55 protein-coding genes (2 of these 55 cut by a window edge) are annotated in these 57,671 nt (G+C 40.9%); 24 read left to right on the plus strand and 31 right to left on the minus strand.

Annotated elements, in window-relative coordinates:
• Positions 1 to 1,074 carry the 5' portion of an anaerobic C4-dicarboxylate transporter DcuC gene (dcuC, locus tag F0249_RS07640; RefSeq protein WP_017054672.1) on the minus strand. 294 nt of this gene lie to the left of the window's left edge, so only the first 1,074 of its 1,368 coding nucleotides appear in the window; the start codon lies at positions 1,072 to 1,074; its stop codon lies off the left edge, out of view.
• Positions 1,075 to 1,724: 650 nt separating this feature from the next.
• Here dcuC and F0249_RS07645 point away from each other — a divergent pair.
• Positions 1,725 to 2,870 carry a glycerate kinase gene (locus tag F0249_RS07645; protein ID WP_171756289.1) on the plus strand — a complete coding sequence of 382 codons (1,146 nt, stop codon included), beginning with the start codon at positions 1,725 to 1,727 and terminating at the stop codon, positions 2,868 to 2,870.
• A 153-nt stretch (positions 2,871 to 3,023) separates the two neighbouring features.
• Here the strand turns inward: F0249_RS07645 and F0249_RS07650 are convergent, their stop codons facing one another.
• Positions 3,024 to 4,151 carry a fatty acid desaturase gene (locus F0249_RS07650; protein ID WP_017054674.1) on the minus strand — a complete coding sequence of 376 codons (1,128 nt, stop codon included), beginning with the start codon at positions 4,149 to 4,151 and terminating at the stop codon, positions 3,024 to 3,026.
• A gap of 303 nt (positions 4,152 to 4,454) precedes the next feature.
• On the opposite strand from F0249_RS07650, the gene F0249_RS07655 reads away from it, so the two are divergent.
• Positions 4,455 to 5,000, plus strand: coding sequence for a GNAT family N-acetyltransferase (locus F0249_RS07655; RefSeq protein ID WP_171756290.1), 546 nt, complete (start codon positions 4,455 to 4,457; stop codon positions 4,998 to 5,000).
• Between the two features lie 202 nt (positions 5,001 to 5,202).
• Complete coding sequence (locus F0249_RS07660) at positions 5,203 to 6,378, plus strand: MFS transporter (RefSeq protein WP_171756291.1); 1,176 nt, start codon at positions 5,203 to 5,205, stop codon at positions 6,376 to 6,378.
• A gap of 120 nt (positions 6,379 to 6,498) precedes the next feature.
• Here the strand turns inward: F0249_RS07660 and F0249_RS07665 are convergent, their stop codons facing one another.
• From F0249_RS07665 to tal, 3 genes are all read right to left on the minus strand, one after another.
• On the minus strand, positions 6,499 to 7,467 hold the full coding sequence (locus tag F0249_RS07665) for a hypothetical protein (protein ID WP_171756292.1): 969 nt from the start codon (positions 7,465 to 7,467) through the stop codon (positions 6,499 to 6,501).
• Positions 7,468 to 7,662: 195 nt separating this feature from the next.
• Entirely contained in the window at positions 7,663 to 9,657 is a 1,995-nt protein-coding gene (tkt, locus tag F0249_RS07670; RefSeq protein ID WP_113798932.1) for a transketolase, read from the minus strand.
• A gap of 72 nt (positions 9,658 to 9,729) precedes the next feature.
• Entirely contained in the window at positions 9,730 to 10,680 is a 951-nt protein-coding gene (tal, locus tag F0249_RS07675) for a transaldolase (protein WP_017053249.1), read from the minus strand.
• 525 nt (positions 10,681 to 11,205) lie between these two features.
• Here tal and F0249_RS07680 point away from each other — a divergent pair.
• The gene (locus F0249_RS07680; protein WP_017053248.1) at positions 11,206 to 12,207 is read left to right on the plus strand and encodes a sugar-binding transcriptional regulator; all 1,002 of its coding nucleotides are present in this window, start codon (positions 11,206 to 11,208) and stop codon (positions 12,205 to 12,207) included.
• Between the two features lie 167 nt (positions 12,208 to 12,374).
• On the opposite strand, the gene F0249_RS07685 is transcribed toward F0249_RS07680, so the two are convergent.
• The 5 genes from F0249_RS07685 to moeA form a co-directional block, all read right to left on the minus strand.
• Complete coding sequence (locus F0249_RS07685; RefSeq protein WP_171756293.1) at positions 12,375 to 14,642, minus strand: EAL domain-containing protein; 2,268 nt, start codon at positions 14,640 to 14,642, stop codon at positions 12,375 to 12,377.
• A 190-nt stretch (positions 14,643 to 14,832) separates the two neighbouring features.
• Positions 14,833 to 15,276, minus strand: coding sequence for a hypothetical protein (locus F0249_RS07690; protein ID WP_171756294.1), 444 nt, complete (start codon positions 15,274 to 15,276; stop codon positions 14,833 to 14,835).
• Positions 15,277 to 15,287: 11 nt separating this feature from the next.
• The gene (locus tag F0249_RS07695; RefSeq protein WP_171756295.1) at positions 15,288 to 17,402 is read right to left on the minus strand and encodes an LruC domain-containing protein; all 2,115 of its coding nucleotides are present in this window, start codon (positions 17,400 to 17,402) and stop codon (positions 15,288 to 15,290) included.
• A gap of 215 nt (positions 17,403 to 17,617) precedes the next feature.
• Complete coding sequence (gene moeB / locus F0249_RS07700) at positions 17,618 to 18,370, minus strand: molybdopterin-synthase adenylyltransferase MoeB (protein ID WP_171756296.1); 753 nt, start codon at positions 18,368 to 18,370, stop codon at positions 17,618 to 17,620.
• An 11-nt stretch (positions 18,371 to 18,381) separates the two neighbouring features.
• On the minus strand, positions 18,382 to 19,617 hold the full coding sequence (gene moeA, locus F0249_RS07705) for a molybdopterin molybdotransferase MoeA (RefSeq protein ID WP_171756297.1): 1,236 nt from the start codon (positions 19,615 to 19,617) through the stop codon (positions 18,382 to 18,384).
• A gap of 201 nt (positions 19,618 to 19,818) precedes the next feature.
• Here moeA and folE point away from each other — a divergent pair, with 201 nt between their 5' ends.
• Complete coding sequence (folE, locus tag F0249_RS07710; RefSeq protein ID WP_017053242.1) at positions 19,819 to 20,472, plus strand: GTP cyclohydrolase I FolE; 654 nt, start codon at positions 19,819 to 19,821, stop codon at positions 20,470 to 20,472.
• 168 nt (positions 20,473 to 20,640) lie between these two features.
• Here folE and ppsA read toward each other — a convergent pair whose 3' ends face one another.
• Positions 20,641 to 23,013 carry a phosphoenolpyruvate synthase gene (gene ppsA / locus F0249_RS07715; protein ID WP_171756298.1) on the minus strand — a complete coding sequence of 791 codons (2,373 nt, stop codon included), beginning with the start codon at positions 23,011 to 23,013 and terminating at the stop codon, positions 20,641 to 20,643.
• Between the two features lie 170 nt (positions 23,014 to 23,183).
• Between ppsA and F0249_RS07720 the strand changes: the two genes are divergently transcribed.
• The 4 genes from F0249_RS07720 to F0249_RS07735 all read left to right on the plus strand — a co-directional run bounded on the left by F0249_RS07720 (position 23,184) and on the right by F0249_RS07735 (position 27,846).
• Positions 23,184 to 24,017 carry a pyruvate, water dikinase regulatory protein gene (locus F0249_RS07720; RefSeq protein ID WP_113798914.1) on the plus strand — a complete coding sequence of 278 codons (834 nt, stop codon included), beginning with the start codon at positions 23,184 to 23,186 and terminating at the stop codon, positions 24,015 to 24,017.
• A gap of 251 nt (positions 24,018 to 24,268) precedes the next feature.
• On the plus strand, positions 24,269 to 25,114 hold the full coding sequence (locus F0249_RS07725; RefSeq protein ID WP_171756299.1) for a GGDEF domain-containing protein: 846 nt from the start codon (positions 24,269 to 24,271) through the stop codon (positions 25,112 to 25,114).
• A gap of 224 nt (positions 25,115 to 25,338) precedes the next feature.
• Positions 25,339 to 26,736, plus strand: coding sequence for a basic amino acid/polyamine antiporter (locus F0249_RS07730; RefSeq protein WP_029203438.1), 1,398 nt, complete (start codon positions 25,339 to 25,341; stop codon positions 26,734 to 26,736).
• A gap of 126 nt (positions 26,737 to 26,862) precedes the next feature.
• Positions 26,863 to 27,846, plus strand: coding sequence for a Solitary outer membrane autotransporter beta-barrel domain (locus F0249_RS07735; RefSeq protein WP_171756300.1), 984 nt, complete (start codon positions 26,863 to 26,865; stop codon positions 27,844 to 27,846).
• A gap of 11 nt (positions 27,847 to 27,857) precedes the next feature.
• Here the strand turns inward: F0249_RS07735 and F0249_RS07740 are convergent, their stop codons facing one another.
• Positions 27,858 to 29,090: a GGDEF domain-containing protein gene (locus tag F0249_RS07740; protein WP_171756301.1), complete on the minus strand. Its 1,233-nt coding sequence runs from the start codon at positions 29,088 to 29,090 to the stop codon at positions 27,858 to 27,860.
• 216 nt (positions 29,091 to 29,306) lie between these two features.
• On the opposite strand from F0249_RS07740, the gene F0249_RS07745 reads away from it, so the two are divergent.
• The 4 genes from F0249_RS07745 to pntB all read left to right on the plus strand — a co-directional run bounded on the left by F0249_RS07745 (position 29,307) and on the right by pntB (position 33,208).
• Complete coding sequence (locus F0249_RS07745; protein ID WP_017053235.1) at positions 29,307 to 29,675, plus strand: late competence development ComFB family protein; 369 nt, start codon at positions 29,307 to 29,309, stop codon at positions 29,673 to 29,675.
• Positions 29,676 to 29,689: 14 nt separating this feature from the next.
• Positions 29,690 to 29,968: an HlyU family transcriptional regulator gene (locus F0249_RS07750; RefSeq protein WP_017053234.1), complete on the plus strand. Its 279-nt coding sequence runs from the start codon at positions 29,690 to 29,692 to the stop codon at positions 29,966 to 29,968.
• A gap of 302 nt (positions 29,969 to 30,270) precedes the next feature.
• A complete protein-coding gene (gene pntA / locus F0249_RS07755) occupies positions 30,271 to 31,821 on the plus strand; it encodes a Re/Si-specific NAD(P)(+) transhydrogenase subunit alpha (RefSeq protein ID WP_171756302.1) in 1,551 nt (516 codons plus the stop codon).
• 10 nt (positions 31,822 to 31,831) lie between these two features.
• A complete protein-coding gene (gene pntB / locus F0249_RS07760) occupies positions 31,832 to 33,208 on the plus strand; it encodes a Re/Si-specific NAD(P)(+) transhydrogenase subunit beta (RefSeq protein ID WP_171756303.1) in 1,377 nt (458 codons plus the stop codon).
• A 120-nt stretch (positions 33,209 to 33,328) separates the two neighbouring features.
• Here the strand turns inward: pntB and F0249_RS07765 are convergent, their stop codons facing one another.
• Positions 33,329 to 33,589: a hypothetical protein gene (locus F0249_RS07765; protein WP_171756304.1), complete on the minus strand. Its 261-nt coding sequence runs from the start codon at positions 33,587 to 33,589 to the stop codon at positions 33,329 to 33,331.
• 182 nt (positions 33,590 to 33,771) lie between these two features.
• On the opposite strand from F0249_RS07765, the gene vxrA reads away from it, so the two are divergent.
• The 7 genes from vxrA (at position 33,772) to F0249_RS07800 (ending at position 39,782) form a co-directional block, all read left to right on the plus strand.
• On the plus strand, positions 33,772 to 35,223 hold the full coding sequence (gene vxrA / locus F0249_RS07770) for a sensor histidine kinase VxrA (protein WP_171756305.1): 1,452 nt from the start codon (positions 33,772 to 33,774) through the stop codon (positions 35,221 to 35,223).
• Complete coding sequence (gene vxrB / locus F0249_RS07775; RefSeq protein WP_017053229.1) at positions 35,198 to 35,857, plus strand: response regulator transcription factor VxrB; 660 nt, start codon at positions 35,198 to 35,200, stop codon at positions 35,855 to 35,857. The genes vxrA and vxrB overlap by 26 nt, the downstream gene beginning before the upstream one ends.
• Positions 35,854 to 36,741, plus strand: coding sequence for a DUF2861 family protein (locus F0249_RS07780; protein ID WP_253825288.1), 888 nt, complete (start codon positions 35,854 to 35,856; stop codon positions 36,739 to 36,741). Before vxrB ends, F0249_RS07780 begins: the two co-directional genes overlap by 4 nt.
• Positions 36,742 to 36,800: 59 nt before the next feature.
• Positions 36,801 to 37,946, plus strand: coding sequence for a conjugal transfer protein TraF (locus F0249_RS07785; RefSeq protein WP_171756306.1), 1,146 nt, complete (start codon positions 36,801 to 36,803; stop codon positions 37,944 to 37,946).
• 41 nt (positions 37,947 to 37,987) lie between these two features.
• On the plus strand, positions 37,988 to 38,131 hold the full coding sequence (locus tag F0249_RS07790) for a YoaH family protein (RefSeq protein WP_017053226.1): 144 nt from the start codon (positions 37,988 to 37,990) through the stop codon (positions 38,129 to 38,131).
• A gap of 852 nt (positions 38,132 to 38,983) precedes the next feature.
• Positions 38,984 to 39,190 carry a hypothetical protein gene (locus F0249_RS20205; RefSeq protein ID WP_253825289.1) on the plus strand — a complete coding sequence of 69 codons (207 nt, stop codon included), beginning with the start codon at positions 38,984 to 38,986 and terminating at the stop codon, positions 39,188 to 39,190.
• Positions 39,191 to 39,413: 223 nt separating this feature from the next.
• Positions 39,414 to 39,782: a phage protein gene (locus tag F0249_RS07800; protein WP_171756307.1), complete on the plus strand. Its 369-nt coding sequence runs from the start codon at positions 39,414 to 39,416 to the stop codon at positions 39,780 to 39,782.
• An 81-nt stretch (positions 39,783 to 39,863) separates the two neighbouring features.
• On the opposite strand, the gene F0249_RS07805 is transcribed toward F0249_RS07800, so the two are convergent.
• From F0249_RS07805 to F0249_RS07860, 12 genes are all read right to left on the minus strand, one after another.
• The gene (locus tag F0249_RS07805; RefSeq protein WP_171756308.1) at positions 39,864 to 40,409 is read right to left on the minus strand and encodes a hypothetical protein; all 546 of its coding nucleotides are present in this window, start codon (positions 40,407 to 40,409) and stop codon (positions 39,864 to 39,866) included.
• Positions 40,410 to 40,536: 127 nt separating this feature from the next.
• Positions 40,537 to 40,989, minus strand: a complete 453-nt coding sequence (locus tag F0249_RS07810) for a hypothetical protein (protein ID WP_171756309.1) — start codon at positions 40,987 to 40,989, stop codon at positions 40,537 to 40,539.
• 513 nt (positions 40,990 to 41,502) lie between these two features.
• A complete protein-coding gene (locus F0249_RS07815; protein WP_171756310.1) occupies positions 41,503 to 42,834 on the minus strand; it encodes a zonular occludens toxin domain-containing protein in 1,332 nt (443 codons plus the stop codon).
• Positions 42,831 to 43,211 (minus strand): DUF2523 family protein, encoded by a 381-nt coding sequence (locus tag F0249_RS07820; protein ID WP_171756311.1) that lies wholly within the window; start codon positions 43,209 to 43,211, stop codon positions 42,831 to 42,833. The genes F0249_RS07815 and F0249_RS07820 overlap by 4 nt, the downstream gene beginning before the upstream one ends.
• 25 nt (positions 43,212 to 43,236) lie before the next feature.
• Positions 43,237 to 44,787 (minus strand): virulence factor TspB C-terminal domain-related protein, encoded by a 1,551-nt coding sequence (locus F0249_RS20130; protein ID WP_216599568.1) that lies wholly within the window; start codon positions 44,785 to 44,787, stop codon positions 43,237 to 43,239.
• Positions 44,788 to 44,933: 146 nt separating this feature from the next.
• Positions 44,934 to 45,131: a major capsid protein gene (locus tag F0249_RS07830; RefSeq protein WP_171756312.1), complete on the minus strand. Its 198-nt coding sequence runs from the start codon at positions 45,129 to 45,131 to the stop codon at positions 44,934 to 44,936.
• A gap of 4 nt (positions 45,132 to 45,135) precedes the next feature.
• A complete protein-coding gene (locus F0249_RS07835) occupies positions 45,136 to 45,357 on the minus strand; it encodes a hypothetical protein (protein ID WP_171756313.1) in 222 nt (73 codons plus the stop codon).
• A 21-nt stretch (positions 45,358 to 45,378) separates the two neighbouring features.
• Positions 45,379 to 45,624, minus strand: a complete 246-nt coding sequence (locus F0249_RS07840; RefSeq protein ID WP_171756314.1) for a hypothetical protein — start codon at positions 45,622 to 45,624, stop codon at positions 45,379 to 45,381.
• 2 nt (positions 45,625 to 45,626) lie between these two features.
• Positions 45,627 to 46,007, minus strand: coding sequence for a DUF1293 family protein (locus F0249_RS07845; RefSeq protein ID WP_171756315.1), 381 nt, complete (start codon positions 46,005 to 46,007; stop codon positions 45,627 to 45,629).
• 15 nt (positions 46,008 to 46,022) lie between these two features.
• The gene (locus F0249_RS07850; RefSeq protein ID WP_017051512.1) at positions 46,023 to 47,183 is read right to left on the minus strand and encodes a replication initiation factor domain-containing protein; all 1,161 of its coding nucleotides are present in this window, start codon (positions 47,181 to 47,183) and stop codon (positions 46,023 to 46,025) included.
• A complete protein-coding gene (locus F0249_RS07855; RefSeq protein WP_171756316.1) occupies positions 47,173 to 47,394 on the minus strand; it encodes a hypothetical protein in 222 nt (73 codons plus the stop codon). The genes F0249_RS07850 and F0249_RS07855 overlap by 11 nt, the downstream gene beginning before the upstream one ends.
• A gap of 2 nt (positions 47,395 to 47,396) precedes the next feature.
• A complete protein-coding gene (locus tag F0249_RS07860; RefSeq protein WP_017051515.1) occupies positions 47,397 to 47,759 on the minus strand; it encodes a hypothetical protein in 363 nt (120 codons plus the stop codon).
• A gap of 224 nt (positions 47,760 to 47,983) precedes the next feature.
• Between F0249_RS07860 and F0249_RS07865 the strand changes: the two genes are divergently transcribed.
• Positions 47,984 to 48,361: a DUF3693 domain-containing protein gene (locus F0249_RS07865; protein WP_171756317.1), complete on the plus strand. Its 378-nt coding sequence runs from the start codon at positions 47,984 to 47,986 to the stop codon at positions 48,359 to 48,361.
• A 180-nt stretch (positions 48,362 to 48,541) separates the two neighbouring features.
• On the opposite strand, the gene yciH is transcribed toward F0249_RS07865, so the two are convergent.
• The 4 genes from yciH to F0249_RS07885 form a co-directional block, all read right to left on the minus strand.
• Positions 48,542 to 48,853 carry a stress response translation initiation inhibitor YciH gene (gene yciH / locus F0249_RS07870; RefSeq protein WP_171756318.1) on the minus strand — a complete coding sequence of 104 codons (312 nt, stop codon included), beginning with the start codon at positions 48,851 to 48,853 and terminating at the stop codon, positions 48,542 to 48,544.
• Positions 48,854 to 48,862: 9 nt separating this feature from the next.
• Complete coding sequence (locus F0249_RS07875; RefSeq protein WP_017053224.1) at positions 48,863 to 49,255, minus strand: DUF3319 domain-containing protein; 393 nt, start codon at positions 49,253 to 49,255, stop codon at positions 48,863 to 48,865.
• A 246-nt stretch (positions 49,256 to 49,501) separates the two neighbouring features.
• Complete coding sequence (locus tag F0249_RS07880; protein ID WP_171756319.1) at positions 49,502 to 50,500, minus strand: D-alanine--D-alanine ligase; 999 nt, start codon at positions 50,498 to 50,500, stop codon at positions 49,502 to 49,504.
• 182 nt (positions 50,501 to 50,682) lie between these two features.
• Entirely contained in the window at positions 50,683 to 51,267 is a 585-nt protein-coding gene (locus F0249_RS07885; protein WP_017053222.1) for an SPOR domain-containing protein, read from the minus strand.
• Between the two features lie 215 nt (positions 51,268 to 51,482).
• Between F0249_RS07885 and F0249_RS07890 the strand changes: the two genes are divergently transcribed.
• Entirely contained in the window at positions 51,483 to 54,164 is a 2,682-nt protein-coding gene (locus tag F0249_RS07890; RefSeq protein ID WP_171756320.1) for a bifunctional acetate--CoA ligase family protein/GNAT family N-acetyltransferase, read from the plus strand.
• Here the strand turns inward: F0249_RS07890 and F0249_RS07895 are convergent.
• Together F0249_RS07895 and galE are read right to left on the minus strand one after the other, a co-directional pair.
• A complete protein-coding gene (locus F0249_RS07895) occupies positions 54,153 to 55,040 on the minus strand; it encodes a LysR family transcriptional regulator (RefSeq protein ID WP_113798070.1) in 888 nt (295 codons plus the stop codon). The two genes, F0249_RS07890 and F0249_RS07895, sit on opposite strands and share 12 nt — an antisense overlap.
• Positions 55,041 to 55,385: 345 nt before the next feature.
• Positions 55,386 to 56,402 (minus strand): UDP-glucose 4-epimerase GalE, encoded by a 1,017-nt coding sequence (gene galE / locus F0249_RS07900; protein ID WP_171756321.1) that lies wholly within the window; start codon positions 56,400 to 56,402, stop codon positions 55,386 to 55,388.
• A gap of 197 nt (positions 56,403 to 56,599) precedes the next feature.
• On the opposite strand from galE, the gene F0249_RS07905 reads away from it, so the two are divergent.
• On the plus strand, positions 56,600 to 57,361 hold the full coding sequence (locus F0249_RS07905; RefSeq protein WP_171756399.1) for a 5-oxoprolinase subunit PxpA: 762 nt from the start codon (positions 56,600 to 56,602) through the stop codon (positions 57,359 to 57,361).
• An 11-nt stretch (positions 57,362 to 57,372) separates the two neighbouring features.
• Positions 57,373 to 57,671 carry the 5' end (the start) of an allophanate hydrolase subunit 1 gene (locus F0249_RS07910; protein WP_017053217.1) on the plus strand. Its footprint extends 415 nt past the window's final position, so only the first 299 of its 714 coding nucleotides appear in the window; the start codon lies at positions 57,373 to 57,375; its stop codon lies off the right edge, out of view.

Below are 57,671 nucleotides of genomic sequence, written 5' to 3' on the forward strand. Positions count from 1 at the left end.
AGTTAGACCTGTTAGTAGTAGCATTAGAGCGAAACCACCAGCACCAGCTGCTTCAGCAAGGCCGATAAGGTTATCAATTGCACCGATAGACATCAGACCTTGTGCAAATACACCAGCCGCAACTAAAAGCATTACAACGCCTTTGAAAGCGTCAGCCATGCCTTCGTAGCAAGAATCTAGATCTTCTAGTGTTTTCTTGCCATCGAAACGGTTAACAACGAAATCAACTAGTGCGCCAATAAAGATTGAACCAACAACGATAGTGTAGATGTCTAAAGATAGACCAGGGATGGTACGACCGTTAAACAAGAAAACACCGAAGATTGGAAGGAAAGGCAGTGCTGCGTAGAAAGCAGGTGCATTCGCTTCAATTTCAGATACATCAATTTTTTCCATTGGTGTATTTTCTTTCTTATCTAGGTATTTATTCCAGAAGAAAGCGGCAGCAGCCATTACAGCAATTGCTGCGAATGAAACTGGTAGTACCGTTTGAACTGCGAATACGTCTAGTGCCATTCCTGATTTTTCTGCTGCAATAACAACATCACCAGAAGTTGGTGAAAGAATGATTGCCGCTGGAGAAGCACAAACCGCAACCGCAGCAGGGCGAGAGATACCCATTGCAACCATCATTGGGAATAGCGTTGCCATTAACAATACACCTAGACCAGTCGCTGAACTTACTGCAAGAGACATTAGACATGCCACAATGTAAGCTGCTACTAGTAATACGTAAGGTGACTTGATGAAAGACAGAGGCTTAGAAAATTGTTTAACTACAACATTGTTTGCGCCCATGTGAGTCATGTATGAAGCAAAACCACAAAGAAGCATGATTTGCATACCTAAGCCGCCGCCACGGTATTTAAGCATGTATTTTACGAACTCTAGAGAGTCAGTGATCACATTGCCTGTTGATGCAACTTTTGCAGGTAAAACATTATGACCAAGCAGGCCAGTGATAAGTAAAAGAGAAATACCAGCAGTAAGTAAGACACCTGCTGCTTTGTAACCTTTTACAATGAAATATCCCACTGCAATGGTTATTACCAAACCGATTAAGAGTTCTAACATAGAAATCCCCGTTAAATGAATAAAAGTATAAGAAAGTGTTTCAGTTTATGACTGAGAATGTACAGAAAATAGAGCTGTAGCACGACATCAACTTGATGCTGGTATGATCTAAAACAAATAATAATTTACATATTAATTAGAAAGGCTATTTATGTAGCAAATGTGTTAATTGTTAGTTGATTGAAGTTGATTCTGTAGTGGCTAATATCGTGCATAGATCGCTTTGATGTGCAGATAAACTATGTTATAGCCCTAAAGGGTTATAAGTGTCGACGGCAACACCATTAAAATAAGGACGATATAAAGGTTATGCTTTGGTAGGAATGTGAGACTTTTCAGGAAATATGGTGAGTGTATTATGTTTCGTTTTGAAAATAAGGTGAATTTTTAATCGTTTGACGTGAATAAGTTTCAGATGTACTCAAAAACAATATTCTATTTAAAAAATCATCGGATACATTCCCCCAACATGAGCAGCTTAGATCTCTATGCAAAAGGATCTGTATGAAAAAGTATAGCTATAATGGTTTTTGTATTATGTTTTGTTCAGTTCGCAAGTAAGAATAATTTTAGGGCGCTGTCTTGTTGCATTTACCATTTTAATCACAGTATCCCTTAGCCCAAATACCACCGAATTATAGAGACTCCAAATGAAAATAGTAATTGCTCCTGACTCATTTAAAGAATCACTTGATGCTATGTCGGTTGCGGATGCGATTCAGCGTGGATTTTGTCAGGTATTGCCGAATGCTGAATATGTAAAAGTTCCTCTTGCCGATGGAGGGGAAGGGACGGTAGAAGCACTTCTTCAAGCATTAACAGGAGATAAGCAGTACAGCAAAGCAACGGATGCACTTGGCAATGAAGTCACTGCGATGTGGGCAATACTCAAAGATAAAATGGGTAAGACTGCATTAATTGAAGTCGCTGCTGCTTCTGGTATCGATATCATTGCTCCTGAAAAGCGCAATATCAGAGATGCGAGCACATATGGTACTGGCATAGTGATTAAAGAAGCTCTAGATCAAGGGGTCGATAAGATCATTCTAGGCTTAGGTGGCAGTGCGACGAACGATGGCGGCGCTGGCATTTTACAAGCTCTAGGAGGTCGTTTACTTGATGATTCAGGTAATGATTTACCTGTCGGTGGGATTGCACTTAAGGATCTCAAAGCCATTGATCTATCCAACTTACATCATCGCTGCTCAGAGGTAGAGCTTATTCTTGCCTGCGATGTTGATAACCCGCTGTGTGGTAAAAATGGCGCAAGTTACATTTTTGGCCCGCAAAAAGGAGCGAATAAAGATGATCTGCAAGCTCTTGATTTAGCATTAAAGCAATTTGCAAAGTGTGGAGAATCTGTCAATGGGATAAATGCACTCACGGTAAGCGGCTTCGGCGCTGCTGGAGGCACTCCGATGGGACTGAGCTTAGCGTTTGATATTCAAATAAAGGCAGGGATTGAAATGGTGCTAGACACATTAGATTTTGACCTGATATTGGATAATGCCGATTTGGTGATTACTGGTGAAGGTCAGATGGATGATCAGACGCTACAAGGCAAAGCGCCTTATGGTGTGGCTAAGCGAGCGCAAGATAAGGGGATTCCAGTGATTGGCATTGCTGGATCACTAGGTAAAGATGTTAAAGCACTTTACAGTAGCATTGACTGTGTATTCGGTACCGTTCGTTCTCCCCAGCCTTTACCACAGGTACTTGAAGAAGCAGAATTAAATCTAGTCCGTACGGCACGAAACATTGCAGCAACCTTGAAATTGGGCAAGCAAGTACTCTAATCCAGTACGGCATCTACTTTAAGGTATTTGCTTTAAAATAGATGGCGTTAAGAGATTTGCTTTAAGGCATTTGCTTTAAGACATAGTGCAAAAAAACGATGCCACATAAAGCATCGTTTTAGTTTTTTAGTTAACAATGAACTGCCTAGTACACTAAGCGTATTGTGCCACCATTTGTGACCAATTTAGTTTCTGTTGTTCGAACTTTTTCTGGATCAATTCATAGCGAACTTTTAGAAGAGAGTGTTCGTACTTCTTCACCACACTGTCTTTTCTATTCTCGATCAACTGTTTTTTTACCGCGTAATACTCATTCATCTGCTCTACCAGCAAGTCAAACTCATGTTGCAATTTTTCAGAAATCTGTTGTCTGTTTGGAAGGTTAGCGATTTTGTCTTGTGCTAATTTTAATGACATCTGAGCGCGGGCTTTTTCAATTCTAGCTTGCGGTGTTTTACGTAGTTTTCCCGCAAGGCCAAGCCATGAACATGATTTGATAAGCCACTTCGTTGGATCATATTGCCACCAGTAAATGCCATTACGATAATCATTCTCAAAGATATGATGGTAATTATGGTAACCCTCACCAAATGTCAGAAAAGCCAGAAAGCCATTATCTCGGGCTGTGTTTTTGTCTGTGTAAGGCTGACTACCCCATATATGAGCAAGAGAGTTGATGAAGAACGTGGTGTGATGATTTAGCACCAAGCGTACGGCGCCAACCATTAATAACATGCCCCACACGTCGCCATAGAAAAGGCCAAGCGCAATGGGAATGCCAAAGTTCATGATAACAGCAAGAAGAATATAGTGTTTGTGTTGCCACATGAGTACTTTATCTTTTTTCAAATCTCGACAGTTTTCATAGTCAAAATAGCTTGCTTCAGTGTAGTTACGGATCATCCAACCAATATGTGAGTACCAGAACCCAAGTTTTGCAGAGTAGGGATCTTTATCATTATTATCAACGTGTTTGTGATGGACACGATGATCAGAAGACCAGTGTAAGGCACTATTTTGCAAGGCAAATGCGCCGCCAAGAGCAAACAGTACTCGTAGGATTGCGTGAGATTCAAACGCTTTGTGCGACCAAAGACGGTGATACCCTGTGGTGATGGATAAGTTACAGAAACAAAAACAGATGAGCAGCCAAACCCAATGCTCCACACCATAGCCGAAAGTCATGCCATACCAAGGGGCGACAACAGCAGCAAGAAGCATACTAAAAGAGAAAATGAAGACATTAAGCCACATAATTGGCGGCTTTTTACTTGATTCCATGTGTCAGTTTCCGTGAGTAACAGTATATAGGTAAGAATAACTTAGTGGTTAAGTCATTCAGTAATGATCATTTTGTTAGACAACTATTATCGTCGTCACGACAAAAAATAGAGTCGTGCTCTTCTACAGCTTACTACCATTCAATATAGTTTGAGCTTACGAGCGTACGCTAGAATATCAGCGTACACGTGTAAGTCAAATGGGATTGTTATAAATGTGATTAGAATGTTTTGCTTTTAATTGATGGGTGAATAGTATTAAATGTGAATAGAACGCTGTATCTGAGGTAATAAGGACTATTAAATGGAATTAAAAGTAGCGGAATATAAGGATTATGAGCGCATTGCTCAGCTTCACGCTCAGAGTTGGAAGCAGTATTACAAAGGGATTCTTGGTGATGAGTATCTTGAGCATGATGTACTCGATGACCGTTTAGTTATCTGGCAAACGCGGTTGATTAACCCACCTTTTAACCAGCATGTTTTGCTAATAGAAGAGGGCGGTTTGTTGTGTGGCTTCATCTGTGCCTTCGGTAATCATGACTTTGAACGCGGAACCATCATTGATGCACTGCATATCGATGAGAATTATCATGGGCGTGGGTTAGGTTCAAAACTGTTGGATGAGATGTCAGCGTGGATCGAGCAGTACTTTTCAGGTTCAGGTGTTTATTTAGAGGTGATGGCTGAAAACCACCCAGCAGTTGAATTTTATGAATCTCTCGGTGGGCAGAAGTCGGTAGACCGCCTGTGGAATGCGCCTTGCGGTAACAAAGTCAATGAGTTGGTTTATACGTGGCCAAGTGCCAAAGATCTCCGTAAAGCAGTGACTCATGGAGAGACGGTTTAACATTACTCTACATCCGTCACAGGCCCTGTTTTATTTTCAGTGAATTTGATTTCTGAAATGGTGGGGCTTTTTTCTGCCGGTTAAAAACTCCCCACAAAGAAACATATTAGTAACAATTTATGTCGACATCTAATGATAACTCCGTCAGCATGGTACTTATGGCTTTTAAAGGCGAATTATTGAAGGTAAGGATACGGCATAAATGAATCGAAACGTGTGGCTATTGTCACTTTGCCAAGCTCTATTAATGACAGGCAATATTTTATTGATCTCGGTGATTGGTCTTATTGGGCAGCAAATCGCACCCTCGCCAAGCATGATTACTCTACCTGTTGCGTTGCAATTTCTTGGCTTGATGTCTGCAACGATTCCAGCATCAATGATTATGGGTAAGTTGGGAAGAAAGCGTGGTTTTAGTATCGGTAATCTCGTTGGTATTTTAGGAGCGTCTCTGGCGACATTCTCTTTGTACCACCATTTATTTTGGATTTTTTGTGTCGGAACATTTTTGCTCGGCGTTGGCATCGGTTTTGGCACTTTGTACCGTTTTGCTGCGATAGAAGTGTGTGATGCGCATGCTCGGCATCGGGCCATCTCAATTTCTATGGCTGGTGGTGTATTGGCAGCAGTGTTAGGTCCTAACCTCGCGATCTATTCCCAACAATGGTCGTCTGATGGATTATATGTTGGCGCTTTTGCGTCATTGATCGTTTTGAATTTTTTAGCATTACTCTTACTCCAAACCATTCAATTTCCCAAGCCAGCAGAGAGAAGCCAATCGATTCGGTCAGAGCCCTTAAAAGATATAATCACTCAGCCGAATTTTATGGTGGCCGTTTTTGCTGCAATGGTCGCGTATGCTGTGATGAATATTTTGATGACAGCAACACCTTTAGCGATGATAGGTTGTGGGTTTAATTTCACCAAGGCTGCAGGAGTAATTGAATGGCATGTGCTTGGTATGTTTGTTCCTGCCTTTTTTACAGGGAAGTTAGTTGAGCGATATGGTCCACGACTGATTATCCTGATAGGCGGTATGCTCTTTATAGGCTGTATCGCGATCAATCTACATGGACAATCTATTTGGCACTTTAGATTAGCGCTGGTATTACTTGGTGTTGGCTGGAATTTTATGTTTATCTCCGCAACAGGGTTATTTAGCCAATCCTATAAAGAGCAAAATAAGGCAAAAGCTCAAGCGTTCAATGAATTCTTTGTATTCAGCTGCGTAACGGTTACGGCACTATTAAGTGGTTGGTTGGAATCGACAGTCGGTTGGCAAAACTTAAACTTATACGTATTGCCCTTTGTATTTGCCGTGATTGCCATTTTTGTTGTTAATACAAAGCACCATATTAAAAAGGAGATTGCGGGATAGCACAAAGAGAGTGTTTCAAACACATAAACCAAAAGAGCCGTGGTATGACTCTTTTGGTTTCGAGAATTATCAGAAATCAAACGATAAGGTCTGTAAGCGTTTAGTGCTAAGTGCTAAGTGCTAAGTGTTAGGTACAACATTTTTGTAAAAATACCGTTCACAGAAACCGCTATTGAGCCTGCGCACAATGGCGGCAACTACAGCGATAATACTGATTGCGAAAACGATTCGTCCCCAGAAAATTGTATTGAAATCGGCTCCGATCAATAGAACGACCAGCGTATCTTCGATCAAGCTGTGTAAAAGGTTCAACAGCATGATTGAAGTAAATACATCTCTCGCTTTTATATGACCTTTCTGAGCTTCATTAATCAACAAGCCACCACCGAATGAAAGCCCTAACGTGATGCCAATAATGGTTAAGTTTGTCGCTTCTTTGCTGATACCTAAAATACGTAAAAATGGTTTTAATAGAAGTGCCATGACTTTTTCAATGCCAAGCAACTTGAGAATTTTCAAACTGAAAAGAAGTGCGGCTATTACGACATAAACCATCAATAAGTTCTTGGCTTGATCAATACTCCATGCGAGATAACTGGTATCGGGGTTAATGTCAGGCTTCCATAATATTTGAGCGGGTTGAGATAACGCGCCAGTTGCATCATAAGTGAGGTGAAGTAGCCAAGCTAAAAATAAGCTACCACCAATTCGAATGGTTAGCGTTACCCATAAATTGACCCCCGCTTTTTTAGCAATAGCCCCCTCAATGGGAAGGGAGTGGGAGAGAAGAAGCATGCTTCCAAGAATTGAACTTTGTGCCACAGTCAGTGGAATATCAAGGTTCACTAGAATAATAAGACCTGCATAAATATTCGTAAGCAGTGTTGTCGCCCAAACGAGGCCCATCTCGCTTGGCAGCCCAACGTTATTCATCAGAGGACCCAGTAAGTCGCTCAATATGATGATGCCACCACACTCTTCGATGATCTTAATAATTATTATAATTGGGATCATTATTTTAGAAAGAGTATAAATTACATCACGTATTTCTTTCGCTAGCTCATAGAAAAACCGTTTAAGAGTGTGCATTCCGTGTCCTACACCTAAATTATATTTATTAATAAAATGATAACATCATAAGATCTAATGTCATGCTTATCATGTGCCTATAGGCCCAGAAATAAGGAGAAAATGCTGTGCTCTCGATATAAAAAATCCCCACATTTTTCAATGCAGGGATTTGATGATGCTTATTCAGCTTTGCTAATTAAGCCACACTTAGAGTTAAGCTAGTAGCTCTTTTGCTGTGTTTACTACGTTTTCAGTAGTGAAACCAAACATTTTGAACAGCTGGTCAGCAGGAGCAGATTCGCCGAACGTTGTCATGCCGATGATCTTGCCACCGAAACCAACGTACTTGTACCAGAAATCAGCAATGCCCGCTTCGATAGCTATACGTGCAGTTACGTCTGAAGGAAGTACTGATTCACGGTAAGCTTCATCTTGCTTGTCAAATGCATCAGTTGCTGGCATTGAAACAACGCGAACATTTTTGCCTTCAGCAGTTAACTGAGCGTAAGCTTCAGTTGCAAGTTCAACTTCAGAACCTGTTGCGATAAGAATAAGTTCTGGTTTACCTGCACAATCTTTCAGGATGTAACCACCCTTAGCGATGTTTGCTAGTTGTTCTGCGTCACGATCTTGTTGTGCAAGGTTTTGACGAGAGAAGATAAGTGCTGTTGGACCATCTTTACGTTCGATTGCTAGTTTCCAAGCTACCGCTGACTCAACTTGGTCACATGGGCGCCATGTGCTCATGTTTGGAGTTAGACGTAGAGAAGCAACTTGCTCAACAGGTTGGTGAGTTGGACCATCTTCACCTAGGCCGATTGAATCGTGTGTGTATACTTGGATGTTCTGAATTTTCATCAGAGCAGCCATACGCATTGCGTTACGAGCGTATTCCATGAACATTAGGAATGTTGCGCCGTATGGTACGAAACCACCGTGCAGAGCAATACCGTTCATGATTGCTGTCATACCGAATTCACGTACACCGTAATGGATGTAGTTACCTGCGAAATCTTCAGTTGTTAGCGACTTAGAACCAGACCACATTGTCAAGTTAGAAGGCGCAAGGTCAGCAGAACCGCCCATGAATTCAGGTAGCATTGCACCAAACGCTTCTAGAGCATTTTGAGATGCTTTACGTGAAGCAATGTTTGCTGGATTAGCTTGAAGATCAGCAATGATTGCAGATGCTTTCTCTTCCCATTCAGCAGGAAGGTCACCGTTTACGCGGCGTTTGAATTCAGCTGCCAGCTCAGGGTGTGCTGCTTCATAAGCTGCAAATTTCTCGTTCCACGCTGCTTCCTTAGTTGCGCCTGCTTCTTTCGCATCCCACTCTGCGTAAATTTCCGACGGAATTTCAAAAGAATCGTGCTCCCAACCAAGTTGTGCTTTTGCTGCTTTAATTTCGTCGTGGCCAAGTGGTGCGCCGTGACAGTCGTGTGTGCCTGCTTTATTTGGAGAACCAAAACCGATGATAGTTTTAGTACAAATTAGAGTAGGACGACCTGTTTCTGCTTTTGCTGCTTCGATAGCGGCATTGATTGCGTCTGAATCGTGGCCATCTACTGCTGGGATTACATGCCAGCCGTATGCTTCAAAACGTTTAGGTGTATCGTCAGAGAACCAACCTTCAACTTCACCATCGATAGAGATACCGTTGTCATCCCAGAAAGCAACAAGCTTACCAAGACCAAGCGTGCCGGCTAGAGAACATGCTTCGTGTGAGATACCTTCCATCAGACAGCCATCACCCATGAATGCATAAGTGAAGTGATCAACGATGTCGTGACCTTCTTTGTTGAACTGTGCAGCAAGTGCTTTTTCAGCCATTGCCATACCAACAGCATTAGTAATGCCTTGGCCTAGAGGGCCCGTTGTTGTTTCGATACCTGGAGCGTAACCGTACTCTGGGTGACCTGGAGTTTTAGAGTGTAGTTGACGGAAGTTTTTAAGATCTTCAATCGATAACTCGTAACCAGCAAGGTGAAGTAGAGAGTAAATAAGCATTGAACCGTGGCCGTTAGAAAGAATAAAACGGTCGCGATCTGCCCACTCTGGGTTTGCTGGGTTGTGGTTTAGGTGAGAGCGCCAAAGAACTTCAGCGATATCAGCCATACCCATAGGAGCGCCTGGGTGGCCAGAGTTTGCTTGTTGTACACCGTCCATGCTTAGAGCACGAATAGCGTTAGCTAGAGGTTTACGGTTCATAGTACATCCGAAAATTTAAGTTTGTAAAAGAAAGAGGAACAAAACTGCTCCTCTCATTTGAATTCTTTAAGATTAAAGCTTAGCTTCAATCATTACTTCCAGTTTACCTTGGTCTACTGCGAAGTTGCGGATACCTTCAGCTAGTTTCTCAACTGCCATTGGGTCTTGGTTGTGATCCCATAGGAATTCAGCGTGAGTCATTGCTGCTGGACGCTCTTTATTACCGTTAGAGTCAATTAGCTTCTCTACTACTTCGCCTTCAGCAGCTTCCAGGTCAGCAAGAAGTTGAGGAGCGATTGTTAGGCGGTCACAACCAGCAAGTTCAAGGATTTCGCCGATGTTACGGAAGCTTGCGCCCATAACAACAGTTTTGTAACCATGTTCTTTGTAGTAGTTGTAGATACCAGCAACAGAAACAACACCTGGATCTTCTTGAGCTTCAAAGTCACGACCTTCTTTCGCTTTGTACCAGTCCATGATGCGGCCAACGAAAGGAGAGATTAGGAATACGCCAGCTTCAGCACAAGCACGAGCTTGAGCGAAAGAGAAAAGTAGCGTTAGGTTACAGTTGATGCCTTCTTTCTCTAGGATTTCAGCAGCACGGATGCCTTCCCAAGTAGAAGCAAGTTTGATAAGAATGCGGTCGTTAGTGATACCAGCGTCGTTGTACATTTTGATAAGTTGACGAGCTTTAGCAACACTGCCTTCCATATCGTAAGAAAGACGTGCGTCAACTTCTGTAGAGATACGACCTGGAACAACTTTAAGAATTTCTTTACCGATGTTTACAGCAAGCATGTCACAAGTATCTTGAACTTGTTGTGCTTTATCTGAGCTTTGAGCTTTAGCGTATTCAATAGAAGCGTCGATTAGAGGTGCATACTCTTCAATTTGAGCCGCTTTAAGAATTAGAGAAGGGTTAGTTGTTGCATCTTCTGGAGTGTATTTGCTAATTGCTTCGATATCACCAGTGTCAGCTACAACAGTGGTTAGTTTACGAAGTTGCTCTAATTTATTGCTCATGTTGATCATCCTATTTCTCTGGGCTTAGTCACTTTACTGTAAAGTGAACAGGGCATTTGAAAGCGAGTTAATTGTTGATTTATAAAGCTCAAGTTTCGTTAAGCTTAATAGAGAATCATCAATAAACTTGAAAATTTTTCGGTTTAAACAATTGCGCTGAGCATTTGTTCGAACACTGAGTAAATGATGTGTCCATATTTATCTTATCTGGAGATAAAGTCAATTACTGAATCTAACATATGATGACTTAAATCAAGTATTTTTAATCGCTCTCACATGGCTCAACTCAGATAAACGTTTGCCCAGTATTTGTAAGGGCTGCATGGCAACCAAGAACCTGTAGAATTTGTTTGAGTATTTGTAATGGCTATGGGCAAATGTTGCATTCCCATAATGTGTTGACATATGATTACCCCCTGAGCATATGAACACCTTTAAGCCATACCCAAATGCTATTTTTTATAAATTACACATTAAAAAGATAGTGATTGGGTATGTCATTTTTAATATTTATGAGAATTGGATATGAGTAATAATAGCCAAGATGTTTCTTTAGATAATACCGATCTCCTTACTGAGATCTCCGTAGCTTACTATCAAGACGGTGCCACTCAAGAAGAGATTTCAAAAAAATTCTCGATTTCAAGAGCTAAAGTTGGGCGTATGCTTAAACAAGCTAGAGATGAAGGGATCGTTGAAATTACGGTAAAATATCACCCTGTATTTAGTGCCAAAATCGAGCAAAGGCTAGTTGAGCGATTTGGTGTTAAAAGAGCGCTTATCGCATTAGACCAACCTAATGAAGAGCAGCAGCGTCTCCAAGTGTCAGGTTTGGTGTCAAACTACCTGACTAGCACGTTAAAAAACGGAATGGTGGTAACGGTAGGGCAAGGCAGAAATGTTTCATCGGTTGCTCACCATATAGGGGTAATAACACCGCGGGATTGTAAATTCGTATGTGGTATCGGAGGTATTCACCCGCGGGGCGGAATGTTCAACGCTGATCATATCTGCCGACAACTAGCGAAAAAATATGGGGGTACATCTGAAACACTTTATGCACCTGCTTATGCGGAGAATAAAGATCAGAAAATGGCCTTCATGCAAAATGGAACGGTTAAGCAGACTTTAGATTTAGCTCGTAAAGCGGATGTTGCATTAGTTGGTATTGGTGACATGAGTGAAAATAGCTACATGGTTGATCTCGGCTGGTTTACACCAGATGAAGTGGTGCAGTCGCGCTTGCAACAAGGAGTTGTAGGTGATTTTGCAGGGCACGATTTCTTCAATATTGATGGCAATGCTGCGAATACGGTCATGAGTGATCGTGTTATTGGGTTGAGTATTGAAGAGTTTCGACCAATCTCGGAAGTGATTGCGATTGTGGCAGAAAATAGTAAACCATTAGCGCTACTTGGTGCGTTGAGAAGTGGGGTTATTGATGTGATAGCAACTAGCGTAAGCAATGCTTTGACCGTATTGAATTTAGATGAGCAGATGAAAGAGAGCAAAAGATCTGAATCCTAACGTGCTGAAATGCTCAGGAGCCTAGATATGTTTCTTAAATCCAAAACTATGAAAGCATGATCATTTAAGCGTTAGGAAAGCAGCTCAATAGAATGAATCAAACCACCATTTAAGAGAGAAGGGAATGATATCGATATCATTCCCATTATTTTATAGTGCAGTTTGTTTCATTTTTCTAGGGTAAATGCTTTAAGCTCTTCAGGTGAGATTGGTTTAGAGTAGAGATAACCTTGTAGTAAATCGCACTGACACTCTCTTAGTACGTTCTTTTGGTCATTTGTTTCAACGCCTTCAGCGAGAACGACCATTTCAAATATTTTCCCAATTGCGATGATGTTTTTTACCATCGTCAAAGATTGGTGATCACTATGGATATTATCAATGAAACTCTTATCGACTTTCAATTCATCAATCGGTAGTGCTTTCAGCATACTTAATGAAGAGTAGCCAGTACCAAAATCATCGAGAGAAATCTTAATGCCTAATTGATGCAGTTGCTCGCAAATCGGTTTTACATAATCGAGATCTTCAATAAATAGGTTTTCTGTAATTTCAATGGTCAAATTATTCGCATTGAACTTTGAGTAGCTCAAAGATTTCATGAGATGAGGAACAAAATCAACTTGCATGAATTGTCTCTCTGAAATGTTGAGTGACAACCTTAAATCATTGGACATTGCTTGTGGTAACTGGCTGATATCGCTCAGGCTTCGTTCAATAATAAACTTGCCTAATTTAGGCATTAACCCAGATTTTTCAGCAATTGGAATGAAAACGTTCGGTGGAACGAATCCGAGTTTTGTGTCAATCCAACGAACGAGAGCTTCAACACCGTATAGGTTGCCTTCCATATCAAATTGAGGCTGATAAACCATGAATAGCTCTTGGTTTTCAATGGCCAGTCTTAGTTTTTGTTCAATTGCCATCGTTTGAAGGTGTTGCGCTTGCATTTCCGAGTTGAACATTATCGATGCGTTACGTTCTTTTTTAGCCTGAAACATAGAAATGTCTGCGGCTCTTAGCAGTTCATCTAAATTCCCACCGTGTTCAGGGTAAGTTGCTATACCAATACTGCTGCCTAATAGAAATTGGTTACCATCTATGGTGTAAGGCTTAGAAAGTTTGTCTTGTATATTGTCGGCAAATTTTCGTAGGTCTTGAACATTATGCTTTTTAACCATGACGATGAATTCATCACTGACTTTTCTGATTAAAATATCCGAAGGGGTAACACATGTTTTCAAACGCTCAGAGATGTCGATAAGAATCTTATCACCAAAAGTATGGCCGTGAGCTTCGTTAACACTTTTGAAATTATCGATATCGATGTAGAGCAGATAGAAGGTTTCGCTTGGTAAATCTAGCCATTGACTAAGAGAGTCAGAAAGGTAAGGACGGTTTGGCAATCCTGTCAAATGATCGTGAGTTGCCTGATACAGAAGCTTTTCACGTGTTTTTCTGTCATTTTTTGCGATAGATCGAACGAGAGTGTAGAAACAAATTTGTATCATTAAAAATACAGAAGATAAGAATACAAACTCAGAATAAAATTGTTGCTCTAGAAATTTGCGGTCGGTTTGAGACATCGCCCAAATGTTAAATTCAGGAATAAAGCAGACGGAAGTAAGAAAACTCTGCCCTGGGTAATCGATATTGATGGTGTAAGACCGAGCTGATTTCTTGATTTCAGCCTCTGAAAGTCCGTACTTTTCGTTTATTTTGGCAATACCAGACTGGTAATTTTCTATAGACATGGGGTTTTTGTACCAATCTTCAGGATAATTATCCGCAGATATATAAAGAGGGTACAGATCTTCACGTACTAATTGCAATGAGTTGGATGAGTTTAGGTGGCTTGTATTATTGAGCACCATTGTGCTTTGGATTTTAAGCCCTGCGGTCATCAATGCTTTAACTTCACCTGATGCCTCTCGTAACGCTTTTCGGATGGGGATGACAGGCTTTTCTAATGACGGTACGACATAAGTTTTCCCTACGACAACTGAGTTACTATTGAGAGCATTGAGAAAATCGTCATGACTGGGTTTATGCTCTAATAGATTAGGCATCGCAGATAACTCAAGGTTTGAACTGACTGCGATGAAAGTGCCTTCAGGGTTGGTAAGGCCAAAAGCTTCTATTGCTGGGTGCAACTCCAGCAACTTATTAAGGAGGGGACGAATTTGTAATGAGGCGGTTCGAGTATAATCATCTTGAGAGATTATTTGTTGTCCCATTATCTCTAGCAGTGTTTCTTGACCCTTTAAAAGCGAGTTTGTTGAATTAACAAAAAGCTCTAACTGTAATATTTGATCATTTGTCGCTTGCTGTTCTATTACTTGGTAACGAGAGTGGCAAAATATTCCGAATAACAACATGGTCGCAATTAAAACAACTGTATACATAGTCCAGATGTTTTTCTTTAATTCTGCCATTTAACCTCATGAAGCTTTTCAGTACGCTGTTTGTGATACCATGGTAGCTATTCAAAATAGTGAAGCAAGTATTGATTTGGTAGTAAGTGACATTTTTTGCTTAGATGTGAGAAACATAACTTATTTACTGGGGGGAATGGGAAGAAAAACTAGGGAAGCGGCAATATTGTCCAACTTCCCATGAAATTGATTACCAAATTAATTGGCGGTTCGTGGTAGTAAAAATCTGCTGTTTAGCAGGAGACCCATCATAAAACCATATTTCGACAAGCAACTCTTTTTTTGCATTTGGTACTGTAAAGTTGATGGTGCTTTTACCTTCTTGCAATGAAGCTGATGCGATGCGACTTGAATAATTCGCTTGTATGGCTGCGCTATTATCGGTGCTAAATTGATGGTAGACAGATACGTATGCACGTTGTGTGGTCTCACTGCTTAAATCAAGCTTGAGCTGAAAATCGTCTATTGGGTTGTAGTCAAACCCATCAGGAACAATTAGCTCAGAGGTCGTTAAGGTACTTTCTGCCGGAGTGGCGGTGCTATTACCGCCTTCAGAGCTTCCACCCCCACCTCCTCCGCCCCCACATCCCATAAGAATAAGAGTTAGCGTCGTTACAGTCAGTAAATTTTTCATAATCGATACCCTTATGGTTGATAGTATTTATTTTGTATAGCATTTGATGACTCAAACCAATCAGTGTTTTTACTGCCACCAGATTGGGCATATTCGGCAAAACTCGGATAGGCCGTTACAAGGTCGGTACGTTCTGTCGGCCATTCCCATTCATCGGTAATGAGTAGCGCCCAAGGTAAATTTGTCGCTGTCTTAAAGTAAACACCTGAACTTTCATCACTGACATCGACACCAAGGCCGGCAAGGTTATCGGTATCAAATTTCTCTGTTGGGGCCTGGTCAGCTAAATGTATCTCATAGCTACGACCGGGGTGATTGGGTAAGCCCTGCCCATGATAGGTTCCTGGTGAGGCAAAGATGAATGGGTCATATGGCATTCCCATAAGAGAAGAGACATCAGCATCTTCTTTCAATGTAATGCTTAAGTTGAAAGCAAAAGCTTCGGAGTCTTTACAGCTATTAATGGTTCGATAGTAACTGCAATTTGTTGAAAATTTAGACGTTAAATCGTTCGATATAATAAATATTGCTTCGTTGGCATCCAGCTCCAATCCGCTATCTTCATTGATTGCACCGTTATGCTGTTGGAAGGTACGAGCCGTATCAATCTCAGAGCGAGACAATCCAGCTAATCTAACAGCAAATCCATTTTTATAGTCTGCGCCATAAGCTGCAAATCGGCCTTTAATGGTTGATTTAACCACCTTATTCTCTTTAACAATTTCGGTGATGTGGTAGAACATGACGACGTCGTTCATATCGTAATCTGCGGTATAGGGCCAGTTATCTTCATAAGCGAGGGTCGCGTAGCCAAATTCGCTTGGGAAGTATCGAGCAGTGGCCCCATCATTGAAAACGTTGATTTGATAGTCTTCCACTTCTCCAGAGGTGGAGCCTCCGTTGTAATTAAGTCCTGTTTGTTGACTGAAACGAAATCGAGCCCATGTGTTACCGTTTAGGGCATTGATATCGACATTCAGCAGCAGTTGATTCGTGCCAGCAGTGAGCTCCTTGTCTGAAAATACCTTCTCGTTTTCATCGTCGAAATCACCATCTTGGTTCCAGTCTATCCATGCAGACAAGTAACCAGAGATTGAAGCATTGGCAATAATAATGGAGTCAAAACCAGTTTCTAGAGCGGTAACAAATCCGATTCCATCTTCATCATTACTGCCAGAAGTGTTATCACTTAAAGGGGACACAAAACCATCCTGTTCTCCGTCTGGTACTGTGTTGCCTAACCAAGTCATGCCATCGATTTGGTGTCGCGGGCCATTACTGGCAAGCGTAGTTTGGTAGCTATCAGGAGCGTCACCAAAATCGATGGTCGAGTCTTCATCAATCACAGGAGCATTTGCACAACGTGCACCATCGTTTTGACTAGATGAAGGACCATCTGCAAATTTAACCGCAGGGACATTTCCGGCGGCTATTTGAGCATCGTCGGATAAATCAATACGGTAGACTTGTCCATCTTGATTTCGAGATACGTAGTAGTAACCGTTGACATCAAAGTAACCCGCTCCAAATGTTCCTAGCTCGCCAGTATCTCCGATGTATGTTTCAGCGCCTGTTGACGTATTAAAGCGATATAAACCGCCGCTGTTATTATCGATACCATATAGAGAACCATCACCGGGGTGGAAAGCGAAATCCGTTAATTTTGGGCTAGCGGAAGAGGAGATCTGCTCTACTAATAAAATGGCCGTTGGATCACTCTCAAGTGGGCGCAAGTCAATTCTAAAAAGCCCTTTTCCAGTGCGGTATAGGTAATAATATTGGTCGTGAACATCACCCACATAAAAAGTGTGGCCAGTGGGTAAATTAGCTGTGTTAACGATCTCTGCTTGGAAGTCGTGGCCTAACCTTACGATTTGTTTATTCGTTGTGTCGTAACCATAGATATAGCGGTTTTCAAAGTCGAACCCGACACCGTTAATGTTCACATCCATGCCTGTGTCGCTTTGTATCAGCGTTGATTGACCAGTAACTAAGTTTAAGCCATACACTTGAACTGGGTTTGATTGGAATAAATAGGCTTTGCTTGGACAAGTATCGAATGGGGCTGCCAATGCCGCCTCTCCGTAGGTAGCCAATGATAAAGCAACAATAGGTAGTATTCTCATGTCATCTTCCTTTCCTTCTAACGTATACTCCTTATTACAAGTTGCGTGCCATTTTTAACCTTTTGATTTCAATGTCTTTTATTTTTATATTTTCTATATTCTCAATTTGATTATCAATATTGGAGATATGAAAAAAGCCTTAGCGATTAGACTAAGGCTTAATGATGAGTGACGGAGTAATGCTACCAGCCATGAAACTGGATGGATCGATGACGTTATTTGCTACATACCGGACACGATGGCTGCTTGAATAATTTCATTTCACGCCATGTCAGTGACATCGCATCTAAGATCAATAGCTTTCCTTGCTTCGACTGGCCAAAGTTCGCTAATACCTTAATGGCTTCTAGCGCTTGAGTCGCCCCGATAATTCCGACAACAGGAGCCATTACTCCCGCCTCAACACAACTTAATGCAGCGGTTCCAAATAGGCTACTGAGGCATTGATAGCATGGCTGATTCTCATCATCATAAGTGAATACACTAATTTGACCTTCCATACGAATAGCGGCACCAGAAACTAATGGTGTTTTAGTCGCAAAGCAGAGTCTGTTCAGTTGATTTCGAGTTGCTACGTTGTCACTTGCGTCGAGTACTAAAGAGTGCGATTCCACAAGTTGTCTAAGCTGCTCATCGTTTAAGCGTTCAGAAACCGTATCAACCATGATATGAGGGTTAAGAGCTAAAAGCGTCTCCTTAGCGGAATCGACTTTCAAACAACCAATGTCTGCGTCACTGTGTAGCACTTGACGTTGTAAATTCGACAGTTCAACGACATCATCATCAATCAAGGTGATTTTTCCAACGCCCGCCGTGGCAAGGTATTGAGAAGAGGCACAACCTAGGCCACCAGCACCAAGGATCAAAATTGAGCTCTGCTTTAGGGCTTCCTGTCCATCAAAATCAAACTGTTTGAGGATGATTTGACGATTGTAGCGAAGCATCTCTTGGTCAGATAATATTTCCAACTCTCAATTCCTTAATAAAGCGTAGAGTTAAACTGCTGGATCTGAACGGTTTCACCCACTTGAACATTACCTCTGTCACGTTCAATAACGACGAAGCAATTAGCAAGGCTCATTGAACGAAATGCACCAGAGCTTTGGTTGCCTGTCGATTCAACTTCGAACTGACCATTTATGATGGTGTAGATCCCACGTTGATAGTCTGTTCGGCCCGGGCCTTTTTTGAACGCAGTTTTTGTAATGGCAGGGATGGATTCAGGTGCTTGCCAATGAGTATGGCCTGCGAGTTTCGCTAGCATAGGTTGAACTAAAACATACATGGTCAAAATGGCTGAAACCGGGTTTCCTGGCAACCCACAGAACCATGCATCATCTAAAGCGCCAAATGCGAAAGGTTTGCCAGGTTTAATCGCAAGTTTCCAAAAACCGATCTCCCCAAGTTCTTCGAGTATGTCTTTAGTGTAATCCGCTTCACCGACACTGACTCCGCCAGAAGTGACAACCACATCAGCCATTTTTTGTGCTTCTTCAAATGTTGCGCGTAAGGTGTCTTGGCAGTCTGGAATGATTCCAAGATCAATCGCTTCGCAGCCAAAACCTTCAATGAGAGGTTTAATTCCATAGCGATTGCTGTCGTATATTTGACCATCTTCCAACGTCTCACCCAATGATTTCAACTCGTCACCAGTAGAGAAGAAAGCCACTTTAGGTTTAGCAATAACGTTTAGATGACTAAAGCCAAGAGAGGCGATCATTGGAATATCGCGCGGGGTAAGTCTTACCCCTTTTTCTAGAACAATGTCACCTTGTTTGATGTCGTCACCGGTAGGGCGAATATTGTTTTGTGGTTTGATGTTCTCTTGTTTAATTTCAATGCCAAGATCTGTCACTGCGGTATTTTCTTGCATGATAACAGCATCACAGCCCTCAGGGATTTTGGCGCCTGTCATGATACGGATGCAGGTTCCAGCAGGCCATTCACCTTCAAATGGAAGTCCGGCGAAAGATTTACCAGCAAGCGGTAATATATTGGAACGCTCAAGATCAGCGAGTTTTATCGCATAACCATCCATTGCAGAATTATCAAAAGGTGGAACAAAAATTGGAGATAAAACGTCTTCAGCTAGGACATAGCCTAAAGCATCAGCAAGAGGTAGTTGTAGGGTCGTTTGAATAGGAGAGATACGCGAAAGCATTTTGTCTAGCGCGTCTTCAATAGGCATTAAGCCCGGAGCGTCACAGCAGCCCATATAAGAATCCTTTGGTACTTGTCATTATTAGAGTGTTATCGCCGAGTACTTTAGCATAAATTTAGCCCTGGCAATATACTCCACAGGTGTTGGTATTCATCACTTCAGTGCAATGCCCCTCACCAAAATAGGGGTGTAATTATTCAAGATTGCGAGTATGCTTGTCTGCCATCCAAAAGGGGTAAATCAAGAGGAATGCGAATGTCAGGTCTTAGCGAATCAGCTCTGTTGGTTAAAGATGCGCTATCAAGCCGTGGATTAGAGACGCCGATGCGTCCTAATGATGTAAGCCGAGAAGAGAAAAAAGAAAAGATTGAACACCATATGCGTGAAATCTTATCTCTACTCGAGCTAGACCTTACTGACGATAGTTTAGAAGAGACACCTCAACGCATCGCCAAGATGTATGTTGATGAAGTGTTTTCAGGTTTAGACTACACAAACTTTCCAAAAATCACCGTCATCGAGAACAAGATGAACGTTAGTGAAATGGTTAGAGTAAAGGACATTACGGTAACCAGCACGTGTGAGCACCACTTAGTCACAATAGATGGCAAAGCAGCGGTGGCTTATATACCACGTGGAAAAATCATCGGATTATCAAAAATTAATCGTATCGTACGTTTCTTCGCTCAGCGCCCTCAGGTGCAAGAACGGATGACACAACAGATTCTAGTCGCATTGCAAACCTTGCTTGAGACAGAAGATGTTGCAGTAACGATGGATGCGGTGCATTACTGCGTTAAATCACGCGGAGTAATGGATGCAACAAGTGAAACCACTACTACTGCATTAGGTGGGATCTTTAAGTCCAATCCAGCGACAAGGCATGAGTTTCTCAGCGGCTTACGCTAGGTTTATGGTTAATAGCTCAATAGATTAATCGTGAAAGGCGACTAGCCATTAGCGACAAGAATAAGAAAGCCGATGACATAAAAATGTCATCGGCTTTTTTTACTTAGTTATAGAGCGGCTCAATTATAAATCTGCTCAGTTATAAATAACGATTCTTGTTATAGAATGCTATTTTTGGTCAATGTTACCAAGCTTGAGCCAAGTATCGACAACAGTATCTGGGTTTAACGATACAGAACTAATGCCTTGCTCCATTAACCATTGAGCAAAATCGTCATGGTCAGATGGGCCTTGTCCGCAAATACCAATATATTTTCCTGCTTTGGTTGCGGCATCAATGGCCAATTTCAGCAACGCTTTTACTGCTGGATCTCGTTCATCAAACAAGTGCGCGACATCGCCTGAATCTCGGTCTAAACCAAGAGCCAATTGCGTCATATCATTTGAACCGATAGAGAAACCATCAAAGAATTTTAAGAACTCGTCTGCGAGTATTGCGTTAGACGGCAATTCGCACATCATGATGACTTTTAATCCATCTTGACCGCGTCGTAAACCGAATTTAGCTAATAGGTCGATCACCGATTCTGCTTCGCTTGGTGTTCGAACAAATGGGATCATGATCTCTACGTTCTTTAAGCCCATTTCATTACGTACACGCTTGATTGCTTGAGTTTCAAGTTCAAAACAATCTTCAAAAGAGGAAGAGATGTAGCGAGAAGCGCCTCTAAAACCTAGCATTGGGTTCTCTTCGTGCGGTTCGTAATCTTTACCACCGACTAAGTTGCTATATTCGTTTGACTTAAAGTCAGACATGCGAACAATCACACGCTTAGGCCAGAAAGCCGCACCTATGGTTGCAATACCTTCAGTCAGCTTACTGACATAGAAATCGATTGGATCGCTATAGCCTTTAATGCGCTCAGTGATCTCCATCTGTAGTTCTGGTGTTTGAGCATCAAAATTGAGTAGGGCTTTAGGGTGGATCCCAATCATCTTATTGATGATGAACTCTAAACGAGCAAGACCAACACCTTCATTTGGCAATTGAGCAAAGTCGAAAGCACGATCTGGGTTTCCAACATTCATCATGACTTTAGTCGGCAGTAATGGTAACTCGTTGACTGCTGACTGTTTGACTTCAAAGTTCAACTCGCCTTGATAGACAAATCCAGTTTCACCTTCAGAACATGACACTGTAACAGATTGCTCATTTGTCAGCTTTTCTGTCGCATCACCACAACCGACAATGGCTGGAATACCGAGTTCGCGTGCGATTATTGCAGCATGGCAAGTTCGGCCACCACGATTGGTCACGATAGCAGAAGCTTTTTTCATTACCGGCTCCCAGTCCGGGTCTGTCATGTCTGTGACCAGCACATCGCCATCTTGGACTAGTGACATTTGATCTAAAGAAGAGACTAAGCGTACAGGGCCAGTACCAATTCGTTGCCCAATGGCTCGGCCTTCAATCAAGACTTCTGCTTTCGCGTTTAATTGGAAACGCTCGACAACATTCTTATCGCTTTGAGAACACACGGTTTCTGGTCGAGCTTGGACAATGTAGATCTTGCCGTCAATCCCATCTTTGGCCCATTCAATATCCATTGGACGCTGGTAATGTTTTTCAATAATTAAAGCCTGTTTCGCAAGCTCTTCAATTTCATGATCGGCCAGTGAGAAGTGCTTCTGCTCTTCTTCATCTGTATCAATGATCTCAACTTGCTTACCGATCTCTTGGCTATTGGCGTAGATCATTTTGATCAGTTTGGAGCCAAAGGTCTTGCGGACGATCGAATGATTACCGGCTTCAAGGGATGGTTTATGAACATAGAACTCATCGGGGTTCACTGCGCCTTGAACGACCATTTCACCCAGACCCCAAGAGGAAGTAATGAAGGCGACTTGATCAAATCCTGATTCGGTGTCGAGAGTAAACATCACACCAGATGACGCTTTATCCGAACGAACCATTCGCTGGATACCCGCAGATAGCGCAATGCCTTCGTGATCGAAACCTTGGTGTACACGATATGAGATAGCCCTGTCATTAAATAACGAAGCATAAACGTGCTTTGTTGCTTCGATAACCGCATCGATGCCTTTGACATTAAGGAAGGTTTCTTGTTGACCAGCGAACGAGGCATCAGGGAGATCCTCTGCGGTTGCGGATGAGCGTACCGCGACTGAAAGCTCGTCATTACCATCAATCAGTGTCGCGTAATGCTCACGGATATTATGTTCTAACTCCGTTGGGAAGGGAGCATCCAGAATCCATTGTCGAATCGTCGCGCCTGTCTTACGCAGAGCGTCAATATCTTCAACATTCAAATCATTGAGTAGGGCATAAATTCGGTCATTAAGCTGTTCAAATTCCAAAAACTGATGGAAGGCAAACGAAGTGGTCGCAAAACCATTAGGGACTGAAACGCCTGCATTGGATAAATTAGAAACCATTTCACCAAGTGAAGCATTTTTACCGCCGACTTTGTCGACATCGTTCATGGACAGGGTATTAAACCAAAGAGTGTACTTTTGCATGTCTATCTCCGAAACATTGCATTAAGTGCGAAAAAGGCAAACGATTACGTGTTGGCTTAAAAAATTTTCACAAATGTTAAAAGCTGTGGGGGACGTAATAGCATGCCCGTGTAGGATTTCGTTATTATGGGTACATCCTACTCAAAAAATTTTTAAAACTTAAATAAAATATGCAAACAGAATATCAAAGTCGTGATGTGTTCTATGTTTCTGACGGAACAGCCATCACTTGCGAAACGTTAGGGCACACTGTACTGGCTCAATTCCCATTTAAAGCCAATATTCAAACATTTCCGTTCATCGAAAGTGAAGAGAAGTTGAATGATTTACTGAAAGAAATCGAACTCTCATTTTCAACTTCTGGTACATTTCCGCTGGTCTTTTTCTCTATGGTCATTCCTGAGATTAAAGAGAGGTTACTTCAAGCCAATGCTCATTTTTATGATGTTCTTGAGCGCCTAGTGGCCTCAGTTGAAGCGGATCTTGACTTAGAAGCAAAGCCTCAGTTACAACGATCACATAGTGTGAATAAGGATTCAGTTGGTTATTTTGATCGGATTGCTGCGGTTGAATATACGCTGGCTCATGACGATGGCATTTCACTTCGCGGTTTAGAAGAGGCCGATATTATTTTGCTTGGTGTCTCTCGCAGTGGCAAAACACCGACGAGCTTATACATGGCAATGCAGTTTGGTTTGCGTGTTGTGAATTACCCCTTTATTGATGAAGACATAAAACGACTTCAACTGCTGCCAAGCTTCGAGATTTTCCGTCATAAGCTGTTCGGTTTAACGATTGATGCCGAACGATTGACCGAAATACGTGGTAATAGGCTCGCTGATAGTGAGTATGCAAGTACGGAGCAGTGCATCACGGAGTTAATCAGTGTTGAGGCTCTTTTTAGAAGAGAGGCTATCCCCTATATCAATACTTCAAGTATGTCTGTGGAAGAGATTTCGACTCGTATTTTAGAACGAACAGGTTTAAAGCGTCGGCTGTTTTAGATAGAGCAGATCTAATCATTTGGTGTTTTTATAAACACAAACAAATGGTGCTTGATATCTCAAAATCCGCAAATGCAGATATAAAATGGCATACTGTTTTGGTAATGTAACAAACTATTTTAAATTAGAATCATTAATTCATGCATGCACCTCCCCACAATTGTCGCCGTTCATTATGTCAAATTAGTCACGTGCTATCGGTTTTACCTGAGCCTGTCTTTTTAATCGATAGAGCAGGGAAGTATCTTAATGTGTGGGGGGGAACTAGCCAACAACTTCATCACGATGCCCAGCAGTTATTAGGCTCTTCCTTAACTGATCTGTTTGAACCAGCACTGGCTAAATCCTTCCTTAAGGTTTTAGAGCAGGTATCGCTATCGGGTGAATCACAAATGATCGAATACACCATTTCCCCAAGTGATATAACCCAGTTTGAAGAGATTGTTGGACCAAAAGAGAAGCAATATTTCAGTGCCGTTGTTGCACCTTTCTCTGCTGAAGGGGAAGTTTTATGGTGCGTGAGAAATGTCACTGAGCTAAATAAAAGTTTGGAGCTACTGGGTAAGCAAACGGAATTGTTAGAGGAGCTGACGAACACTGACCACTTAACACAAGTGTTTAACAGGCATGCTTTGGAAAATTATGTTCCTCCTGTAATGGAGAGAGCAAAGCGTGATCATGCGAGTGCGACAATCTTTATGATTGATGTGGACTATTTTAAACAACTCAATGATCACTATGGCCATACTTATGGCGATAAAGCATTACGTACCATCGCAGACTGTTTAAAAAGTGTAGAACGAAAAAATGGAATGTGTTTTCGTTATGGTGGTGATGAATTCCTACTGTTTTTCACTCACCTGACATTAGATGCTGTGGAAGAGATAACATCTGAACTGAGTGACAAGCTTGAGCAATCCGCTCTAGTTCATGCCCACTCTCCAATCAGTGAAAAAGTGACGGTAACCATTGGGATTGAGCATCAGCGTATTATGCCTAACTCATGGGAATTAGAAGAGTTGGTACAACTGGCGGATAAGGCTCTATTTGAAGCCAAAAATACGAAAAGAGGTAGTATTAAGCTAAACGTCAATTAGCTTTCCTCTCGGTCTGTTGCATTGTTATGACACATTGATGTACAGATAGTATCCAAGATGTACTCAACTGGCTCATTTTGATTTCTGATTAATTGATCAAATTCAAATAAAAGCATTTTTTGCTAAATTATTGGTCGAATGCATGAGCTATATCGTGCATTTTTTCAATAAGTCATCATAATACTCGGCTATCTCACCATAAGTTAGATTTTAATTAGGTTAATATGGAAAAGAAATTGGGGCTGGGTTCACTAACAGCACTCGTCATTGGCTCGATGATCGGGGCGGGCGTTTTCAGCTTACCTCAAAATGTAGCCGCGATCGCAAGCCCTGCAGCGGTTATGATTGGCTGGTTAATTACTGGTGTGGGAATGGTATTTCTTGCACTTTCTTTCCAACATCTTGCTCACTTAAAACCTAATATTGATAGCGGTGTGTTTGGCTATGCACAAGCTGGGTTTGGTGATTTTGTCGGGTTTTGCTCTGCTTGGGGTTATTGGCTAAGTGCGATGCTTGCCAACGTATCCTATCTGGTGATTGTCTTCAGTACGCTTGGAATGCTATTTGATCAACCAGATGCCGTCTATTTCGGCGCAGGCAACACATGGTTATCTGTTGCTGGATCTTCTATTCTGTTATGGCTGGTGCATGCACTGGTGTTACGAGGAGTCCAAACTGCTGCATTGATCAATGTTATTACCACTTGCGCTAAACTTATCCCATTGATTCTGTTTATCCTCTGCGCTTCTATTGCCTTTAAATGGGACACCTTTGTTTTTGATTTTACCGGTGTAAGCTTTGGACCAGAACATGATTTACTTGCACAAGTAAAAAGTACCATGTTGATTACGGTTTGGGTGTTCATCGGTGTTGAAGGTGCTGTCGTTGTATCAAGTCGAGCTAAAAAGCGTGGTGATATAGGCAAAGCAACAATTTTAGGTTTGTTAACCGCACTTACGATTTATGTATTTGTAACTTTGTTGTCTATGGGGGTGATCAGTACACAAGAGCTAGCGACGTATCAAAACCCTTCAATGGCGAAAGTGTTAACAGAGATCATTGGCCCGTGGGGAGAACTAGTTATTGGTGTCGGCTTGCTTATTTCTGTATGCGGCGCATTTCTAAGTTGGACCGTTCTTGCATCTGAAGCGCCATATTTAGGTGCAAAAGATAAAATGTTCCCTAAAGTATTTGCGAAAAAAAATGACAGCGGTAGTCCATATAAAGCACTGACGTTTACCAATGTTTGCATCCAATTTTCGCTGATCTTCGTGATGTTTGCTGGTAGTACTTACGACACTCTACTTATCATTGCTTCTGAGATGATTCTTGTCCCATATTTTCTTGTGGGCGCCTATACATTGAAGCTGGCCATAGATACTGGGAATAGAGGTTCATTACTCTATGTTGGTATCTTTGCAAGTGCGTATGGTGTCTGGCTGCTTTATGCATCGGGTTTAAACTATTTACTTCTCTCTGCACTCCTTTATGTTCCTGGATTATTGTTTTTCATAAAAGCAAAAAAAGAGCAGCAGCAACAAGCATTTAATTTTAAAGAAAAGTTAGGGGCTAGTGTTCTTGCTATTGCTGCCACTTCCGCGTTGATAAACCTACTGTCATAACGGTATCATTTCATAGAATAACCCCGCAAAAATCAATTTGTGGGGTTTTATCTTTTAGATTCAGACCTATACTTGAAAATAACACTAAGCAACTGCTTTCGATTATTTCATTTAATAGGAATCTTAATGGGCCGAATCATTTCCCGTAGTTTTGCCTTCTCTTTGCTATTTTTTCCACTTGCATCTATCGCTTCAAATATTCAAAGCCAATTTCAGAAAGATCTTGAGCGCAATTTTGCCGCAGCGATTATTCTCACCGATAGTGATGTTCTAACGTTTGGCTTTCATGACTTTGATCCAAATGATTGGTTTGATTTGAAAAATGAAAATATTGGTACGGAAGATTCGATCAACTTACGAAAAAAAATCGCTGTGACGATATTGCCATATACTTTTGATCTCAGTGATGATAACGCCGTTAATAAGCACCAAATATCGGTTCGGTTATCATCTCTTGTTGTCGATCAGAGTGTCGAAATAGATTCAAATTATAGCGATGATCGACATAGAGAGTTTGTGGCCGGTCTTGGCGTGGAATACGAATACATACAAGCTCTAAATGAAGATTGGAGCATGAACTGGGGGATCGGCACACATATTCAGTACTATAGAAGTCGGTATGAATATGGAAGTGAGGTGTTAGATCCAATCAAAGACATTGTAGATGGTGTCATTGTTAATACCAGTGCCTGGGCTACGGTGATAGAGCCCAATATTGAATTTAAGTATGAGCAGCCTAAAGATTGGGGAAAGTGGACGTTTAAATCTCGGTTAAACTATTTTTATGGTTTCGGCTGGGGGGATGCGAATAACGGTCATATTGGCAATCCTGAAGGCTGGTTTGTAAGTAACGGCCTAGCGGCTTTTTACGATTTTGATCAATGGGGAAGAGCCGTACAATCGGTTTACAGCAGTATTCGTAGAGTTGATATTGGTGGAGATACTTCAACTCCATTTGGCACAAGTCACTATTATGAAGGCAGTATCGGGTGGTTAATGACTCCCCCTTTTGAAACAGACTTAATTGATAATGTCGGAATAGGGCTCAATATTAATTATGGTAGTAATTTGAAGGGCGGTAGTATCATTCTGTTTTTCAACCAAGATTGAAAGTTCTGCCATTAAACACAAACTCGATTGCGGCCCTTTTTCTTTGCTTTGTATAACGCTTGATCCGCAAACTTTAGCACTTCTTCGTGTTTACGTGTAACTGAACTATCAGACACACCAATACTAACAGTCACGGTAACGGTTTTAGTTTTATTGCTCCCCCTGCCACGCTTTTGTACGCCGAGATCATCACTTGTAGGTCTTCCGTCGTTGTTTCGAATGACCATTTCATATTCTTCGATATCTGCACGTAACTCTTCGAGATAGGGCAAGGCTTGCTTCTTGGTTTTGCCTTTAAAAACGAGAGTGAACTCTTCTCCACCATATCGATACACTTTTGCATTTCCGCCTGTGAGTGCTAACCGGCTTGCTACAAGCTTTAACACGTCATCACCAGTATCATGGCCATAGGTGTCGTTGAATTTTTTGAAATGGTCAATATCTAGCATCGCCATAGTGAATTTGCGCCCGAGCAGTCGAGTATCAAGGTCAAAAGCTTGTCTGCCAGGAATGTTGGTCAGTCGATCATTAAATGCCATCTCATGGCTGGCAGAGATAACGTAAACAATAACCAAAATGCCTGAAAGCGAAAACATGGTGCTGGAAATGTACTGAACATCAAAGAAAATAAAGGTGGTGGATGAAAGTAAAATTGCAGAGTAAACCACAACGTCTATTGAGCGATTATTCATTAGAACCATGATGCTGGTGGATCCAGATATCGCAATACAATATAGAATAAGAATAACAGGCAGTTTCGAATACTCTGGCAGTGAAAATAGAAGGCTCTCACTGAGATTATCGAACCCTCCATCATTGAAATGATTAAGAGTCAGCTGTGCCCAGACAATAAATAGAAAAAGAGTCGATGTGAAAATCGCAACGCCTTTAGAGTTCACACCAGAATCTTGAAAAGCGTGAACAAACAGACAAGCAACGGGAAGAAGAACCGTCAGTAGAGAAAGCTCTATTAATGTGGTACCAGTGGATAACGAACTTTGAAGGCGGAGTTGAATGACGCTATAAGCGATCAGCATAGCAATGGAAACCATCGCCATCCTACCTTGTTTAAAGGTGTGGCAAAGAACAATTGCGATGGCAAATAAGATATAAGGCAAGTTCCCAGCAAAGCCTTGATTGGCGCTGGTGACTAAAATTACATTGTTCATTCCAATTAGCAGCATAAATAAAAGAAGCCACGGGAAAAGGAATCTAAAGATACTAGTAGACACGAAAGATGTCATTGGTGATTAAAACCTAGCCTAAACTATAATTCTTATGAACGAGAATTGCTTAGGATACTTTTATTTAATGATTTTCCAAGCTTTTTGCTAAACTAATAGAAGAAAATAGACATGATGAACAAAAAGAGACCAATATTAACTTTTTATGATTAACAGGTTGATATTCTCTTTAACAAGCGCTACAAAATGTAATCGACACAACAAGGAGATTAAACAATGCAAATTAGCGTTGATGTGCACAACTACATGGAAACTCTTGTTGGCCACGTTTTGGCTGAAGATTCATACATTGAAAAATATGATAATGAACAGTTGGCTGATCTTGCCTGTTTAGCTCTTAGTCAATTGAGACCTGTTTATATCCGCTTCGACATCGATTTTTTATCCGCTTTACCAGAGAAAGATCTAGTGAAATTAAAAGAGAGTGCATTAACGGCTGTCATAGCTGCTGAAAGTATGGTTGTAAACGACCGTCGTAAAAACAGAGACGTTGATGTTCCCGTAATCTTCACTCATTCAAATCCAGATGATGATGTGGAATTGGAATGGTTTGAAAAGCCATTGCTTAATTATAAAACAGAATAATAAAGGAGAGGGTTGTGGGACTTTTTTCGCGGCTTTTTGGCGGTAGTAAGAAACCTGAAGCTATAGAGCAGGTTGAAGCAGTAGAGTACAAAGGATTTTTGATTTACCAGGAGTCTTTAGCTGAGTCGGGCCAATATAGAATCGCAGGACGAATTACAAAAGAAATCAGTGGTGAACTTAAATCTCACCGTTTTATCCGTTCAGATGTGATAGCAAACAAAAATGATGCGAATGAGTTGATGCTTAAGAAAGCTCAAATGTTCATCGATCAAATGGGTGAGAACATCTTTTAACGGCGACTTACCGTTAGATTGATGATAATCACCTTATTTTAAGCCGTAAGCGTTTATGCTATGGCTTTTTTTATGTACAAAGTTCGACTTTATCCAGTTGTTTTTAAAGTGATATTTTCTGGAGTGGTTTGACCTCTGTGTAGTGTTTAAAATGTTGTTTTTTTCCTTAACAACAGAGACAATCACCGATTACTTAAGGTTATATGTAATGAAATTTTGTATTTTTATTACAAAACACTTGAAGTTAACGCTGTCGTTAGATAAAAACAGAATATTCATTGTGCCAATAGTAGGGAATAACTATGCAAATTGGTGTGCCAAGAGAGATACTTGCGGGTGAAACGCGAGTAGCTGCAACACCGAAAACGGTTGAGCAGCTTTTAAAACTGGGATTTGAAGTCACAGTTGAAACAAAGGCTGGTTTATTAGCTAGCTTTGACGATGCTGCTTTTAAAGCTGCTGGGGCGACAATTGCTTCAGTTGAAGAAGTTTGGAAATCTGAACTTATTCTTAAAGTAAATGCACCGCAACTTAATGAATCAACTGGTGTTGATGAAATTGAATTAATGCAGGATGGTGCGAGTTTAGTCAGCTTCGTGTGGCCAGCTCAAAATCCGGAATTGATGGAAAAGCTATCAAGCAAAAACATCAACGTAATGGCGATGGATGCAGTTCCTCGTATCTCAAGGGCTCAGGCTTTAGATGCGCTGAGTTCTATGGCAAACATTGCGGGTTATCGTGCTGTTGTGGAAGCTGCGCATGAGTTTGGTCGTTTCTTCACAGGTCAGATCACAGCAGCAGGTAAAGTTCCGCCAGCTAAAGTCTTAGTTGCTGGTGCTGGTGTTGCGGGTTTAGCAGCCATCGGTGCCGCAGGTAGTCTTGGCGCCATTGTTCGTGCATTTGATGTTCGTCCAGAAGTAAAAGAGCAAGTTCAATCAATGGGTGCTGAATTCTTGGAAGTTGATTTCCAAGAAGATACAGGTGCTGGCGATGGTTATGCAAAAGAGATGTCTGAAGCTTTTAATAAGAAAGCTGAAGAACTCTACGCAGACCAAGCTAAAGACGTTGATATCATCATTACAACCGCACTTATCCCGGGACGCCCAGCGCCAAAACTGATTACCAAAGAGATGGTAGACAGCATGAAAGCGGGTAGTGTCATCGTCGATTTGGCGGCTGCAAATGGTGGTAACTGTGAATATACGGTAGCAGACCAAGTCATCACAACGGAAAACGGTGTGAAGATTGTTGGTTATACCGATATGGTTGGTCGTCTACCGACTCAATCTTCTCAGCTATACGGCACTAACTTAGTTAACCTTTTAAAACTTCTATGCAAAGAAAAAGATGGCACTATCGACATCGATTTTGAAGATGTTGTGCTACGTGGCGTTACCGTTGTAAAAGAAGGTGAGGTTACTTGGCCTGCGCCACCAATTCAGGTATCAGCTCAGCCTCAAGCGAAAGCAAAAGAACCAGTAGTAGAAGCAAAAGTTGAAGAACCTGCATCTCCTGTGAAGAAAATCGCAGCACTTGCAATTGGTATTGGAGCATTCGGTTGGATTGCGTCTGTCGCACCTGCTGCATTCCTTGCCCACTTCACTGTATTCGTATTGGCTTGTGTTGTCGGTTATTACGTGGTTTGGAATGTCTCGCATTCATTGCATACACCACTTATGTCAGTAACCAATGCTATTTCAGGCATTATCGTTGTTGGTGCATTGCTACAAATAGGTCAAGGAAGTGGCGTTGTAACTTTCCTTTCGTTTATTGCCGTGTTGATTGCAAGCATCAATATTTTCGGTGGCTTTACTGTCACGAAACGTATGCTTGAAATGTTCCGTAAAAAATAAGGAGTAACAGATGTCTGCAGGATTAGTACAAGCAGCTTACATTGTTGCTGCAGTTCTTTTTATCATGAGTCTTGCTGGTTTATCAAAGCAGGAATCGGCTCGCGCGGGTAACTACTACGGTATTACCGGTATGGCGATTGCCTTAATAGCAACGATCTTTAGCCCTGATTCATCAGGTATTGCGTGGATCCTTGTTGCTATGGTTATCGGTGGTGGTATTGGTATCCACTATGCTAAAAAAGTAGAAATGACAGAAATGCCAGAGTTAGTGGCAATTCTTCATAGCTTTGTTGGTATGGCGGCGGTACTGGTTGCTTATAACAGCTATATCGATCATGGCGAACTGACTGGTGCGATGTTAAACATTCACTTAGTTGAAGTTTTCCTTGGTGTATTTATTGGTGCCGTTACATTTACAGGTTCGATTGTCGCTTTCTGTAAATTACGTGGATTAATCTCGTCTTCTGCGCTAAACCTTCCACACAAACACAAGATGAATCTAGCCGCTGTCGTTGTTTCAACGCTGCTGATGATCCACTTTGTCAATGTTGAAGGCAGTATGTTTGCTCTTATTGTAATGACATTAATTGCATTCGTATTCGGTTACCACCTTGTTGCTTCAATCGGTGGTGCAGATATGCCAGTGGTTGTATCAATGCTTAACTCATACTCTGGTTGGGCAGCAGCTGCGGCAGGTTTCATGCTAGCAAATGACTTGTTGATCGTAACAGGTGCACTCGTTGGTTCTTCAGGTGCGATTCTTTCTTACATTATGTGTAAAGCAATGAACCGCTCATTCATCAGTGTTATTGCAGGTGGCTTTGGTCAAGAAGTGACGGTGAGCTCTGCGGATGAAGAACAAGGTGAGCATAGAGAAACATCGGCTGAAGATGTTGCGGATATGCTGAAAAACTCTAAGTCTGTCATTATCACACCAGGGTATGGCATGGCTGTTGCTCAAGCGCAATATCCAGTTCATGAAATTACAGAGAAGTTACGTGCACAAGGTGTTAACGTTCGCTTTGGTATCCACCCTGTTGCGGGACGTTTACCAGGACATATGAACGTACTACTTGCTGAAGCAAAAGTGCCTTACGATATCGTATTGGAAATGGACGAGCTTAATGATGATTTCGGTGAAACAGATACCGTTCTTGTCATCGGTGCTAACGATACGGTTAACCCTGCGGCTATTGATGATCCAAACAGCCCAATCGCTGGTATGCCAGTGTTGGAAGTATGGAATGCAAAAGACGTTATCGTATTTAAACGTTCAATGAATACCGGTTATGCGGGCGTACAAAACCCATTGTTCTTCAAAGATAATACTCAAATGTTGTTTGGTGATGCGAAAGCTTCATGCCTGAGTATCTTAGAACACTTGTAATCTAAGTTTTTTAAGCATCAGTTTAAGAAATAGCAAAAGGCAGCCCATATTGAGGCTGCCTTTTTTTCTTCTGAGACTAATGAAACAATGTTAGTCAGAATTTAAAGTATATTCTGATAGTTAAGAATCAAGCCAGAGACTGAATTCATCTAAGGTTAAGCATAAGTCCAAATTCTTAAATGTTATACATGAGTCGGTTAGATAACATATATGATCTTGATGCTCATCGTGAAAGATTATTTTTCCAACCGTGTCATTTAACTCTTCTTCGTTTTCAATGTTATGCTTGTACCCTCGATTCTCAAGAACTAATTTAATGAAGCGTAATTGCTCTACATGACGTTCATTCCATATTTTTGCAGCTTCTTGTTTTCTGTCCATTTTATCCTCAAAAACATATGTGGTTCTCTGACTGATAAGACGACAATTTGATCATTGATACTGCATTCAGAGATTGGAGAGTATTGTATATCGATAAGAGAGAAAAATGAATTTGGACTCATAACAAGATTTATAAGATAATGACTTAAAATCATGACACTTAGAAGTTTAAAGCAACTAAATTGATAAAAAAAATCAGCTATTCATTACTACTATTATTAACGCTATTTTCTGCAAATGCGTTAGCAGATTCCCTGCCTGAAAGAATAGAAAACTTTGCTGATCAATTTGATTATGAGTCTGCTACTCAATTTTACGATATACGTGTATTACAGTCTGACTATCCGACAAAACTTCTAGCTCCTGAATCAATGCTACCGCAAACCGCAAAGTACCCACTTAAAGATATCCAACAACTTTACCGGCTTGCAGAAACATGTAATGGAAAGCTGCCACTAAGTCCTTTAATTACTGAACCTTTAGTTTTTACTCGCTCTATGTGTAAAGGTACTCCTCTTTCTTCTCGTTGGTTTTCACGAAGCAATCTAATTCACCCTGGTGGCGGCACATACGCTGCCCGATATGTGCAAAATCATCCTGAGCAATTTGAGCCGTTACAGCAATACATGCATATTCAGGAGCGACCACAATCTATAGACAATGAACTGCTTACCCGTCTACAAGAAATGGATAGTGATGCAATCACATCGCTCATCTCTGGGGCCAGTATGTTTGTCGAAAATGATGAATTATGGCTAAGGAAAGGGGAGCTGTATTATTTGTTCAATAGCTCGATATGGAAAGAAAATGCTGAACTCTCAGGTCTGAATTACAAATTTTCTTCTGAATCAACAACGTGTTTAGTTCAAAGGGGCAATTTGTGCTGGGATGTTAAAGATCATTCTGAAGTACTCCGTATCAGCATGATCGTATTGATCGTTGCCAATATATTTCTAGTGGTTGGATGGTCAATCTATCGTTGGAATGTCAAAAAAAATGAACTTAAAAGTCGGATGCTTGTTCTACAAATTCTGACACATGAATTGAGAACACCGATTGCTAGCTTATCGATGACAGTGGAAGGCTTTAGACGTGAGTTCGAAAAGCTACCGGAATCTGTTTACGGCGAATTTAGAAAATTATGTGAAGACACGCGAAGATTAAGGCAATTAGCTGAAGCAAGTAAGGATTATTTACAGTCCGATAACCAAACTCTTGCAAGTGAATGGATTCCCTCAGTTCAAGAGTGGCTAGAATATAAAGTAGAGGAGTTGCAAGCGCCTGTCACTCTCAGCTTTAATCAGGATATTGCAGCAAAAGTGAATATCTACTGGCTTGGTACATGCATTGATAATTTAATTCGCAATGCGGTGAAATATGGCGTAGCACCCATCACTCTCGAAGTGACAACAGATAACAGTCGCTTGGTTATTCGAGTTATTGACCAAGGGACATTAACGAATAAAGACTGGCGAAGGTTAAGAAAACCGTTCGAAAGTAAAAGTGGCCTAGGGTTAGGCCTAACAATTGTTGAATCTATGGTTGGACGAATGGGAGGGAAAATGACTCTCATTGGCCCACCAACTACATTTATTTTGGAGATACCCTGTGAAACAGACATTGCTACTCGTTGAAGATGACAAAAATCTAGCGGATGGACTATTAGTAAGTTTAGAGCAAGCTGGGTATGAGTGTTTACATGCTGAATTAATTTCAGAAGTCGAACAGTACTGGGAAAAAGCGGATTTAGTTATCTTAGACAGACAACTTCCCGATGGCGATTCTGTTCAACACTTAGCGAATTGGAAAAAAACGAAAGATGTTCCCGTCATACTGTTAACGGCTTTAGTTACAGTTAAAGACAAAGTGTCAGGACTTGATGCAGGGGCTAACGACTATCTCACTAAACCATTCGCCGAGGCGGAGTTATTTGCACGTATCAGAGCACAACTTAGATTACCAGAATCTGAAGCGGTTGATGAAATGAAAGTCACCACTGAAAACTTGGTTATAGATAAAGCGACCAGAGAAGTTTTTTTCAATGATATCTCCGTTACATTAACTCGCACAGAGTTTGATCTTTTACTTTTCCTCGCTAGTAACCTTGGCAGAGTGTTTACTCGAGATGAGTTGCTTGATCATGTTTGGGGTTATAACCATTTCCCAACCACTAGAACCGTTGATACACATGTACTACAACTACGCCAAAAGTTACCAGGCTTAGAGATAGAAACATTGCGTGGTGTAGGATATAAAATGAAAGCATGATGATATCGAAACTTGGACTGTCACTTATTCTGATTTTTTCGCTAGCACCTAAAGTGGTGTTGGCGGAATACTGGTTTGATGAAAACACGCCATTGACTCATGCCCATCAGAATTTGTTGAATGACGACTTGAAATCGATGTTTACTTCATTGGTAGAGGTATGGCAACAAAACAAATCATCGACCCTGAGTACCCATTTAAATGGTCTACTTAATCAATCGCTTGAACGAGATTGTGGTAAATCATTAGCACAAAGTAATTTTCCAGACTGGATTACCTCTGTCATTATTCGCAATCAAACCATACAAAGCCCGGGTAGAGATTCATATCGAGCGGTGGTAGAAGTAATCTCACCGAATATCATCAAAACGATTAATTTAGAGCGCTGGGTTGACAAGAAAATATCAAAAGACAGTGATTTTTACAGTCAGAAACGTGACAGTGTCACATCCAAGCAGCACGCTTATATACAAAGGTACAATTTAGCTAACAGACTACCAGCAGGGCTATATCGCCTGAACATAGAAAATTCAGATGGCCAAGAGTGGAGTTCATGGGTGATTTTTACCAACTCGAAGCTAAAACAGCGAGTTCGATGGGCATCAAAAGACAAGTGGTCAGTTTCAAAAGACGCTCTACTTAACCCTTACTGTCCCTTACCAACACTTGAAACTGCGCTCTATGATGACGTCGATGGAAAATATGTTCAAATATGGGGCCAAAGCTACGAGACTGACTATCCTGACTCACTAGACACTGAAAGTTTCCCCCCAAATCGATATGTTCTTGCCGTCTCAATGAGACATCAGCGGTGGCAAGGTAATATTGTGATAGAGCAATCTCAGACTATCAGCAAAACTTATGATATATCTAGGAGCGAATAACTAAAGTTTTAAGCAGAAGTGCCGCTAATCCTAATAGGGAAATAACAAAAAATACTAATATGAAAAATTCGACTAAAATACTTATCAGTTCTATTACCCTTGCATCCGTCCCCGCTGTTGCAGCAAACTATTCAGTTGAGGCTCGTGGTGACGCAATGGGGGGAGTTGGTACCGTTTCAGCATCCTACTTGACCGCTCCATTCTATAACCCAGCATTAACAGCAATTTATAGACGTAATGATGATGCTGGTATGATACTTCCGAGTATTGGCATTTCCTATAATGATGAAAACAAACTAGTGGATCAGATAGATGGAATAGCTGACGGACTGGCTGCCACTCCACCTGATGCAGCCGCATTAGACGCGGCTCTAACTGCGATGGATGGGGATAGCGCTAAATTAGAACTTGGTGGTGTAGTTGCTTTTGGTATACCCAATAAATTTATAGCCGCTAATATTTTTGGTAAAGCGTATACTGAAACCTTTGTCACTCCAAGAATTGATACAGCAGCAGGTGACGGCGTCACTAAAGCAAATAATAGTATCGTTGAAGCAGTGAGCATTGGTGTGACGGAAGTGGGGATATCGCTTGCTAAGTACCAAACATTTTTAAATCAGCACCTTGCTTTTGGGATCTCCCCTAAATTACAACGTATTTATACATATTCATACGCGACCTCTTTTTCTGCTTATGATATTGGTGATGTTAGAGAAAATGAAACGGCTGAGACAGTATTTAATCTCGATGCCGGTGCACTATGGTTCTACGGACCTGTACGTATTGGCTTTGCAGCAAAAAATTTGATGGGTCGTGATATAGAGACCAAGAAATACCAACATACAGCAGGTTCCAAAACTTGGGACATCGGCTATGAGTACAGTATGCGACCTTTGTATACTATTGGGGCTGGGATTGTATCTGACTATTTCACAGTAAGTGTGGATTATGATCTCAATGAAGAGAAACGATTCAGTCAATTTGATGATAACACTCAAATGTTAAGGGCTGGTTTTGAGATTGACTTGATCCGCCAAGTACAAATTCGTGGTGGTTACATGACGAACTTAGCGAGAGATACTGAAGATACCATTACTGCTGGTTTAGGGATCTCTCCTCTAAATATATTTGAAATTGATGTTGCCGCCAGCTACACGAATGAAGATGCGATGGGTGCTTCAATAAATTTCCTTGCTACTTATTAATTGACCTTATATAGTCGGCTCCTGAATTTTAGGAGCCGATTATGTTTGACGACTTAACACTATCCCACCAAGAGCAGCAAGCCGCTGTAGAAGAAATCCAAAAGTTAATGCAACAAGGCGTGAGCACAGCAGAAGCAATTAAAATTATTGCTGAACAAATCCGTGCTGAAAAAGCCAACCAATAAAAGAGTAGGGTAGCATTACCCTCTTTTTCTCTCCCCCCTGATAGACCCACACTTACGCTCATTTTCTATTCGTAGTTTCACTCAATTCCAGCAACAAAACCTCAAACACTCACTTTAGTGTTGAGTTATGAGCTTATTTGCCTAAATCAGCATAATCAGCTGCATTGTTTAATCGTAACGCTAACCATCTTAAAGCTTGGCGTTTCATCGCCGACCTCGACAAAAACCATTTAAAATTAGTAAGTTACATCGGAATTTTATTCCGAATGGTGACTAATTCCACCTTGGTGTGTAATTAAATTACGAAAATTATTGTAATCAAAACAATTGAGATGTGTAACTAGTGATTTGTGCTGTTAGCCTTTTGTGGGAAAGGATTATCATAGGTAGTAGGGATTTATGCTTAAAAGGAATTACAGTGTCACTTCTTGGTATGGGAGTATTACTCATATTTCAGACTGCGAGACACTGTAACTAAAGTGACACTGTCTCGTCGTGGTGGGATATTTGAATAACTGAGTGGATGCTCCTGTGAGGATGATTTTTCAAAAGCATTGGTAGCGTCTTTGATGAACATCAATAGCCATCATTCGTAGCTAAGGCATTCAAACGAGCAGCCGATTTAGATCGCCTCTCTAAATAAGTCGAAGTGGTAAGAAAGCTTGGGTTTCGAATCAATGAACATCCAAATCCTCAGACTTAGATCTTTCTCACATGGCCAGTGAAGATGTTCAAGAATTTGTTCGCTTAGCTTTATATGGCACTTATCTGAACCATCTAATAGAAAGCTGAATTGATTTATCTTTTCAGCGTCAATTAAGCTTAGCTGCCATGAGCTGAAGGATATTTGATGTGGTTGCCAGCCATCAGTACAAAAAAGTCTTCGCCAGCTTAAAGCTATTAAAAGAAATGCTGCTCATGAGTGAGTCCAACAATAACTGTGTACAGATGCTCGGTTATCGAGATGATACAGACCAAGTTCAATGTATGGTGTTGAATGTTGTTGGCTTCCAAGAAGTAAATGAACTTGCTGATGAGAGATTCTTGGTTGGTGACTGATTTATGTCAGTTACAGACGTTGACCATAACGTAAAAATCCATAGACATATGAGACACACCAGCAAGCGATGGAGCATGCACGTAAGACCTTGTTCAGAATCTCGGTATGTGCCCAGAAAGCCCCTTAAAATCGATTAGCCTTAGTGCGTATTATTTGCATTTATGGTAAATCAAGTTGCATACGCACGTTTTATAATATCTTTCTCATTTGAGAGAGTTATCAATGAAGTACCACGAAATGACTAAAAATTATATTTTTCGTGAATTAGTTTGTGGAATGAGTATAGAAAAGACCGCTGAACTATGTTTTAAAAGTGTGAGGACGGTCAAGTTATGGGATGCAGGAAAACCGATACCGCCAGAGTGTAAGAGGCTTATGAGATTCTATTGCAATAGAGAACTAGGCATTGGTGGTGATTGGGAAGGGTTCAAAATTGTTGGTAATAAACTAGCATTGCCAACAGGTAGACCAGTAAGCGCACAAGAGATCTTAACTGGTATTGCTCTTATTGAGATTGGGTGTGTAACTGATTTGCAAATGACCTCAAGACTCTTGAAGTACGCAAGAGCATTAAGAAAAATCATGCAATAAAGGCTGAATTTCGACCTCAATTATTGGGAACAAACACAAAACGCAACGCATAGCAAAAACGCCATTCGTTGCGAATTACTATTAAACAGTTTGTATGGCTTTACTTGACAAAGGACAATTAAGTTTCTTTTTTTGAGAATGTTTACCTTTATAAGTCTTCCCTAAATGATCTACTACGTAGCAACTTACTACTTGTTCTAGTTGTGGTTTTTTTCCGTCCAAATAAATATAATATTGTTGAGAGCAACCAGGTTGAAGCATGTCATCTCCAACACTCTTCAAACTTCCTTGTTTCAGCACTTCAGCCGTAATTTGTATATTTTTCTTAAGTGATCGCATTTCTACACCGACTTGTTTTATATACATCGCCTGATAGCAAGTGTTAACAACTTCAACTCTATATACTGGACCAACAAATGGCGGGCTTGAATCTATTCTATTTCCAAGCATATCTTCACTTTCAATTTTATCAGCGACACGATTTAGTTGTTTTTGAGCTCCTTCATCTACATATGATGAAACGATTAACTTTCGGCGTGTTTTTGTAAAATTCAAATAAAGAGCCCATGTACCAACAATAGCGCCATACATTGAAAGTGTATTTTCTGCTAGCCAATCTAATATCATATATCCCCCGTTGCCTACGAATTGAGTTGAAGACCAATGCAAAGCCGCGCACAGATTGTACCAAACAATTTGGAACTGAAAATGCCAAGCGTTAACAGTCCGTCTTGCGCAATTTGTTATGCGTATTTTAGTTGGGTTCTAAATTGGGTACATTACCCGGACTTCTTTCTACAGCATCCAACCATTGGTTTGTTATACCTACTTTGTATAAGCAGTAAGACTGAAACTTTTTACTAAAATGCAAAGCTACTGCAGCGGCAATTCCAGCAAGATAACTTAGATGGATGATTAAAAGTAATGATGCTAATGCTATTAGATACATGCTGTAAGTTGTTGCTTGCTGACTTTTGGGACTATTAATTAGCAGGGCTACATTCTTTTGAGGAACTTTGTACTTTAGAAATATCCAATACGTCATGGAAAAGGTCGCGAATACAGGCAAGCACACCGCAAATGCAATCGTTGCAAATATAAGCAAAAAGCCAAAGTTGGCGGGATTTACATTAGTCAGAACTAAAAGCGAAGTTGCTGAATAGCCTGAAAGAGCAGCATAGAACCACTGATATTTTTCAATAAACACAATCTCTCCTTTGTGGTGAACTCCAAATACGCATAACGCTATCTAGACGACAACTTGCCGTATGAATGTTTATTATGCACTCTTTTGATTATCGATAAAATGGATGGTCGTAAATCTGCGTCAGATCGGTACGGACATTTACATATCACACTTGCGAATCGTCGGGGAAGGTTTTAAGTTTCGTGGATAGTACCCCCGTAATACATGACGGGGGTTGGCGTGAGCAGGGCGGCGCTCCGCTTTTCCCATCCCTCGCTCACGCACGCAAACCAATACAAAAATCATTAAGACATGCTCGACACTCGCAAGCCTTTAAAAGACTAGAAGCATTCTGGCAGGGTGTGGGGAGTGGGACGGTCAAAGGATAGTGAAGCTAACCGCGCCGATTAGACATACGGCACAGTTAACAAAGTCGGGCGGCTTGGTGCTTCGCTTGCACTACGTGCATTGCTTATCCCTGCGGGGCTAATCCGCATTTGTAGGTAGGTTCATTGGGTGCGCTTCTGGGCGCAATTAGAATAGTTTAATATTGGGTTTGTATTTCTCTGAACTCTCAGCACTGGCAATTGCTTGTCCATCTTCTGAATCTTCAATGTCTTCATCTTTCCATGAATCACGAACATAAAACGGATTACAAGTAACAGGCCGTATCAATTCACCAATTCTAATATTCGCCAAACATGGCGTTAATGGATCAAGTGTTAATTCCATTGCTTCGGGATAGAAAACAGCACCGTCAGAACTTCGTACAAATGTATAGTGGTAAACAACATCATCAGAGAACTGTTCTACAACAGAGCCTGATATATAAACGTCAGTTAATAACTCATCAACAAAATCCGCAACAGGATTTTCTGTTATGTCAGGTGAATCAGTTTGTATTGGCGTTGGTTGAGTTGGCGCAGCTGGAGAACTGGAGTCTGAACCATCAAATAATTGAGATGATAGAGAATAAGCGGAATAAAGGATCAAACAAAAAAAGAAAATAGCAACAAAGCCCATGAATGGAAATTTGAACTTATGGGTATGTATTTCAGCAGACCAATAAACACCATAGAACTTTTTATCATGGCTAATCATCTTTTTGGAAGCAGTTTGAGACTGATGATAATCATTAGGATCAAAACATTTAGGTGCTTCTTTGCGGGTTACATTTTTACCACCAAGAGCATTGAAGTAATGAACATGGCGACCAACTAATTTACGTAAATTAGCATCACAAAGGGTTCTGTCTTGTGTGACAAAATGAAGGTCATAACCACCATGTCGATGAGTCTCAAGGGCTGCTATAGCCTTTGGTACGCGAGAACCAACTCCACGAGGTGGAAAGAATTGTTGAACCTCATCAACCAGAATGACTGAACGCTTAGGTAAAGTAGACCAGTCATTTGGGTCTGGAAAGTTTCTAAAATCAAGGTTAAGAGGTCGAACTAAATCAAACTTATCTTGTGTATCTTCAGGAGCAGCATCAAGAATAGATTCTAGCTTCTCAAGTTTCTTCTTAGGATAAACACGACGAACCCAGTAAAGCCAAGTCTCAAAATGATTGTGGCTATCATATTGAGAGCGAAGCCAAGGAACATCATTTAGAGTGATAAATTCACCATCATCGTGAATTGGTTTCATTATCTTAGATAATTTACGAATACTAGCCTTGTCTTTTAAGTTTGGAAAATACCAGCCGTAATACCAACCAGAAAACGAGCAGGCCACATCAATATCCAACATAAGTAATTTGATGTTTGTATAGTAATACTCACGACCCGAATCGTGAGAAAGCACAATTTCACGTAAAGAGTTAAGAGTTTTAGACGCCCCTGGCAATCCAGTTCTTAAATAAATCAACCTTCCATTCCTCCAGTTTTCTGACCTGGTTTCCACCAAGCTTGACGCATAGCAATACCTTGACGAACTCCTTTAATCGCCATTAAAAAAGCACCCGTTGAAATAACAAGGTTAAGAGCTTTATCTAGCCACATATAGCCGAGAAGCATAACAATATCAGCACCAAAGCCACCAATATCACCAAGGCCGTTCAGCGAGTTGACAGCCGTACCAATGAGGCGACTAGTCAAAATATTAAAGCCAGAGAAGACAACGACACCAAACCCCGCGCTTACAATCCAGTTAGAAAATGAAGCACCGACAGCACCGAGAAGCCAAGGCATTGCACTACGTAACCAAGTAAAAACAAGAGAAAGGGCACCATATACGAATCCCATAAAAATCACCTATGAGTTATTTTTATTACATGAATTTAGCTACCATTAAAAAAGAAGCTATTGAGGCGGAAGCTAAAAGAAGCCCACGAAATACGAGAGCTAGTGTACAAAAAGGAGTGTAATCAATTGACCAAACCGCAATTTTTAAATCATACGTGCGGGGTGAAGGACAACCAGAAGAAAAGCTGAAACCATTATCAGACGTATAAGCATCAAGCATTTCATCAACAGAACCATTGGCATCAGTAAATACACTGGTATAAGCACCATGTTCATCAGTAGCTGATTCAGTTAACGCCTGAAAAGTATCAGTCAACAAAGCACCTTGCTCAGTTGCAGATTCTTCATTCTTTAATTCATCACAGTTAACTCTCCAACGTTCTTTAGCTAGAAAACAACTGGGAGCACTACCAGTACAATTAAAAGAAGAACAACCTTGACTAGTAACATTACCGTTTAATTTTGTTAACGATTCTGAAAGACCATCTATTGATGTTTTAAGCTCTGTAGTTTGAGTATTAAGACCCTCAACTATTTGAGAAGTACCACTATTAATAGCATTCATTTGCTGAGTCATTAGTAAAGTTTGAGCATTATGGATAGCAACATCTTGTTCAGTTTGAGCTTTTATTGATTTATTTATCCCATCATTCGATTTATTAAGAGATTCAAGTTTACTATCTAATGAATTAAATCCTTTATTATTAGTAGAATTTAATGCATTTAAAGCTTTTAATACATCACCGCTTATACCGGAACCGTCAGAACCGTCAGAACCATCAGAACCATCACCACCATCAGAACCATCAGAACCATCAGAACCGTCACCACCATCAGAACCATCAGAACCGTCACCACCATCAGAACCATCAGAACCGTCACCACCATCAGAACCATCAGAACCGTCACCACCATCCGAACCATCGGAACCGTCACCACCATCGGAACCGTCAGAACCATCACCACCATCACCACCGTCACCATCATCACCATCATCACCTAAGCATTCTGGATAATTCGGCATACCAATCACGCAAACTTTTGGATCCTCACAATTCATTTCTAGTTTGTCTAAAAATTCATCACAATGATGAGTAAAAATCCCCTTTTGAGTAGCGCAAGATTGATCACCTTCAAAAATAGCATCAATAGTCGATTGACGTTTACAAAAAGGAATTTCCTTACATTCATGTGTTAAAGGATCTAATTCTTGATTTTCTGGACAAATAAGCTCACAAGAACCAGTCGATTCATTTAAAGATTCACCAGCGGGACAATCAAACACTTTTGTAACAGTGTAATAACCAAGTGCACGAGTAGAAGAATACATAAGATTAATCCGACCGATTGGACTACCTCCATGTGTAACTTTTGAAATTGTATAACCACAAATACCACCAACTAAACGATCAAAAGCATCTAAACTATACGTAGAACCGATAGAAACAGATGACGGAGGTGAATCACATGCGCTCATTTCACTAGAAAACCCAACAACACGGTACAAATTAGCCATAGCACTAAACGAAACACCCAAGAATAAAAATAAAAAAGTAATGCTTTGTTTAATACTCATAATTAAATCCAATTAAAATAAACGACGAAAGGCATCCCAAAGGAGAAGAAGAACGAAGCCCCAAATAAGGTCTTGAGGTGTTAGATAAAGAGGCATAATTAAATCCTAAAAAAAGGGAGCCGAAGCCCCCGATTTCACATAAAGGTTTAACCGAAAATTGAACCTTTAGCCCATTTAAAGACAACAGCAACACCAGCTAGACCGATTAAAGCCTGACCGATTGAGGTAACTGCCGCAGTACCATCAGTAGTGATAGCTGTAGTCGCAGCAGAAACATCAATAGCCGCAAAAGCTGGAGTTGATGCAACGGCAGTAAGTGCAACACCTACAAGTAGTTTTTTCATAGTTTTATCCTCTAAAACCAAGTTGACGAAGTGATATATCAATCACAAAAACCAATCCATAAACGCCAGCAGCCGCAGAAAGCAAAGTAAAAACAATCTCTTTTGTAAGAAACGCTTCAGGGTTTGCAAAATCAGACTGCTGTAACAGAGTCACGAATTGGCAAGCTTCACCGGGAGCTAAATCAATAACTTGAAGAGTGTTAGAAACAACCTTTGCACAAATCATAACTAGCTCCCAATGTGAATTTTATTTAGTTAAAAGCTCTTTTTCTAAAGATGTTTTTTGAGTAATAAGATCATTAATTTCTGAAAGTAATAAATCCTCTTTCTCTTCTAAATAACGAATCTTTTTTGATAAAAGTAAACGGTCAATCAAATCAATTAAAAAACCACCAATGCGAAAAATAACAAAAATGATAATGACCGCAATATAGATAGATTCAATAAGTAAATCTAAATCAGCCGCAGTAATTTGATAAACGACAGTTTCCATATTTACGCCTTGTTTGGAGCTTGTTTCATGGATTCCATGAAGTGCTTTTTAACTTCGGCATCAATTGGAATAATTTCAACAACGTGCGATTGCATTGGATTATCTGGCATAGGCGCTGTGCGTAATTCATATTGCTGATAAGGAACAAAAGCGCGGCTGTTAATTACTTTCTCAGCGTAAACTTCCTCAATAGCCAAATGTTTAAAACGGTTCTTTTCAAACTCTTCAATACTGTCAAAGTAACCCGCCGCTTTGATTTCCATGTTGTCGTTAGAAAAGTCTTTCAATGCGCGGCCAACGTAGATGGAAGCCGATGCATTGCCCGAGTTCTTGAAGATAGTGTGTTTAATGCCATGTACGAAAAAGGCAGTTGCTGTACTCATAGTGTGTTTCTCCGATTAAAAAGGGGCGTCGATTATGCCTAGATGCGCTTGAACCAATGATTTATGAACGTCTGGCATATCAATCGTTCTTGTCTTGTATTTGTCAGGCACTAAGTGACCAAACGCTTTTTCTAAGTCACCGTTATAAAAGTCGATAACTTCTGAAAGGGTTTTTCCGCATTGCTTTCTTGCCCACGCCACTTTCCCCATAATGTCCAAAATCGCTTTTTTCTTTATGGTGTCGTGACGTTTGGGTGGTGTCGGTTCGATAGAGGCCGCGAAGTCACAAAGACCCGCGAACGACGCTGATATGTCCGATAGAAAATCGACAGAGATTTTTTTAAGCTCCACTTCATTTCGATACCAAACCACATCAGGGTCAGTGATTTTTCTCTCAAACTTTTTGTTATAGATACGCCAGTAACGAGTGGAAGAACGGCTACCAATTAAAGTGGCTTCCTCATCCAGTGAACCACCATCGTTATATTTAACGTGAGGTGTCATTGAACCTTGGCGACGAGCGTCAGGCGAAGACTTAAAAGCTTTTTCATACCAACAGCGTTCAGCGTATTTAGCGTCGAAATTTCCTGTGAAATCGTCCACAGCCAAATCAAGGCGGGATAGGGAAGGCACAGCAAAAATCTCAGTCAGCAACCAATGAACACGAGCTGGCGTAGTCTTATTAAAAAGGTATTGGCAACCAGTACCATTAATCTGAATGTATATGGTGTCGTTGTTACCACCGATACCGACGAACCCGAGTTCATGCGTTCTGGTGATGTCAAAGATAGTCATTGAATCCTCGTAACCATGAAGACCACGACCACGCATAGGAGAAAGGAACATTCCAAACTCTTTTTGCATGAAGAGTTCAAAGCACACGTTCATTCGAAAATAGAATTCTTGCTGATAGCGTTTTACGTATTCGTTTTGTTGGTCAGCCGTTAAACCTTTCGGTTGATGGAAGACAGGCATCATGTAAGGGACATAATCTTTATCTAAAGCGCCATCCAAATAAGAAAGTGAACGTATCGGCATCGACCATGCTAAGTGGTCAATAAAAACAGGTGTCACAGTGTCACTTAATGCTTTGTGATCAACTTTGAATTGATGCTTATCGCGTGGCTTGTAAGGCTTAACCGCTCGAATGGATTTATCGAATTTATCAGCAGACATGAGCAAACACTCCAATTCGACAAAGTGAACGATAGTTATCGTCGGTGATTTCAATCAGTTCATAGCTGTTTGGAGCTTGAGACAGTTCAACGTGAGCGCGGAAGTCAGACATACACGCAAAGAAATGATGCCCCCATGAGAAATAGGCATTCACACCAACGTTAGGTTCGTTGTCGTAGTAAATTTCACCGTTCGCATAAGGGCTAGCCATGATTAAGCCTCCAACGCATTAGCATTGAAGAGATGGAAATGGTCAGAGATAAGCGGAAGAGGCTCAACACCAAAGAACTGACAGAAAACTAAGTAATCCGAATGTGTTTCTAAAATCACCTTAAATTCATTATCAAAATTACAAGAAACAGCAGGAATTCTATTGAGGCCGTCAGAGTGCCAATCTGTAGTAGGAACAACATCAAGCGTTTTAGGGTTTAGAGGAAGATTGATGTAAGTGGAAACAGTCGATTCAAAAAAAGTAAGAAAAATAGCAAAACCAGAAATCGGTAAGTAATCGAATTTAATATCACCATGAACCAAATGTTTAATTTCTGAATTGTGAGGGTTTACTTTAATTTCCATTACAACCACCTTGAACAGTTGAGTGACCACCGAGAGCGCAAGCTTCAAGGGCTAAACGCCCAAGGCAGTCAAAAGAGAACCCAAACGGCCTAGAGAGAAGTAATCCTTAAACCGAATGGGTGAATTCCGTAAATTCGGAATAATCATAATTCCGTTTTAGCGGAAGCTCAAGATACGAAATATCGGAAGAAGTAAGCTAGAATATAAAAAAAGGAGTAATTGCCATGTATCAAAGTCAGCTATTAGATGCCTACAAAAAGGCGCAAAACTACATACAAGACAAACAAATTGCCCATGATTTGAATGTTCAAGCATCTCGAATTAGTGAAATGAGAAAAGGAAAACGCTATATCTCTGATTCAGAAGCGGTTTTTCTAGCAGATAAGGCAGGAATAGATCCAGAATTGGCATTGTTAGGATGTCACGCAGACCGCAACGAAAACCCAACGATTAAGGGCATGTGGGAAAGCATAGCAAAAAAGTATAACGGTCTTGGATTGTCTGGAATTTCAATGGCTTGTGGGACATTGGTACTAAGTTTAGCAGCGTTTGAGGCCGAATCTTCTCAGGTATCTCGGTGCGTATTATATGCGTTATGTTAAATAGAATATTTAGCTAGCTAAACTAACTTCCTTCTACACCTATTTGAGCTATCACAACTCACCTTTCCATCTGGTGTTATGAACGGTTTCTTATTTAACAATAACGCTATTTACCATAAAATACCTAATAACTATATATCTTAATCTTCGATTTTGAATATAGCTATTAGGTTTCAACCATTAGCCACCGGCCAATTTGACTGTATGGCCTTTTTTCTCAAGGTGCGCTTTGATTTTGTCACGTGCGTCGCCTTGGATCTCAATCGTACCGTCTTTCACAGAACCGCCACAGCCACATACTTTCTTTAATTCTGCAGCTAAAATCTTTAACGGCGCATCGTCCAGATCCAAGCCTGAAATAATACAAACACCTTTGCCTTTACGACCTTTGGTTTGACGCTGTATACGTACAATGCCATCACCTTTAGGGCGCTCAGCTTTTGTTTCTTCCTGTTTGATACGACCAATATCAGTTGAATATACTAAACTCATGATTTTCTTTTATTTCCGTTGACCTGTTGTTTGTTGCTGTTGAGCTTTCTGCTTTGCAATCAGATAAGCTTCAATATGTTTTTGAATTGCGATTTTCGAGCCTTTGATTAGACGGTTATTGAACATACAGTACCAAGCATTCGCCTCGCCTGAATCGTTCTTCAGCAGATAACCATTGAAGTTTTCACTTTGACCTGGAGCAACAGCCTCTGAATGATTTTGCCCTATTGAAGCAAATTCCTTTGGGTCAATAATTGAAGCGGTGTCACACCACCAATCAACACTCTTTTTAACCGCCACTAAGCTGCCCGTTAGAACGTGGTTTTTAATCTTAACTTGCCACACGTTACTAGAGTTATTTGCAGACTGTATGTTGAAGCCTTTGTAATTTGTAATAGCCATTAAATTCAATCTTTTATAGTCATTATTAAAATAATAATAATTGCTAATTATGAGTTATCAAGTAATTAGTATAATTATATTCAATATTTGTCATGACGATCGATTTTATGTTACAGGGTAACTGGTAGTGGCGATTTGATGATAACACACTGTGCTTTGCACTTATTAGAGCGATTTCAAACAATGCATTTTACTTAAGCTATTCATGCTCGCCTCTTCTTGAAGCGAACATATTCTACGGCAGATTTAGTTGGCTAAACTGTTTCTAACGCATGATTCTAGGAAACTTTTAAATGTGTGCCCATTATGTTCAACCATCTTGGGGAACATTGATATAGGCGTCATTCCAGGGAATGTATTGACTTCATTTAGATAGATTTCATTATCAGAGGTTAAGAAAAAATCAATCCGTGACAAATGGCGCAATTTCATCTGTGTAAATACGCGTAGAGCACTTTGTTGAATCTCAGCTATTTGAGACTCTGATAAATTCGATGCTTCGATTTCAGTAACGGAGTGGCTATCTGAACTGTATTTTTCTTCGTAGGTATAGAACTCGCCATTTGGAGCGATAACTTCACCGGGCTTAGAAATATAAATTTTTCCATCCATCTCATAGGCGGCAACTTCAAGTTCACGTGGTGTGACAGACATTTCAATCAACACCTGCTCTGAATAATTAAATGCATTGCTGATTGCAGGAAGCAATTCGTCAATTTTAGTCACACTGTAACAACCAACAGATGATCCCTGTCTTGCTGCTTTTACAAAAACTTTGCCCCACTTTTCGAAAGCTAAAGTGGCTTTACGAAGGCTCTCATCATTATTTGCTGATAAGAAAAGATATGGCGTGTTTTTGATGCCTAATGCATCATACCAAAGCTTTGAGGTGATTTTATTAAAGCTATTGCTGCTTGCTTCAGGTCCGCAACCTAAGTATGGGATCCCAGACAATTCAAACATCGACTGGATGTCACCCGTTTCACCAGGGAAACCGTGGATACAAGGTACAATGAAATCTATTTTAGTCTTTGTACTTTCTGAGCATAATTCGCCAGTATGTAAATCTAAATGAACTCTGTCGCCACTCTTCTCTATCCAGCCGTCATCTGTTATTTCAACATGGGTAACATTGAAATCAGAAACGCTTTCTAACTCTTGTTGTAGATAGTTAGCTGAAACGAGTGAGACTTCATGCTCAGAAGAGCCTCCGCCACACAATAAAAGGATGTTTGTACTAGTCATGTAAATCTGTCCGAGATGTCACGTTATTCTATTGAGTCCATAATAATACTTAGCTCTTAAATTTACAGTGTTTTGTCCACAAATCACTGCAAGAGAAATCGTTTGGTTAACGACTAAGCATATTAGTTCTATTTGCATGGGATATTAAAAAAGGACCTGCCGGCCCTTTTTATGTGTCTCTGTTAATTCAACTTGTTTAGAGTTGGGAACTCAGAGTTTTTGATTGCGTCGATACTCTTAACGAAAGGCTTAAGCTGTTTGAATTCAGTTGGCAGCGACTGGATTGCTGTTTTAGCATCAAGTTTTGTCGCGTAGTCACCGTATAGTACGGTGTACCATTTTGTTCCATTAACAACTTTATAGTTTTCCCAAATTGGCTGATTACTTCTAGGCAACTTACTTGAAAACTGGTCCACTTTTGACTGACTTCCAACTGCAACCACTTGAATGGTATAACCAAACCTTGGATTCATCATTGCCTGCTTTTTCGTCGGAGGTGTGATGATCACAGACGCTTGCTGCTTAACTGGAGTTTGCTGAACAACGTTCATCTCGGCATTAGATGCTGGAGACATTTTGACCACGTTTTTATCCACATTTTCTTCAGTAACACTCATCGCAGGAACACCTTGAGATACCACAGGAGGCATCACTTCAGCAGTTTTATACTCTTCGCGGTAACTGTCTGAAGTTACGTCTGTTACATAGTTTTCAGAAACACATGCAGCTAAGAGCATTGATAAGCTAACAATCGCAATTTTTTTCATGGAATAATCTAAGCCTTAATGAGAAATTACTATAAATCATGCCGATAGCGGCCCATAGAATCAAGTTCACAGTGACATTATATACCATTACTGTGTGACGTATTACACAAACTCAGCGGATGATGTGCTGTTATTGATCACAGCCCTGCCAACTGCTGTCTTTTTGCTCTCTTGCATAGGCTAAGATTAGAACATTTCATCACATGGAGTTTGATATGAACAATCTCAATCAAATGCTAAAGCCAAAATCGGTTGCGGTCATCGGCGCTTCGCAAAAACCATTTAGAGCGGGCTCTATTGTGATGAAAAATCTACTGCAAGGTGGGTTTGAAGGCGCCATCATGCCCGTCTCTCCGAAATTTAAGTCGGTTTGTGGGGTTCTTGCTTATAAAGATATTCCATCCCTTCCTATCGTGCCTGATATTGCCATTTTGTGTACTCATGCCACACGTAACACTCAGTTATTCACCGAATTAGCGAATAAAAAAATTCCTGTTGTGATAGTACTTTCTTCGGATATGCACCTCATTGGCAGTAGTGGCCAAACAATAAGTGATGAGTGTTCAACTATTGCGAAGGAAAATAATATTCGACTGCTTGGTCCTAACAGTTTAGGGTTGATTCTTCCTTGGATAAATTTCAATTGTTCCTTTTCCCCTGTCACCGCTCTTAGAGGCAAAATCGCTTTTGTTTCCCAATCTGCGGCGGTATGCACAACCATTCTTGATTGGGCAAATGATAAGCAGATTGGTTTTTCTGCCTTTATCTCTATTGGTAATGGCGTTGATATCGATTTCGCCGAGCTTCTCGATAACTTAAGTGTTGATAGCCATACCGAGGCTATTTTGCTCTATGTCGATACAATTAAAGATGCACGAAGATTTATGTCAGCAGCTCGTGCTGCATCAAGGAATAAACGAATTCTAGTTCTCAAAGCGGGTACCACGAGTGCCGGTAAAATTGCAGCAAAAGCTCATACTGGTGGGGATGATACGTTAGACATCATTTATGACTCAGCGATTAGAAGAACAGGCATGCTACGAGTAAAGAATACTCATGAATTGTTTGCTGCAGTTGAAACCTTAACTCATGCCGTACCTTTACGTGGCGAACGTTTGGCGGTAATGACCAATGGTGGTGGCCCTGCCATTATGGCTGTTGATACCTTATTCAACCGAGGCGGAAAGTTAGCGACTTTAAATGAGCAAACAATATCAACGCTTGATGGTCTATTGCCATATAGCTGGTCCAAAAACAATCCAATAGACATGATGGGGGATGCGGATAAAACTCGCTATGTTAATACGTTAAATACTCTGCTCGATAGCGATGATATTGACGCGATTCTTATCATGCATAGCCCCTCTGCGGTTGCTCATTCAATGGAGACAGCGCATGCCGTCATTGACGCAATTAAAGCTCATCCACGTCATAAACGATTCAATATATTGACTAATTGGACTGGCGAACAAACCGCTAAACCCGCAAGGCAGTTGTTCACTCAGGCCGGAATACCAACCTATAGAACCCCTGAAAGTTCCGTCGTGGCATTTATGCATTTAGTCGAATACCGACGAAACCAAAAGCAATTAATGGAAACCCCAACCACAGCGGAACATGTTGATTTGAGTAAAGTTGAACTAGCTCGTCGTTGGATCGGTGATCAATTGCTGCAGAGTAACGATTCTTTGGATACTCATCAGATCAGCCCCTTACTCAACCATTATGGCTTATCCACCCTGCCAACTTGGATTGCTTCAGATCCGATTGAATCTGTCCATATCGCAGAGAAAATCGGTTACCCTGTAGCGGTCAAACTGCGCTCTCCTGATATTGCACATAAATCAGATGTTCAAGGCGTGGTACTGAGTTTAAGAAACAGCACAGAAGTAGCAAATGCTGCACAAGCTATATTGGATCGTACTCAACTCTCCTATCCTACAGCCAATATACACGGCCTTCTTATCCAAGGGATGGCAAAATTAGCCGGCGGGCAAGAACTGAGGATTAAGGTTAAAACTGACCCCATTTTTGGCCCTGTCATCTTACTTGGACAAGGGGGATCAGAGTGGGACGAATCAATTGATGCTGCGGCTGCGCTTCCTCCTTTGAACATGACCCTGGCGCGTTATCTCATCGTCCGAGCGATCAAAGAAGGCAATATTCGTCTACAAAAATTACCTGAACCAATTAACATCGATGGGCTCTCAGAGTTCCTCGTTAGGATTTCTCAAATGATTGTGGATTGCCCTGAGATCCATCAACTGGACATACATCCACTATTAGCTAATGGGGATGAGTTTGTGATCCTGGATGCTGACTTGTCGTTGAAACCATATGTTGGTGATGCACAGCAACGTTTAGCCATTCGACCTTACCCTATTGAATCTGAAGAAATCATTTTAACTAAAGACGATCGACGTATTTTATTAAGGCCAATTCTGCCTGAAGACGAGCCCCTTCATGCCGATTTTATTAAAAATGTATCGAAAGAAGATCTGTATAAGCGATTTTTTAGTGATGTTGGCGAGTTCAACCACGAAGCTTTAGCAAACTTTACACAGATAGATTATGACCGTGAGATGGCATTTGTCGCTGTAGAAAACTTTTCAAGTGATCCAAAGATCATCGGCGTCTCTAGAGCCTTAATTAATCCAGATAATACTGATGCTGAATTTGCTATTTTGATCCGTTCAGATCTTAAAGGGATCGGTCTAGGTAAGTTATTAATGACAAAGATCATTACCTACTGTGAATCTAAAGGGACTGGCCAAATATCAGGAATGACGATGCCTACAAATAGAGGCATGTTGATGCTAGCTCAAAAACTAGGATTTGAGCTAGATGTACATTTTGAAGATGGGACGGCTGATATGGTTTTGGTGCTAAACAAGTGACCAATTTCTTTTAAGATATTGAATGCACCACGATTTAGCTTCACCAATATTACTGCGTTTCCATGCCAGAACTAGGTCGATCTCGCGAGTTTCACTACCCTCGATTTGTTTTAATTGACCATTTTCAATCAGTGGTTGTGCAACTTGAACCGGAAGAGTTCCGATGCCTAATCCTGTAATTAAAGCATCAAGTTTTGCTTGGAAATTGGTAACAGTCAACCGAGGTTGCTTCTCTAAAATATTCACACTGATTGCCGGTTGATCTCTTGCTGTATCGGCAATGGCGATCACTCGATATTTTTCTCGCGCAGCCTGATCAAACTCACCTTTGCGTTTGTGAATATAGTGATCAGTAGCTGCAACCCACATCATTTCCATTTTACCAATGTCTTCCGTTTTCATCTCTTGTGGGATAGTTGCAAGCCTAGGACAAATTAACAAGTCTGCACGATCAGTGACTAAAGACTCCCAGCATCCCGCTAAGATCTCTTCTTGTAAGCGAATGCGGGTCTTGCTGATTTTCCCTAGCTCATCAACCAATTTAAAGAAATTTGAAACAGGGATGATGCCGTCAAACGCAATAGTGATATCGAGCTCCCATCCGTTGGCCAAGATAGTCGCATCACTCACTAGCTTCTCAGTAGCCGATAAAATCTGACGACCTCTCTCTAAGATCAGGCTACCAGCATCGGTGAACGCCGCTTTATGACCAGAGCGATCGAAAATCATGATGTCTAAATCTTGTTCTAATTTCTGTATCTGGTAACTCAATGAGGATGGTGCTCTATCAAGCTCATTCGCTGCAGCCGCAAAACTGCCTCTGCGTTCAATCGCATCAAGTATGTGTAATGCTTCTAGTGTAATTGGACTTTGCATTGAGGCTCCCAGATAAATTAGAGATATGTAAGACAAAAATAAAAAAGCCAGCATAAGCTGACTTTTTTATTATTTCATTCTAAAAATGTAAATAAAAGAATAAGTTGAATGAAATTGTATTATTTATTCGCCATCTCTTTTTTTACCATTACAGCGGCTGCAATAATAAAAACGACGATTAAACCAAGTTCCATGACGATTCCCCAATCAAAACAAAATTCATGATAAAAAATAAGATACTTAACAATTGTAACATTAATTGTGAAATATGATAGTTTTTAACCATCTTCTTCTCTATTTAAACGATTTGGATCAATAAAGGCACAATCATGTGCCTTTAGTTGTCTAGAAATCAGGGAAACCATCAGGGTTCTTAGACTGCCAATTCCAAGTATCTGCGGTCATTTGATCTAAAGTACGACTAGCATTCCAGTCTAACTCGGTTATCGCTTTGCTTGGATCTGCCCAACATTCTGCAATATCCCCAGCTCGCCTTTCGACAAGTTTATAAGGAACCTTCTTGCCTGACGCCTTTTCAAAAGCAGAGACCATATCCAATACACTAGAACCATTGCCAGTTCCAAGATTATAGATATGCAAATCAGGCTGATTTGCCTTTTTCTGCAGTGCCGCAATGTGTCCATCAGCAAGATCCATGACATGAATGTAATCACGAACCCCTGTGCCATCTTTCGTTGGGTAGTCTCCTCCGAAAATAGAGAGGAATTCACGTCGGCCGACAGCAACTTGAGAAACAAATGGCATTAGGTTATTTGGAATGCCTTGCGGATCTTCGCCTAACTCACCTGATGGGTGCGAACCAACAGGATTAAAATAACGTAATAGCGTGATGCTCCAATCTGGGTTTACTTTCTGGAAGTCAGCCAAACACTCTTCAACCATCAGTTTGCTTCGACCGTATGGGTTAGTTGCGCTGGTCGGGAAATCTTCGGTAATCGGCACAGATGCAGGATCACCATAAACAGTAGCCGATGAGCTGAAGATTATAGTCTTAACATTGGCTTCACGCATCGCGTCAACAAGGACTAGAGTACCATTTACATTGTTGTCGTAGTATTCCAGTGGTTTTTGCACTGATTCGCCAACAGCCTTAAGGCCTGCAAAGTGGATTACGCCTTGTATCTCATTCTCTTTCAACACATCAATAAGCAGTGCTTTATCTCGAATATCGCCTTGAATGAATTTAGGACGAACGCCCGATACTTTCTCGATACGCTCTAGAACGCTCTGTTTGCTATTATAAAGGTTATCAAATATGACGGGGGTCATCCCAGCTTCTAGCATTTGGATGCAGGTATGACTACCGATGTAACCCATTCCGCCTGTTACTAATATTTTCATTATTAAATACCAACTGTCTATTTGCGATTAGTGTACCTAACTCTCTCAGATATTTACACTATCTCAGCTTTACAGTTTTTAAATGTGACATTTTTCTTAATTATGAGCGGTCACTTTAATTGGTTGTTTTGTTAATAAAAATGAAGGGGATCACAGACAACGAAATCCAAATAGAGCAACGTGAATCAACTGTAAAAATGCGAGTGTTAATCTCCTTGAATAGACCAAAGATAACGTTAAATTGTGACATGGGTGAAAGCTACGGACATTGGACAATGGGGGCTGATGAACAAATCATGCCTTGGATTGATATGGCCAATATTGCTTGTGGATTTCATGCTTCAGATCCCCAAGTAATGGCAAAAACCATAGCATTAGCAAAACACTACCACGTTGATGTTGGTGCTCATCCCGCTTACCAAGATTTGCAAGGGTTTGGCCGACGTTCCATCCCCCACACGTGCGCGCAAATTACCGAATTGGTGGCTTATCAAGTGGGCGCGTTACTCGGTATCGCAAAGCTTAAAAGTGCGAAGATAAAATACGTAAAACCCCATGGCGCTCTTTATAACGATATGATCGCAGACAAGGCGATATTTGAAGCGATTGTAGAAGCCGTTTCTCTTTTTGGTTTACCCCTTATGACGCTTGCGACACCAAACAATCAAATTTATCTCGATATTGCAGATAAATACGATGTTCCACTCCTTTTCGAAGCTTTCGCGGATCGCGCATATCAAACGAACGGCTCACTTGTACCAAGAAATCAAACAGGTGCGGTTTATCATAATGCGGATGATATTTTTAACCAAGCGATGCAGTTATCCAATTACGGTAGCGTAACCACATTGAGTGGCGAAACATTACAATTAGAAGTAGATACGCTCTGTGTGCATGGAGATAATCCCGCGTCCATTGCACTGATTCAAAGATTAAGCCAAGCACTCACACAAACGTAAGGAGGAGTGATTTGCGACCTGATTCCTATACCATCAACCCCGTTGCCGAATGCAGTGTTATGCTGCGATTTGAATTACCCATAACGGCCCAATCACTCGCGCTGGTTGGTTATACCGCGAATTTAATTCGTTATCAGTTTCAAACGTCGATAATGAACGTTACCCCATCGTACTGTTCCATTTTAGTTGATTATCTACCTTACCGAATTTCAGAATCTCAAATCATCGCTCAGTTACACGAGTTGATGTTAAACACAGATGAACATCAACCCTCAAAACTTAGCCCCAAAACCATCACCCTTCCGACCTA

The organism is Vibrio sp. 03-59-1 (assembly GCF_013114135.1).
Classification (GTDB): Bacteria; Pseudomonadota; Gammaproteobacteria; order Enterobacterales; family Vibrionaceae; genus Vibrio; species Vibrio cortegadensis.

Coding starts and splice junctions, on each gene's coding strand:
- F0249_RS07800 (WP_171756307.1), top strand. CDS start 39,414: ATGAAGTACCACGAAATGACTAAAAATTATATTTTTCGTGAATTAGTT.
- tkt (WP_113798932.1), bottom strand. CDS start 9,657: ATGAACCGTAAACCTCTAGCTAACGCTATTCGTGCTCTAAGCATGGAC.
- F0249_RS07680 (WP_017053248.1), top strand. CDS start 11,206: ATGAGTAATAATAGCCAAGATGTTTCTTTAGATAATACCGATCTCCTT.
- F0249_RS07660 (WP_171756291.1), top strand. CDS start 5,203: ATGAATCGAAACGTGTGGCTATTGTCACTTTGCCAAGCTCTATTAATG.
- F0249_RS07840 (WP_171756314.1), bottom strand. CDS start 45,624: ATGGAAACTGTCGTTTATCAAATTACTGCGGCTGATTTAGATTTACTT.
- F0249_RS07890 (WP_171756320.1), top strand. CDS start 51,483: ATGAACAATCTCAATCAAATGCTAAAGCCAAAATCGGTTGCGGTCATC.
- F0249_RS07690 (WP_171756294.1), bottom strand. CDS start 15,276: ATGAAAAATTTACTGACTGTAACGACGCTAACTCTTATTCTTATGGGA.
- F0249_RS07790 (WP_017053226.1), top strand. CDS start 37,988: ATGTTTGACGACTTAACACTATCCCACCAAGAGCAGCAAGCCGCTGTA.
- yciH (WP_171756318.1), bottom strand. CDS start 48,853: ATGAGTTTAGTATATTCAACTGATATTGGTCGTATCAAACAGGAAGAA.
- F0249_RS07830 (WP_171756312.1), bottom strand. CDS start 45,131: ATGAAAAAACTACTTGTAGGTGTTGCACTTACTGCCGTTGCATCAACT.
- F0249_RS07905 (WP_171756399.1), top strand. CDS start 56,600: ATGCGAGTGTTAATCTCCTTGAATAGACCAAAGATAACGTTAAATTGT.
- F0249_RS07645 (WP_171756289.1), top strand. CDS start 1,725: ATGAAAATAGTAATTGCTCCTGACTCATTTAAAGAATCACTTGATGCT.
- F0249_RS07650 (WP_017054674.1), bottom strand. CDS start 4,151: ATGGAATCAAGTAAAAAGCCGCCAATTATGTGGCTTAATGTCTTCATT.
- F0249_RS07730 (WP_029203438.1), top strand. CDS start 25,339: ATGGAAAAGAAATTGGGGCTGGGTTCACTAACAGCACTCGTCATTGGC.
- ppsA (WP_171756298.1), bottom strand. CDS start 23,013: ATGCAAAAGTACACTCTTTGGTTTAATACCCTGTCCATGAACGATGTC.
- moeA (WP_171756297.1), bottom strand. CDS start 19,617: ATGGGCTGCTGTGACGCTCCGGGCTTAATGCCTATTGAAGACGCGCTA.
- F0249_RS07850 (WP_017051512.1), bottom strand. CDS start 47,183: ATGTCTGCTGATAAATTCGATAAATCCATTCGAGCGGTTAAGCCTTAC.
- F0249_RS07740 (WP_171756301.1), bottom strand. CDS start 29,090: ATGACATCTTTCGTGTCTACTAGTATCTTTAGATTCCTTTTCCCGTGG.
- F0249_RS07820 (WP_171756311.1), bottom strand. CDS start 43,211: ATGGGATTCGTATATGGTGCCCTTTCTCTTGTTTTTACTTGGTTACGT.
- F0249_RS20130 (WP_216599568.1), bottom strand. CDS start 44,787: ATGAGTATTAAACAAAGCATTACTTTTTTATTTTTATTCTTGGGTGTT.
- F0249_RS07765 (WP_171756304.1), bottom strand. CDS start 33,589: ATGGACAGAAAACAAGAAGCTGCAAAAATATGGAATGAACGTCATGTA.
- F0249_RS07865 (WP_171756317.1), top strand. CDS start 47,984: ATGTATCAAAGTCAGCTATTAGATGCCTACAAAAAGGCGCAAAACTAC.
- F0249_RS07785 (WP_171756306.1), top strand. CDS start 36,801: ATGAAAAATTCGACTAAAATACTTATCAGTTCTATTACCCTTGCATCC.
- F0249_RS07805 (WP_171756308.1), bottom strand. CDS start 40,409: ATGATATTAGATTGGCTAGCAGAAAATACACTTTCAATGTATGGCGCT.
- F0249_RS07880 (WP_171756319.1), bottom strand. CDS start 50,500: ATGACTAGTACAAACATCCTTTTATTGTGTGGCGGAGGCTCTTCTGAG.
- F0249_RS07735 (WP_171756300.1), top strand. CDS start 26,863: ATGGGCCGAATCATTTCCCGTAGTTTTGCCTTCTCTTTGCTATTTTTT.
- F0249_RS07860 (WP_017051515.1), bottom strand. CDS start 47,759: ATGGAAATTAAAGTAAACCCTCACAATTCAGAAATTAAACATTTGGTT.
- F0249_RS07745 (WP_017053235.1), top strand. CDS start 29,307: ATGCAAATTAGCGTTGATGTGCACAACTACATGGAAACTCTTGTTGGC.
- F0249_RS07875 (WP_017053224.1), bottom strand. CDS start 49,255: ATGGCTATTACAAATTACAAAGGCTTCAACATACAGTCTGCAAATAAC.
- F0249_RS07845 (WP_171756315.1), bottom strand. CDS start 46,007: ATGAGTACAGCAACTGCCTTTTTCGTACATGGCATTAAACACACTATC.
- F0249_RS07685 (WP_171756293.1), bottom strand. CDS start 14,642: ATGGCAGAATTAAAGAAAAACATCTGGACTATGTATACAGTTGTTTTA.
- F0249_RS07665 (WP_171756292.1), bottom strand. CDS start 7,467: ATGCACACTCTTAAACGGTTTTTCTATGAGCTAGCGAAAGAAATACGT.
- F0249_RS07895 (WP_113798070.1), bottom strand. CDS start 55,040: ATGCAAAGTCCAATTACACTAGAAGCATTACACATACTTGATGCGATT.
- F0249_RS07780 (WP_253825288.1), top strand. CDS start 35,854: ATGATGATATCGAAACTTGGACTGTCACTTATTCTGATTTTTTCGCTA.
- pntB (WP_171756303.1), top strand. CDS start 31,832: ATGTCTGCAGGATTAGTACAAGCAGCTTACATTGTTGCTGCAGTTCTT.
- F0249_RS07695 (WP_171756295.1), bottom strand. CDS start 17,402: ATGAGAATACTACCTATTGTTGCTTTATCATTGGCTACCTACGGAGAG.
- F0249_RS07835 (WP_171756313.1), bottom strand. CDS start 45,357: ATGATTTGTGCAAAGGTTGTTTCTAACACTCTTCAAGTTATTGATTTA.
- galE (WP_171756321.1), bottom strand. CDS start 56,402: ATGAAAATATTAGTAACAGGCGGAATGGGTTACATCGGTAGTCATACC.
- F0249_RS07885 (WP_017053222.1), bottom strand. CDS start 51,267: ATGAAAAAAATTGCGATTGTTAGCTTATCAATGCTCTTAGCTGCATGT.
- F0249_RS07720 (WP_113798914.1), top strand. CDS start 23,184: ATGCAAACAGAATATCAAAGTCGTGATGTGTTCTATGTTTCTGACGGA.
- F0249_RS07855 (WP_171756316.1), bottom strand. CDS start 47,394: ATGGCTAGCCCTTATGCGAACGGTGAAATTTACTACGACAACGAACCT.
- F0249_RS07655 (WP_171756290.1), top strand. CDS start 4,455: ATGGAATTAAAAGTAGCGGAATATAAGGATTATGAGCGCATTGCTCAG.
- folE (WP_017053242.1), top strand. CDS start 19,819: ATGTCAGGTCTTAGCGAATCAGCTCTGTTGGTTAAAGATGCGCTATCA.
- tal (WP_017053249.1), bottom strand. CDS start 10,680: ATGAGCAATAAATTAGAGCAACTTCGTAAACTAACCACTGTTGTAGCT.
- pntA (WP_171756302.1), top strand. CDS start 30,271: ATGCAAATTGGTGTGCCAAGAGAGATACTTGCGGGTGAAACGCGAGTA.